Below are 57,671 nucleotides of genomic sequence, written 5' to 3'. Positions count from 1 at the left end.
CGAACAAGACCCCGTCGTGGGTATCGGCAAAGCGTTCGAACTGCCCGCGCGCATCGTCCATGCCGGGAGGGCGGGCGGTTTCGCTCAGCGTTCCGTCGGCGAGCCGCCATTCGGCCCCGTGGCTCCCCGCGATGGCGAGGCCGTCCATCCCGAAACCGTCTAGCGTGGCGATGTCGCGCCCGCTGACGAGGGCGAGCCGGCCATCGAGCCGATCCGACAATGCGTGGAGCAATGTAATGAGCGGCTCGCCAACGACGACCCCGTCGGGCCGGTCGGCGAGTTCGACAAGCGTTCCATCGAAATCGAGGAACAGCGCATCGCCGTAAAAATCGATCGGCGGGGGCGGGGGAAGATGCTGTGTCACCCCGCCGTCTTGGCCCTGTGGCCCGGCGGGGTCAAGCCCGCGATGCTGCACATGCGAAACGGGGGCGCGCGAACCAGCCCGCGATCAGCCGATCTGCGCGAGTATGTCCGCGCTCCGCCCGATGGCCGCGATGCCGCGCCGCCCGTCCACCCGGCCGAGCTGCACGATCACATCGATGACGGACGCCGCATATTCGAGCGTGTCGGTGCGGGTGAGGCCGATGCCGGTCTGCATTACCATCAAGGCCAGCTGTTCGAGCGCACCGCGCAGCGAATTGGCGTGGATGGTGGAAAAGCTGCCGGGATGGCCGGTGTTGATCGCGCGCAGGAAGCTCACGCTTTCCGCGCCGCGCAATTCGCCGAGCACGACCCGGTCGGGCCGCAGGCGCAGCGCGGCCTGAAGCAGCTCGTTCGCGGTAATTTTCGCCTCGCCCAGCTCCCCCTTTACCGCGACAAGGCCGACCCCGTTTGCGCCCGGCAGCTTCAGCTCGGGCGTATCCTCGACGAGGATGACACGTTCGTGCGCCGGGATCTCGCCCAGCAAGGCGTTCAGGAAGGTGGTCTTGCCCGTCGACGTGCCGCCGGAAATCAGCACGGTCTTTCGATGCTGGACCGCGGCGCGCAGGAAATCGACCGGCGTGTCCTGCGCATCGGGGAGCGCCGGTTCCGCAACGCCGCGCAATGGCCCGCTGTCATAGGCGTCGAGCGGCAGGTCCAGCCGCCGGTGCCGCCGGATCGCCATGGTCCAGTGGCGCCGCGTCGCGGGCGGCCCGCAAAATTGCACGCGCGCCCCGTCGGGCAGCGTCGCGCCGAGCAGCGGATGCTCCCGGTTGATGCCCTGATGGCTGACCCGCGCGACCTGCTCGGCAAGGCGCTGTACCAGCCGGTCGTCGATTTCGGGCACGGCGACCCGCTGCATCCCGGGGACGCCCGCGTCCTCCACCCACACTTCGCCCGGCGCGTTGACGAGGATTTCCGTCACCGTGTCCCGCAACAGGAACGGACGGAACGGGGCGAGATACGCATCGAGATAGACGCTCCCCGCGCTTGGCACGTCGGCGGCGGGCAGGTCCGGGCTCATCGGCAGGATCGCGGCATTCATTTCGTCACGGTCGAAAAATCGAGATCGCGCGCGGTGAACACGCGGATCGGTTCGCCCTGCCGGACGCGCACGGTCGGGCCGATCTTGCCGTTTTCCTGCACGGCGGCCGCCGCCGCGCTCTGTCCGCCGCCCAGCACGACCGAAGCGCCGCCCGTGCCCATCGCCGACAATCCACCCACGACGGAGAGGAGCATCGCCGATCCGAACCGCTTGAAGAAATGGCTGTCGACCTTGCCGCGCAGGCCCGTCGTGCCATCGAAGCCGGTCGCGGGCGAGCCGATATTGACCGACACGCCATCGGGCCGGATCAGCCGGGTCCAGATGACATAGGCGCGTTTCTGACCGGCTTGCAGCCCGCTTTGATACTGCCCGATGAGCCTGCTGCTGCGCGGGACGAGCACGCGGCGGCCGTCGAAACTTTTCACGTCCTGGCTGACCACGGCGCGGACGTATCCGGGCACGTCGGTGTCGATCGCGGTTTCGAGGATCGCGGGGATCAGCGTCCCTTGCGTCACCGTCGTGCCGGGGTCGACCATGCGGGCGGCTTGTGCCGGGCCGCCGCCGACACCGCCGATGCGGCTTGCGAAATCGGACGCGGAATTGCCGGCTGCCGCGGTGTCGCCCGGTGCCGGCGCGCCGACCGGAACCGACGGTGCACCGCCCGCATCGAAGACGAGCGTCGGGCTGCTATAGCGATTGGCGGCGGGACCGGTCGCGGTCTGCGGCGGCGCGGAAAGGACGGGCGCGGGGGCCGGATCGGCTTGCTGCATCGCCATGGGCGCCGTCGCGGGCGGGGCGTCCGGCACGGTCAACGGCACGTCGACGGGCGCGGTCGCAACGGTTTCCGGCGGCGCGGCGACCGGTGCAGGGGCGGGCTGTTCGATCCGCGCGCTGTTCATGCCCCAAAGCGTGAACGCACCCAGCAGGCCGACGATGGCGACGCCTGCGGCCAGGCCGAGCCCGTCGGACTTGCCCCTGCGCTGCGTGACGGCGGGAAAGGAATTGCGGCTGGCGAGGTCGATGATTTCCGCGCTTTCGGTTTCGCGCGGGTCGACGTCATTGGCAGGATGGGCGGGAAGCCGGGCAGCGGGGCGCATCAGTTCTGCTCCACAATTGCGCGGTCAGCCGCGCGGGCGAGCGCGCGATCGCTGAGCTTGCGCGGCGGGCGCGGCGGCCCGTTGTTCACGAGAAAGGCATCATTGTCGCCGGAACGCAGGATGATTTGCGCAGGAACGCCGTCGATGATGATGTTTTCGCCCCGGACGGCAAAATTGACCGGGCCTTCACGCCCGTCGGCATTGGTGACGAGGATGGCGGGCACCGCGCGCCCCTGCGGCCAGGCGAGATAGGTCACCTCGCCATCGTCATAGGCGCGTTCGGGCAGCAGCGCGGCATCCCCGCTGCGCCCCCATGCGAAGTTCAGCAAGGCCGGATCGGTCACGGCGAGCGGATCGGTCGCGGCCTGCATCTCGACCGAACCGGGCGCGGCGGCCATGCGGGCGGGGGCGTCCTCCTCCGGCTCTTCGGGATAGGCGAAGCGCAATTGATACAGAGGTTTGGCCCGCGGACTTGCGACAAGATCGAAGTAATAGGTGCGGCGATCGGTGACGACGGTCATGTTGGTCGCCGCCGTCGGTTCGAGCGGTTTGACGAACAGCAGATTGGCGCGCTTGTTCGGCGTGACCTGCCAGCTTGCGGAATCGCCGATGGCCACATTCTCGATTTTCTCGTCATCGGCAAAGGCGACGGTCGCCTGCACATTGGTGCGGCCTTCGATGCGGACGACGGCACCTTCGTCATACATGCGGGTGACGAGGCGCGGATCGTCGGCGCGGGCGGGCGCGGCCATCGTCGCGGCGACAAGGGCGAGCGTGCAAAGCAGGCGGATCATTTCAACTTCTCCGTGGAGCGGGCGGGCGCGCTGCGAAAGCGGCTGCCGATGCCATGGGCGCGGGACCGGCCCGCGTTCGCGACGGGCTGGCCGGCGGAATGCGCGGTGTGGGCGGTGATGCGGATGTCGCGCGCCGTCGGGGCGGGCGGGGTGCTGCCGAACCGGTCATTGGCGGGGGCGGGAACGGGAATGGCCTGCGCGATGCGGCGGTCGGTGCTTACCGCGGGCGCCGGCGGCGGCGCGGACGCGGCCGGGGCAGGCAGGGCGGCACCGGATTGCGCGGCGGCGGTAGTGCGGCCCTCCGCCCCGGTCGCGGCCAGCCCGAACACGTCCCAGCCGGCGACCATCGCCGTCGCGGTCTTCATCGCCAGCATCATCAGCGCGACATGCACCGCCCCGATCAGGAAGAACCCCATCGCCGCGCGCGGGTCGATCTGACCCGGCGTCTGGCCCAGCGCATTGAGCACCGGCACCGCGAGTTCGAGCATCATTCCGCCGCCCAGCACCGCGAACAAGGGCGCGATGGCGAGCAGGACCAGGCCCTTCAACCAGCCCGCGAACAAGCCGCGCGTGCCGGGAAACAGCGCCATGACCACGAACACCGGCCCCACCGCGACCAGCACGGCGAGTGCGATCCGCGTCGTCACCAATATGCCCACGGTGCCGAGGAGCAGAAGCGTCGCACCGAGCCAGAGCAGGCCCGGCGGGGAGAACATGCTCATGTCCTGCTGCTGCTCCGGCCCGGCGATCTGCCCGATCGCGGCAAAGGCGATGTCGATCTTGTCGGCAAAGGCGATGGTGGCGCTGCCCTCGCTCCCGGTGATGATCGAGGCGATCTGATCCGGCGCGCCGGTGGCAAGGGTCCACACCACGCTCTGATACGCGACCCAGCTCGTCGCGAAGGTCAGCACGAGGCCCAATGTCATCATGCGTGGGGTCAGTGCGGCAACGCCGATCCGGCTGCGCCCGGTGAGCAGGCCGAACGCAAACAGCGCCACGAACAATGTGAGCAGGATCGTGAGCGCCGGGACCAGCGCGCCGCCCGCCCCGAACAGGCGCCCGAAGGCGGCCTGCGTCGTGTCGGCGGCGAGGCAATCCACCCCGCGCAGCGCGGCGGCGATGCCGTTGCCGACATTGTCCAGTTCGGTTGCGCAGCCGTTCATTCCGCCGCGTTCCACAGCGCGAAATCATCGGCGCTTCCGCCCGGCCACGGCTGTCCCGTCAATTGCGGGTACCAGTGCGCGGGATCGTCGCCGACCGATGCGCGGATACGGTCGAGATTGCGAACGATGCTCTCCCGGCCTGAGAGCACGGTGAGCACTTCCGGCGCGCCGGAGAGGTCGAGCCGCACCACGACCGAGGCATCGGGTTGCCGCACGAGGAAGCAGCGCGAATGGGCCGGCAATCCCTTGATCAATGCAAGCTCGTGTTCGGTCAGGCCGAAGCCATCGCAATAATCTTCCGCCCGCGCGCGCGAATTGGGCATGAAGATCATTGTCGCGGTCTGTTCGACCAGCGCGGTGGAAATCCGGCTGTCGAGTGCGTCGCGCGCGCTTTGCGTCGCGAAACCGACCAAGGCGTTCCGTTTGCGCAGCGTTTTCAGCCAACCGCGGATGCGCGCGGCAAACACCTCGTCGTCGAGCGCCTTCCACCCTTCGTCGATGAGGATCATCGTCGGTTGCCCGTCGAGCCGTTCCTCGATCCTGTGGAATAGATACATCATCACCGGCGTGCGCAGGCGCGGATTTTCGAGCAGCGCCGTCATGTCGAAGCCCAGCACGCGGTTCGTAAGGTCGAGCCGGTCGACATCGTTATCGAACAGCCAGCCATGCTCGCCATCCTCGATCCACGGGGACAGCCGGTCGGCCAGATCGCCCGGCATCGGACGGCGCGCGCCCGACAGAAGCTCGCGGAAATGGCGCAGGCGACGCAGGCGTGCATCATTGGCATAGGCGGCATCGACCGCCTGCGCGATGGTGGCAAGTTCTTCCGGCCCTTCGGCCTTGAGCATGAGGCCGAGCCAGTCGCGCAGGAATGCGCGATTGCCTGCCGTATCGGGCAGGGAGAGCGGGTTGAACCCCGTCCGCTCACCCGAAGAAATGCGGTCGTAGCGCCCTCCAATGCCGCGCACGAACACCTCCGCGCCGCGATCCTTGTCGAACAGGATGGTGCGGGGCTCGAACTTCTGCGCCTGCGCGGCGAGGAAATTCATCACCACCGTCTTGCCCGAACCCGACGGCCCGATGACGGAGAAATTGCCGAGGTCGCCGCTGTGGAAATTGAAGAAGAACGGCGTCGCGCTCGTCGTCTGCAACAAGGTGACGGCATCGCCCCAATGGTTGCCGTCGGCCTGACCCAGCGCAAAGCCATGGAGCGAGCCAAAGCCCGCCATGTTCGCGGTCGAGATCATCGCCCGGCGCACGAGATAGCCTTCATTGCCCGGAAACTGACCCCAGAACGCCGGTTCCAGGTTCACGTCCTCCCGCACGGCGATTGCGCCCGTATCGGCGAGCGCGGCGGCGGCGGCGGCGGTCATGTCGTCGAGCGCGGAAAGCCCGCCGGCACGGATGAGCACAGTGAGGTGATGGTCGCCAAACCCCGTCGCCCCTGCGCCCAGGGCGTCGCGCGCGGACAGCATCTCGGCCCGTTCGGCGGCCGCTTCCTCGTCCGCGCTGCGCAGGCGGCGCAGGGCAAGATCCATGCGTTCGCGCGCGGTCTGACGCTCTGTCGGGGCGTAGCTTTCGGTGACGACCATCTCGCACGGGAGGCGGAGCAGCCCGTCGAGCAGGCCGGGCGATGTCGCGTCGGGATAATCTTTCAAAGAGAGCATCGCGGCAAAATCGCTGCCCCCGCCGCCGCGCAGTTCCATCGCGTCGAGCCCGAAGCTGACCCGGCGATAGGGCAGCATGTGGCCGATGTCGGTATCCTCGGCCGGGCGGCGCACCGGGCGCATTTCGCCATTATAGACCGCGCTCAACAATTCGAGGATCTCGCTGTTCACGCGGCCCTCGCCGGCGTCATAATCGCCGAGCAGGCGCGCGCCATAGGCGCCGAGCGATGCGGCCATGCCGGTGATCGCGGCACGAAGGGCGCGCAGATCCTTGGGATCCGCCTCCACCTCGCTCCGGCGGCGGCGCAGCATGCGGGCGGCCTTTTCCGCCAGCCCCGCCTTGCCCCGCGCAGGCCGGCGGATCAGCGTGACGAACTGATCATTCACGAACAGCGATCCATCGGCGAGCCGTTCGCGCCAGCGCGCGTCGATATGGGCCGACAGCGGATCGGCGAACTCGGCATCGAGATCGACCGACACCCGCCGCCGCACGACATGGTGATAGAGCACGAAACGCGCGTCCAGCACGGAGCGCAGCATGACCTCACGCGCGGCGGCATGGGCGTTCAGCGCGTCGCTATCCTCGGTCTCGAACAGCAGGCCGGGCACCTGCATCGCCATCATCAGCGACCCATCGCGCAGCATCACGCAATGTTCGTCCACCTGCCGCGCATAGGGCAGCCGATCGCCCGCGCGGGCTTCCTTCTCGCTCCACCCGGCGGCGCCGATCCATTTGCGTTGCTTTGCCATGAATGCGTGCCTCCTCAGGCGGCGTAGCTGTTGCAGCCCCAGCGTTTCCAGTTCTTCACCCGCGGGCACCGGCTCACCTTCGTCAGCCAGAGATCGAACACGCGCGGTTCGCGAAGACACGCGAAATAGCCGACGCCGTGGATCGCCAGCGCCGCGGGCAGGGCGAGAAAGCTCCCGGTGATCAGGAACAACTCGGTCGTGACGGCGGCATTGATGACGAAGAAATTATAGGTCACGCCGCCGAACATCTGCGGCCGCGTCAATGCGCGATGCACCGGATGGCGGGACAGTGCCGTCATGGCGTCAGCCCACCGCCGCGGTCGATTGAATGCCCGAGACGATCGAAGCCGCACCGAACAGGATGAAGCAGCCCAGAATGACGGTGCCCCCGAATTTCCAGTTCATCCGGCCCGTGAGCATCATGAAGCCGACCGCCGCAACCGCCATCACCGCCACCGCGGTGGCGACATTGCCGAGCATCGTCCCCTGAAGCCAAGCGAGCGCGGACACGATGGGACCGGACCCCTGCGGATCGGCACCTTGCGCCATCGCCGTGCCGGGGAGGGCGAACGCGAGCGCGGCGACGAGCCGTGCGAAGGGGCGGGTGAACATGCGGGAAAGAGCGGCAGACATGGCAATCATCTCCGGGAATGGTCGGACAGGCGGCCCATGACGGCCGCGACATAGGTTTGGGTTTCGCGAATGCGGGGCACGCCGCCGGCGCGGATCACGCGGCCCGGCCCGGCGTTATAGGCGGCAAGCGCGCGTTCGATATCGCCGTCGAAACGGTCGATCTGTTGCCGGAGGTAGCGCGCGCCGCCTTCGAGATTGGCGAAGGGATCGTCGGCATTCACGCCGAGGTCGCGGGCCGTGCCCGGCATCAATTGCGCAAGGCCGCGCGCCCCGACGGGCGAGCGTGCATCCTCGCGCCAGCGGCTTTCCTGCCAGACGAGCGCCTCGATCAAGGCGGGGCTGAGGTCGAAGCGCGCCGATAATTCGTGCACCTTCGCGGCATAGCGCGCAGGCAGCAATGCGGCATGATCGGCAATGTTCGCAAGTGCGGCGCCCGGCACGGCGGGAGCCTCTTCATCGAGGCCGGGCGCGGCGCCATCGTCGGCCGCCATCAGATCCCCGGCGATCCAGCGATGGCCGTCTGCGGAAACCTCCATGACATCGGCGCATGCGGGCATGGCCGGCACGCAAAGCGCCAAACCCAGTCCCAATATGCCACGCGCAAGAATCATGAATGCCTCCCTTGAGGAGGCGAATGAACCCCGTTGATGACACGCGTGTGACAGGCTCGCGTTCAGAGTGCGGGATGAAAAACCCGCTTATTAAAGAAGCGTTCCCGAACGCCGGCGCTCGGGCGGACGCTACACCCCGTCATATGGCGCGGCAGGCGTCACTATCCGCGCAAAACGGCAATCGCCGGCGGAGCGACACGCGCATCCGCCGGTACGATTTAAGGTCAGTCGGCGGTGGCGAGCCGTTCGCCAGCGGAAAATTCGCCACGCTCCAGCATTGCAAGCGCACTGCGGGCGAGCACCTTGCTGTCGACCCACTGACCGCTCGCCGTTTCGAGGGCGAAGCGGTCGGCATTGTTCGCAGCAGCCTCGAACATGGTGCGGGCGGCGGCGGTGTCGTCCTGCCGCGCATAGGCGATGCCGAGGTTGATGAGGCGGGCGGGATCATCCTCGGCCAGGGCCTCGTTCGCTTCGATCTGGCGGATGGCGGCGGCATCCTGTCCGGCGCGCATCGCTTCATAGGCGACATCGACACGCTCCGCGCCGATCGCGGGGGCGGGGCTCAGCATCAGGGTGAGGGCAAGGGCGGCAAAAGCCATGGCATTTCTCCATCTCGGTCTTCTTATTGAAACCGATTTTGCGCCGCGTCGCCGGTCTGTGCAATCAAAATGTCACAATGTCATCGAACTGTAACATTCGGCGAAGGAGGGGTCGCCATGGGCGATTTGCGTCCGCCGCTCATTCTCGTCCGAATTATCAGACGAGCGCAAAGAAACTGTCACAACGCGCATCTAGGTCCGCCTTCGCGAAGCCGAATTCGCAGGATTTGATTCTCGGTTTTTACTTGAGGGGGACCGCCGCCGTGACCACTATTTCCCGTACGCTCGTTCTTGGCTGCAGCATGCTGGCGCTGGCCGCCTGCGGGCCGGAGGACATCGCATCGCCCGGTACGGGCGGCAATGTCATCATCAACAATCCGGCGCCCACGCCCGCGCCGACCCCCACGCCCACGCCGGGCGGTTCGGTGACGGCCGCGAACGGCTGTCCCACGATCGCCGATGCGCAGGGTCTTTCCGACGAAGGCACGATCTCCGGACCCACCGGCGAATATCGCGTCTGCGCGATGCCGGCGCGTTTCAACGCGTCCTCCACGCTGCCCTATGTCGAAGGGCTGCTCTATCGCATGGCGGGCCGCGTCGACGTCGGCACCGATGGCGGGCCGACCGCCGATGCGAGCGACGGCGCCACCGACAGCAACGTGACGCTCACCATCGAGCCGGGCGCGATGGTCTACGCCAGCGGGTCGTCGTTCCTGATGGTGAACCGCGGCAACAAGATCAACGCGGTCGGCACGGCCTCGCGCCCGATCCTTTTCACCAGCCGCGACAACGTGCTCGGCCTCAACAACGAAAACTCCTCGGGTCAGTGGGGCGGCGTCGTGCTCGCGGGCCGCGCGCCGGTGACCGACTGCATCGCGCCGGGCGCGACTCCGGGTACCACCGGTTGCGAACGCCAGGTCGAAGGCGCGGCACAGCCCGCATTGTTCGGCGGCGCGACCCCCGACGACAGCTCGGGCCGGATGAGCTACGTGCAGATCCGCTATTCGGGTTTCGTCCTGTCGGGCGACAGCGAGCTTCAGTCGCTCACCACCGGCGGCAGCGGCTCGGGCACGCAGCTCGACCATATCATGTCCTATAATTCGTCCGATGACGGCGTCGAATTCTTCGGCGGGCGCGTCAATCTGAAGAACCTGATCGTGGTGGGTGCCGAGGACGACTCGATCGACACCGACACCGGCGTGAAGGCCAATCTGCAATATGTCATCGCGGTGCAGCGCGAAGGCGCCGGCGACACCATCATCGAGGCGGATTCCAGCAATGGCCTCGAAAATTCGACCCCGCGTCAGAACACGCAGATTTCCAACGCGACCTTCGTCCACCGCAATGCCTCGTCGAGCCAGGCGATCCGCATCCGCGGCGGCGCCGATTATGCGCTGGTGAACAGCGTCATCGTCGCGCCGAGCGGCGTGCCCTGCATCCGCCTCGACGATGCGGCCACGATCCAGACCTCCGGCGCGGACGAGAAGGGCGCACCGCGCTTCAATTCGGTCGTGCTCGATTGTGCGACCAATTTCCGCGACGGCGGCGATGTCAGCGCAAGCCAGGCGCAGGCGATCTTCGATGCCGGATCGAACAACAACAAGGATTTCACCAACACCCTTTCGATGCTGTTCATCAACGGCTCCAACGAAAATGGCGTGGTGGCCTTCAACCCGACTGCATTGTCCAGCTTCTTCGACAATGCGAACTTCGTCGGTGCCGTGCGCGACACCGCGAACAACTGGACCACGGGGTGGACCTGTAATTCGGCGGCGATCAGCTTCGGCAGCAATGTCGGCACCTGCACCAGCCTGCCGATCTACTGAGGACGCGCAGCCGGAAAGGGGGCCGTCCGCGCGTCGGGCGGCCCCACGCTGCATCCCGCGTCGCACACGCGACTATCTGTTTTCGGACCTGTAATTTGAGGGGGTCTTACACCATGTCCACCGGCTTTCAGCCTTCCGGCAGGCGGCTCGCAGGGCTGCTGCTGCTTTCATCCGCGATGGTCCTGCCCGGCGCCGCGCTGGCCCAGGGCACCGGCGGACCGCCCACCACCGGAGAAGGCGCCATCCCGCCGCGCCCATCCGCGGACAACGACCTCACCGATCAGGTGCAGGGCGTCGACGGCGAACCGATCGAGGATGGCCTTGATCAGTCCGACATTTCCATTCCGGGCGGCGGCGGCGCGATCGTCGTGACCGGCCGCCGCATCCGCGACGTGTCGCGCGCGAGCACGCAGGTGCTCTCCGTCCTGTCGGCAGAACAGATCGCACGCACGGGTGAGGGCAACATCGCCGGCGCGCTCAGCCGCGTGACCGGGCTTTCCATCGTGGGCAACGGCAATGTGTTCGTGCGCGGCCTGGGCGATCGCTACTCGCTGGCGCTGCTCAACGGCTTGCCCCTGCCCAGCCCGCAGCCGTTGAGCCGCGTGGTCCCCCTCGACATCTTTCCGACCAATATCGTCGCCTCGTCCCTGGTGCAGAAAACCTATTCGGCGAATTTTCCCGGCGAATTCGGCGGCGGCGTCATCAACCTCACCACCCGCGCGGTGCCGACCGAAAGCTTCCTGCGGATCGGCGGCGGGGTCAGCGGCGACACGCAGACGACCGGCAATGACGGGTACAGCTATTACGGCTCCGACATCGACGCCTTCGGCTTCGACGACGGCACGCGCGACGCGCCGCCCGCGCTGCAGGATTTCTTCGACAGCGGCGCGCGCCTGTCCGACCTCGGCGTGGACCAGGCGGCCATCGCGAAACAGCTCGGCAACCCCGATCTCGTCGTGGCGCAGCGCCTCGGCAACCTGCCGGTGAACTTCTCCGGTTCGATCACCGGGGGCACCGGTTTCGACGTGTTTTCGGATGGCAGGCTCGGTGTGATCGCGACCGCCTCGCTCAGCAATAGCTGGCGCAACCGGGCGATCATCTCGCAGACGGCGGTGAACGCCGACCTCGATCTCAACACCGATTTTCGCGATTACACCACCGACAACCGCATCGTCGTGAACGGGCTTCTCGGTTTCGGGCTGGAGATTGGCGAGCATAGCTTCCGCTGGACCAATCTCTATATCCGCGACACGCTCAAACAGACGCAGATTTCGGTCGGCGATGAGTTTCAGTCCGGCTTTTCCAAGCAGATTCAGAACAATGGCTGGTTCGAGCGGCAATTGCTCGACACGCAATTCGTGGGCGAGATGGAGTTCGGACGGCTCGAAATCGACCTGCGCGGCGGCTATGCGCAGACGCAGCGCGAGGCGCCGTACGAATACAGCTTCGAATATGTCCGCACGAACGAGCCGAACGATCCGTTCGGCGACCTGTTCGTTAACGTGCTCGACCGGCAGCGCGGCTCGGCGTCCGTGACCTTCTCCGAATTGAAGGAAGACCTTTACTACGGCGGGCTCGATTTCGGGTATGAATTGTCCGACTGGCTGCGGGCCAGCGTCGGCTATGCCTATACCGATACCGACCGCTATTCCGAACGGCGCGAATTCCTGTTCAACGCCTCGACCGATTTTCCCGATGGCGTGGGTGCGCTGCGGCCCGATCTGCTGCTCGGCGATGCGATCATCGATTATTTCGACATCGGCCTCATCGAAAGCACGCAGGCGGATCCCGCCTTTGACGCCGGGCTGACCATCCATGCGGGATATGGGCAATTGCGGGTCAATCCGCTCGACCGCGTGAATCTCGACATCGGCGTGCGATATGAAGACGCGGATCAGACCGTGAACCCGGTCGAGCTGTTTGCCACGCCCACCAATTCGGGCAGCAGCACCGCGCTCGCCAATGATTATTTCCTGCCCGCCGCGACCCTCACCTTCGAGGCCAGCGACGATTTGCAATTGCGCGTGGCTGCATCGAAGACCATCGCCCGGCCGCAATTTCGCGAGCTGATCTTTCAGACTTACTACGATCCCGACACCAATCGGCAGTTCAACGGCAATCCGTTCCTGATCGACAGCGAGCTGATCAATGCCGAGGCGCGGGCGGAATATTACCTCGGCGGCGGCGACCGGATCTCGATCGCCGGTTTCTACAAGGATATCGACAACCCGATCGAGGCCTATTCCAGCTTTTCCGACAATGCGCAGGTCACAAGCTTCGCCAACGCGCCCAAGGCCACGCTCTATGGCGCCGAACTCGACCTGCAATATAGCAAGGACCTGTTCGGCCTTGGCGAGGCGTTCGCGACGAAGCGCGCGGTGATCGTCGCCAACTACACCTATACGAAGTCCGAAATCAAAGTCGGCGAGGGCGACGTGACGCAGGTATTCCCGCGCGGCGGGCAGCCGGCGTCGAACTATTTCCGCGATGGCGCTGCGCTCACCGGACAGTCGGACCATCTCGCCAATCTGCAACTCGGGCTGGAGGACATCGACCGGTTGCAACAGTTCACGCTGCTCTTCTCCTACGCCAGCAAGCGCGTGACGAGCCGCGGCACCAATGCGCTTCCCGACATCCTCGAAAATCCGGGGTTGAGCGTGGATTTCGTTGCGCGCGAGGAGGCGGATTTCATGGGCGTGCCGGTGCAATTGAAGTTCGAGGCGCGCAACATTACCGGGCGCGACCATTTCGAATATCAGTCGAACGGCGAAAACCGGATCGAGATCAACACCTACGAAGTCGGGCGCAGTTTCGCCCTAAGCGCGTCGATCGAATTCTGAATATTTGGGGCGGGGCCGGCATCGGTTCCGCCCATTCTTGCCACGCATGAAAAAGCCCCGGCGCGCAGGCGATCCGGGGCTTTTTCATGCGCGTTCGTGGCGGGTCACGGCATGTCGAAGACGTAACCCATCGATCGCACCGTTCGCAATGGATCGCCGGCCCCTGCGCATTTGAGCGCGCGGCGCAGGCGACCCACCCATACATCGACAGTGCGTTCGTCGATCGGCGGTTCCTGCTTTCCCAATCCGCCAATCAGCTGCGCCCGGGAAAACACGCGATTGGGATTTTCGGCAAAGTAGCGCAGCAGGCGAAATTCGTTGGGCCTGAGGTCCACGGGCGTGCCGTCCCACCGCGCCTGCAGCGCGCCGAGGTCGATGACCAGATCGCCGCGTTCGACGATATTGGCCGCATGGTAATTCTGTCGCCGCGCCTGGAGCGCGAGCACGCGGTCGAGCAGGTCGTTGCGATCGACCGAGCCGATCATGTAATCGTCGGCCCCGGCGCGAAGGGCGCGCCGCCTGTCGCCGGCATCGTCCTGTTCGAGGATCATCGTCACGTGGGCATGGTCCATGCGCGGATCGGAACGCAGGCGCCGGCACATTTCCAGCCCCGACATTTCCGGCATGACCCAGTCGATGAAAGCCCAGACCGGCCCTTCGACAAGGCGCTGCGGCCCGTCGCAGCCAAGATGGTCGAAAACGAACCGCTGCGAGCCATGCACGAAGTCGCCCGTTGCAGCGATCTGTGTCGCTGTCGTGAAGATATTGACTACGTCCATGATCGAAATCCCCGCCTTGCCGCCCGTTAGTGCCGCGCACTTATGACGGGTTTGTGACGAACCCGGCGGGTTTCGCAGCGATACGGGAACGCGGGCACAGGATTGCAGCGGCCCGGCTTCCCACGGGTACGCGGCGTGCCGAATGAAAGCGTCGATCCCGGTTCCATATGAGGCGGGCAAGAGACTTGCGAGGCGCCAACCTTTCACGATAGCCTGCATGCCGGATCGAGTTTTCGACGCTTCGGAGAATGCACACATGCGCAGCTTTCGCCCCGCCTTACCGCCGCGGTGCCGTGCCGTCCTTGCGCTTTTCGGTGTGCTAACCGGGTTATCGCTTGCCCCCGCCGCGTCGGGAACGGTGTACCCCCCCCAACGCGAAATCGAAGCGCCGGGGCCGCAAGGGATGCTGCACGGAACGTTCCAGAACGTCGGCAACGATAACGCGCCCGTTGTATTGATCGTGCCGGGATCCGGCCCGACCGACAGGGATGGCAACAGCCCCGCCGGGATCAAGGCCGCTAGCTATAGCAGGCTCGCCAGCTGGCTGATGATAAGGGGCATCGCCAGCGTGCGCATCGACAAGCGCGGCATGTTCGCAAGCGCCGACGCCATCGCCGATCCCAATGCGGTGACCATGGGCGATTATGCCGACGACGTGCATGCGTGGACAAAGGCGATCGTGGCGGGAACGGGTGCGCCTTGCGTCTGGGTGATGGGCCATAGCGAGGGCGGCACGGTCGCGCTTCTCGCCGCTGCCCATGCGGAGGGCGAGGCGGCGCGCAACATCTGCGGCGTCATTACGCTCGCGGCGCCGGGCCGTCCGCTGGGCACGATCATGCGCGAACAACTGAAGGCAAACCCGGCCAATGCCCCGATACTGGACGATGCGCTGGGCGCGATTGCCACGCTGGAGGAAGGCCGGCGCGTCGATACGGACGGTTTCCACCCGGCGCTCGCCGCCCTGTTCGCCCCCGCGGTGCAGGGGTTCCTCATCGACAGCTTCGCCATCAATCCCGCAGCGCTCATCGCAGAGATTTCGAAACCCGTCCTCATCGTGCAGGGCGAAGAGGATATTCAGGTCACGCCCCGCGATGCCCGATTGCTGCACGCGGCAAAGCCCGATGCGACGCTCGCGCTGCTGCCGGGGGTGAACCATGTGTTGAAAGACGTGCCGCCGGGGGATCGCGCCGCCAATATGGCAAGCTATGCCAATCCCTCCTTGCGGATTGCGCGCGGCGTGGTCGATGCGATTACCGGCTTCGTGATGGAGCACCGCTGAACGCCATTTCGCCGCGACGACAAAAGGAGTGAGGGGGTTGTGAATGCGCGGCGCCCGCCTATTGCGGGGCGGGCGGACATCGGCGCATCGACGCAGATCGCGAGGCATGGGGGAGCGAGAGGTGACATTGCCGCAATTCTACGCGCAGGATCTCGCCCGGCTCGACACGATGGCGCGCCGCCGTGGGCTCGCCCTGCCGCGCGGGCGGGATTTTTCCTCCAACGATTACCTTGCGCTGGCCGGGTCGGATGCGCTGCGCGATGCGGCGATGCGTGCGCTCGAACGCGGGGTGCCGATGGGCTCGGGCGGTTCGCGCCTGCTGCGCGGGCACAGGGCGGAACATGCGCGGGTGGAGGAGGATGCCGCGCGATTTTTCGGGTCGGAGGCGGCGCTGTTCATGAGCACGGGTTTTGCCGCGAACAGCCTCCTGTTTTCCACGCTCCCGCAGAAGGAGGACTGCATCTTCCACGATGCGCTCATCCATGCCAGCGCGCATGAGGGGATGCGACTGTCGCGGGCGGAGCGGCGCGGCTTTGCCCATAATGACGTGGACGCCGCCGCCGACGCGATCGCACAATGGCGCGCATCGGGCGGGTCCGGCACGCCGTGGATCGCTTTCGAAACATTATACAGCATGGATGGCGACATCGCGCCGGTTGCCGAATTTGCGGCGCTGGCGCGGGCGGTCGGCGCCATGCTGTTCATCGACGAGGCGCATGCCGTCGGCGTTTACGGGCCGCAGGGGCGCGGGCTGGCATCCGGTTTGCAGGGGGAGGAACACGCGATTGTGCTCGCCACCTGCGGAAAGGCGCTGGGCTGCGAAGGGGCCTTGGTGCTGTGTTCGGATGTGATCCGCGACTTCCTCATCAACCGGGGCCGGGGGTTCATATTTTCCACCGCGCCGTCGCCATTGATGGCCGCGGTGGTCGGCGATGCGCTGCGCCTGATTGCGGGAGGGGACGACCTTCGCCAGAGGCTGCGCACACGGGTGCAGGGCGCGGCCGATCGGTTCGCCGCGCTCGGCATCGTGCTCAGCGGGTCGCAGATACAGCCTGTCGTTATCGGCGAGGAAGCACGCACGATGGAGATCGCCGCCGCCTTGCAGGCCGAGGGATTCGACATCCGCGGCATTCGCCCACCCACCGTGCCGGAGGGGACCGCACGGCTGCGTCTCTCGATCACGCTCAACAGCGACGAAGAGGATATGGACGCGCTGATTCAGGCGATGGAGCGGTTGTTGTGAGCCGCACGATCGTCGTCACCGGCACCGACACCGATATTGGCAAGACCGTCTTTGCCGCCGGGCTGACCGCCGCGATAGGTGCGCATTACTGGAAACCGGTGCAGGCCGGGCTGGACGATGGCAGCGACAGCCGGACGGTCGAGACGCTCGGCGTGCCGGCGTCGCGCATCGTGCCAGAGGCGTATCGCCTGACGACGCCCTGTTCGCCCCATCTCGCGGCGGAGCGTGACGGGGTCGAGATCGATCCGGCGCGGCTGACGCTCCCGACGGTGGATGGCCCGCTCGTGGTGGAGGGGGCGGGTGGCGCGCTGGTGCCGGTGACGCGCGGGCTGCTCTATGCCGATCTGTTCGCGCGGTGGGGCGCGCCGGTGGTCATCGTCGCGCGGACCACGCTCGGCACCATCAATCACAGCCTGCTCACCATCGAAGCGTTGCGCAGCCGCGCTGTGCCGATCCTCGGCATCGCGTTCGTGGGCGAGGAGGTGGAGGATAGCGAGCGCATCATCTGCGCCTTGGGCGGCGTGCGCCATCTTGGGCGGTTGCCGCATCTCGCCCCGCTCGATGCGCAGACCTTGCGCGCGGCGTTCGCGAACGGTTTCGATGCGAGCGGTTTCGGCAGGGAGGCATGGGCATGACAGGCTCCCCGATCTGGCACCCCTTCACGCAGCATGGGTTGAACGAACCGATCCCGCGCGTCGCACGGGCGGAGGGCGCCATGCTTTATACCGATGACGGGCGCGACATCGTCGATGCGATCTCGTCATGGTGGGTGACGACGCACGGCCATGCCCATCCGCGCATCGCCGCCGCCATCGCCGAACAGGCCGCCCGGCTCGACCAGATTATTTTTGCCGGATGGAGCCACGAACCGGCGGAGCAGCTTGCCCGTTCGCTCCGGGCCATCATGCCGGAGAGCCTGACGCGTGTGTTCTTTTCCGATTCCGGCTCCACCTCGGTCGAGGTCGCGTTGAAAATGGCGCTGGGCTACTGGCTCCACCGGGGGGAGGCGCGTCACGCGATCGCGGTGATGGAGCACGGCTATCACGGCGATACGATCGGCACCATGTCGGTCGGCGCGCGCGGCACGTTCAACCGCGCTTACGAACCCTTGCTCTTCGACGTGACGAGCATCCCCTTTCCCGCCGCCGGAGCAGAGAAGGCTACGCTCGACGCGCTCGATGCCGCGTGCGCGGCCGGGGCGGCGGCCTTCGTGGTCGAACCGCTCGTGCTCGGCGCGGGGGGCATGATGATGTATGGCGCCGATACGCTGGCGCAGATGCGGGCCATTTGCGCGGCGCATGGGACATTGTTCATTGCGGACGAGGTGATGACCGGGTGGGGCCGGACGGGAACCATGCTGGCGTGTGAGCAGGCCGGCGTGGTGCCCGACATATTGTGCCTTTCCAAAGGGTTGACCGGCGGAGCAGTCCCCCTTGCCGTCACCATGGCGAGCGAGCCTGTCTATGCCGCGCATCTGTCGACCGACCGGGGGCGCATGTTCTTTCATTCGTCGAGCTATACCGCGAATCCCGTGGCCTGCGCGGCGGCGAACGCCAATCTCGCCATCTGGCGCGAGGAGCCGGTGCTGGACAGGATCGCCACCCTGTGCGCGTGGCAGGCGGCGCATCTCGATACGCTTTCACGGCGAAGAGACGTCGCGAACATACGCCGCTGCGGGACCATTGCGGCATTCGACGTGGGCGATGAGGGTGGTTATCTGTCCGATCTCGCCCCGCGCATGATGGGCCTGTTTCGCGAACGGGGCGTGTTGCTGCGCCCGCTCGGCAATACGGTCTATGTCATGCCGCCCTACTGCATCACCGCGGCTGAACTCGACCGGGTTTACGCGACCATTGCCGAGGTGCTCGACGTGGTCGGAACCTGAACCGCGGGGTAAGCGGCGCTCACGAAACAGTGCGCCATTTCTCCATCTTGCGGTAAAGGGTCGAGGCGCTGACATCGAGTTCACGGGCCGCGCGCGTGAGGTTTCCGCCATGGCGCGCGATGGCGCCCTCGATCGCATCGCGTTCGATCTGCGCGAGGGTCCGCCCCGCGAGGTCGAACGAACCGTTGTGAGGCGCCGGAGATGGTCCGGCGGGCGGGGCATGGAACGCCGCGCCACCGGCGGAGATTGGCGGCGGCGGCTTGATTTCATATGCCGTCGGGGCGTGCAGCTCGATCGTGTCGCCCGGTGCGGTGACGATCGCGCGGCGCAGCGCGTTCTGCAATTCGCGGACATTGCCCGCCCATGGATTGGTCAGGATCGCCGCGCGGCTGTCGGCGGTCAACCGCATGGGGCCGCGCCCTTCCTCGCGTGCGATGCGTTCGGCCAGCGTTTCGGCGAGCAGCATCACATCCTCGCCCCGTTCACGCAGCGGCGGCAGTGCAATCGGAATGACGTTGAGGCGATAGAACAGATCCTCCCGGAACCGTCCCTCGGCCATTTCGGTATAGGGGTCGCGATTGGTCGCGCACACGATCCGCACGTCCACCGGCTCCACCTGCGCCGATCCGACGCGCTGTATCATCCCGGTCTGCAGAAAGCGGAGCAGCTTGACCTGAAGCTTCAGCTCCATCTCACAAATCTCGTCGAGGAAGAGCGTGCCGCCATCGGCTGCCTTGGCCGCGCCGATGCGGTTTTCGACGGCGCCGGTAAATGCGCCTTTCACATGGCCGAACAATTCGCTTTCAAGCAGGTTTTCCGGAATCGCCCCGCAATTGATGGCAACGAAGGCCTTGTGCCGGCGGCGCCCTGCGGCGTGGAGTGCCTCGGCCGTCACTTCCTTGCCCGTGCCGCTTTCGCCGGTCACGAACACCGCGGCGCGCGAATCCGCGATCTGTGCGATGGTCTCGTACACCTTGCGCATGGCGGGCGACCGCCCGACGAAACCGTGAAAGCCCGGCCCGTCGGGAAGCTTTTCCACCGCCGGTTCGGTATCGGGCGCATGTTCGACCGCCGCCTGGATCGTGGACAGGAGCCGCGCGCCCGCGACCGGTTTCACCAGGAAATCGAACGCACCCGACCGCATGGCCGCGATGGCGCGCGAGAGCGAGCCATCCGAGGTGACCACGACGAAGGATGGCGCCCCTTCCGCCTTTTCACCGAGCAGTTCCAGCCCGTCGCCATCCGGCAATTGCAGGTCGAGCAACGCAGCTGCGAACGACCCCTTCGATAGCTGTTCGCGCGCCTCGGCAAGCGTGGTGGCAAGCGTGACCACATATCCCGCCTCCTCGAGCTGTGCGACATAGCCCAGCGCGAGGGAGGCGCTGTCCTCGATGATGAGAACCGAGCGATCAGCCATGGGCGGCGCTCGCCTCGACCGGGCCGGATATGGCGAATGAAGCCGCCGTCCCGTCGTCCGAGAGGCCGATCCAGTCGAGGCTCCGCGTATCGCCGAAATGTTTCATTGCGCCCGCGACGAGACCATGGGCGATATGCGCGAATGGACGGTGCGAAGCGTAGGTTATGACAAGCGTGTCGCCCTCGTTGCGGGTGACGACGGATGGCGGGCTGGATTCGGGATAGAGGACGCGCACTTCCTGGTGAATATGGGCGTTGATATGCGAGAGAAGCGCCTGCGCGCTCGAATATCGGCTCACGATATCGGCATAGAGTACGGTGAACCGTCCGAACAGAAACTCGCCGAAAGCCCGGCACAACGCGTTCACGTCGTTCCCGCTGAGATCGGCCGCCGCGACGACGATCTGCACGGCTTCCTCCCATGGGTAGTAACCAATGCGCGAATAGGCGCCGCCATGGGGAAGATCGGCTTGCGAGAGGACTTGCTCTGCAAAAAGCGGCCCCCCCGTTTCGTCCAGAAAATCGACCAGCTCGGTATAGACCACGCCCCGCATGAAAGCTCCTCAACAATTGCAGACGGCGGAATACATGCAAGTTCCATACCATCGCCACCGCCGCGCAAATAGGCCAGTTCCTCGCGAGACGACCGTCGCAATTTGCAAAAGAGTGATGCAAAATGCAACGATCCTTTCGCATTTTGCATCAGGTTGCGTTGCATTTCGCACTCGGCACCCATCACGCGCCCGAGCGGCACGGTTTGGCACGGCTCTTGAATAACAGGGGCAAACGCCAACACGGAGCCTTTGCCATGCCCATTTCCGCTTTCCGAAAAGGAGCCGCAGCCGCCGCCATGGCGGCGGCGCTCGCCGGGTGCATGTCCGGACCGACGCCGAGCAATTATGAAACCGCGCTCTATGCGCCGCAGCAGCTTGGCACGGGGCGGGCGGGGCATCCGCGCGGCGATTGGGTGGCGGCAGCGCCGGTTGCGCGCGGTGCGCCGGCTTGCGACTGGCGCGTGCCGCGCGAACTCGACACTTATCGCCGGGCGCGGGTGGAGGAATTTGCCGACATCAACGCGCCGCTCGCGCCCGGCGACCGGGTTGCGATCCGGGTCATGGGCGATCCGGACGGCCTGTCGGGCACCTATGTCGTCGCGAGTGACGGCACCGTCGACCTGCGCGGGATTGCCCCCACCCGCGCGGTCGGCGGATCGCCCGAAATGTTGCAGGACCGGCTGCGCGCACGGCTCGTCGCGGCCAATCTGGTGCGCCCGCTTCGCAATGCTGTTTCGGTGTCCCTGATCGAGGCGGCGGGCGTTTCCGTCGCGGTGAGCGGCGCGGTCTTCGAACCGCACGCGGTCCGGGCAGGCGAGCGGTCGCCGGAGCTGCGGGCCGCCGGCGCGGGTGGCATCGCGGGCGACGACAATATCGGCCGCAACGTGTCGGCCGCCATTCGCGCGGCCGGCGGGGTGCGCCCCGACGCCGATGTGCAGCGTGTCTATCTCATTCGTGAAGGCCGCTATGTCGAGCTCGACCTGTCGGGCCTCGTCCAGGGCTGGGCGAGCCAGGATATTCCCGTGACGTCGGGCGACCGCATACTTGTGCCGAGCCGGAGCTGCTTCGATGCGGGTCTCGTGCGTCCGACACCGCTGACCCCGCCGGGTATCCGCGTCTACATGTCGAACCTCACGCGCAGCGCGAACAACAATGCCGGCGCCGCCATCGGCGAGAAGACCACTTCGCTGCCCTATGGCACACGCCTGCTTCAGGCGCTTGTCGCGGCAAACTGCGTCGGCGGAAGTTACATGCAGTCGGACCGGCGCGCAGTGCTCATTTCGCGCAACCGCATCAACGGGCGCAGCGTCGTCATCGAACGCGACATCGAAAGCCTTGTCCGCGATGCGAGCCGCGATGCGGACGATCCCTATCTCATGCCGGGCGACGCCATTGCCTGCTACGACAGCCGCTGGACCAATCTGAGCGAGGCGATCGGCGTCGTATCGCAGGGGATCGGTGCCGTCACGCCGGCCATCCTCCTCGACAACGCATTGTAAGCAGGCGCGCGCGACGATGGACATGACCGGCCACCCCTTCGCTTCCAGCCGCCGTCTCGAACGGTTGTGGCTCGTCGTGCGCGACGGATTGCCGTCGGTGGGGCGCTACCGACGCTATCTCGTGGCGCTGTCGGGGCCGCTGGCTGCGATCTGGGGGCTGACGTTTGCGTATCTGGCCGTCGCGCCGGACCGGTTCGACAGCAACATGACGTTGATCCTGCCGGGGACGGGCGTGGGCGGATCGATGAACGTGGAATCCATCGGCCAGGCAACCTCGATGACATCGTCGGCCTTTTCCAGTTCCACGCTCAGCCCGACCGAAAATTACAAGCGTCTGCTCACCTCGGACGTTGTGCTGCGCGATGCGGCGCGCCGGGCAGGCGAGGATGAAGGCAGTTTTCCGTCACCCGCGATCAAGCTCATCGACCAGACAAACCTGATCGAGGTCGAAATGTCTGCGGGCGCGCCCGAAAAGGCGCAGGGCCGGATGGAGGCCTTGCGCGCCGCGTTTCTCGCCGCACTCGACGATCTGCGCTCGGACGAGGCGCAGCGCCGCGAAAATGCGGATGCTTCGCGCATTGCGGAGCTGGAGGCGAAGGTCGACCGCGCGCAAAAGGCTCTGCTCGCATTTCAGGGGCGCACGGGCCTCGTCTCGCTCGACCAGTTCGCCGGGCGGGTGACCGCGCTCGACCAGCTGCGCGCGAGCGAACGCGACCGCCGCGTCCATCTCGCCGAAAACAGCGCAGGGACCGGGCGGCTCGCCAGGACACTCGGCATAACCCTGCCGCAGGCGCGCATGGCCATGCAATTGAAGGCCGACCCACGCTTTCGCGCGCTGCTCACGCGCTATGCCGACATCGCGACACAGCGGACCGAGCGCGGCGCCACGCTCGGCGATGCGCATGCGGCGATGGAGGAGCTTTCCGTCGAGGATGCCGCCCTTCGCAATGCGCTCGGCCGCCGCGGCGCACAGGTCGCGGGCACGAGTGCCGAGGCCGTGCTGTCCTTCGCCGATCTCGCGGTTTCGGACATGCGTGAAAACCTGTTCGCCACGCTGACCGAACGCGATGCGGGCGTTGCGGGTCATGCCGCCGCGCTCGCCGAGCTTCGTCGGCAGATCGGCGCGCAGAATGCCAGCACGCAGGAGCAGGTCGAGCAGGCATCGCGCCTCGCCAGCCTGCTGCGCGACCTGCGCGTCGCGGAGGCGGTGTTCAGCTCCGCTCTGGCCCGGCTCGACACGAACAAGTCTGACCCCTTTGCATCCTACCCGCTGGTTCAGACGCTGGAAGAGCCGTCATTGCGCCGCGAACGCTCCTCGCCTACGCCGATGCTTGCTATCATCGGGGCGATCGCCGCATCGCTGATCACGCTCATGGGGTTCATGCTGATATGGCTGCGCCAGCCCATCATCCGGAAACTGCTGCCGAACGTCTGATCGCGCGCAGCATTACCGCGACCTGGCTGCTCTGGCTGATCGGAGGGTTGTATATTGCAGGGCCGGTGATCGGCTGGGCGCTGACCGGGATGGTCGTCGTCGCGCTTTATCTCGGCCGCAAGAACATCGCCGCCATTCCCGCCACGATCTGGTTGTGGCATGCGGGCATGGCGGCGATGCTCTTGATCCTGTGGGCGGGCCATGCGAATTTCGCGCTCGGCACCGCACAGACGATCAAGAGCAGCATCGGCTGGGCGAAGGGCTGGGCGCTGATCGCGCTGTTCCCGATGGCGGGCGCGGTGCTGGACATACGGCTCCCGGTCATTGCGCGCGCGGTGTGCCGGCTGAGCATGTGGACGCTGCTGATGCTGCCGCTGTTCCTGGCGGCGCCCTTCGTCGGTCTGCCCGAAATGCTCTATGTCTCGCCATTGAAGGCCGTCGGCGGGCCGGGGCCGGAATATTTCGCCACCATTCTCTACACGATCGAGCCGGGGGCGGGCACGCCGCGCTGGCAATTCTTTGCTCCATGGTCGCCGGCGGCGGGGATGGTCGCGGTGGTCTATGTCTTCCTCGCCGCGCAGGAACGGGACCTGTTCTGGAAAGCCATAGGCATCTTTGGCTTCCTCGCCGTGGCGGTCCTGTCGCAATCGCGGCTGGCGCTGGTGGCGATGGTGGCGCTTGTCCCCATCGTGTGGGCGGTTGCGCGGGTGGACCGCGCCGCGGTGTGGTTCATCGCGGCGCCGGTGCTGCTGCTTGTCGGGCTGTTCGCGTCCGACCTCGTGAGCTTTGTCGATCAGCTGATGAGCGATTTTTCATCCGCGCGCGCCGATTCCAGCCGGGTGCGCGCCGCCCTTGGCCGCATCGCGATGGACAGGTGGGAGAACGAGGCGTTCTGGTTCGGGCATGGCATCGTGGAAAGCGGGCCGCATCTCGTCGAATACATGCCCATCGGCAGCCATCACAGCTGGTACGGTCTGCTTTTTGTAAAGGGGCTGGCAGGCGCGCTCGCGCTGGCGGTGCCGTTGGCGGTGACGGTGGCGGTGCTGTTGTGGCGGGCGCGGCTCGGCGCGTTGCATCGCACGGCGCTGTCGATGATATTGATCCTGGTGCTCTATTCGTTTGGCGAGAATCTTGAGATCCTGGCCTATCTGTACTGGCCCGCGCTCATCGTTATCGGGCGGGCACTGGCGTTTCGCAATGCCCCGCCCGATGATGATCCTGCCTTTGCGGAAGATACAGGGGACGACGTGCCGGACACGCTCACCGCGCCGCCCGGTGAAACAGCGCGCGCCAGCTCTCTATGATCCGGTCGTGTTGCGCACGCACGCCGTTGCGCGCCTCCCGCCCCATCTGCTCCACGTCGACATAGGCGAATTCGGCGATGGCGGCGGCGATTTCGTCCGCATCGTTCATCGGACGCACCAGCCCGCCGCCGCAACGTGCCTGTTCGGGGAGCCCGTCGATATCGGCCACGGCAATCGCGCGCCCCGCCATGCGGGCCTCCGTCGCGACGAGGCCGAAGGATTCGAACCGCGAGGGCAGGATGACCGCCTGGCATTTTTCGAGGAACGGTGCCGGATCGCTGCACGCGGGCAGGATCTCGACATTATCCGTGCGCGACGCGCGGGCGCGCAGTTCCGCGGCCAATGGTCCGTCGCCGAACAGCGTCAGCGTCGCCTCGTGCCGGGAGAGGGAGGAGACCGCCTCGATCAGCGCGGCATAGTTCTTTTCCGGCGAAAACCGGCCATAGCTGAGCAGGCGAAGCGGACCCTCGCGCGGGGGCGTTTCGGCGATGTCGAACAGGTCGAAACGCCCGCTCCACGGGTGGATCACCGTCAGCTTGGCCCGCGGCACGCCGACCTCCCTCAGCCATTCCCCCTGCGCGTGCGAGACGGCGACAATTTCGTCCACAAGCCGCGCCGCCAGCCGGATCAGCAAGCGAAAACGTCGCCGCGACGAAACCCGATTGCGTTCGAGCGCGCGTGTATAGCTGTGCTCGACCTGCACGATCCGCGCATGGCGATTGCGCAGGCGCAACGCCGCGAGATAGGGCATCCGGCTCCAGCGTGGCGGCACGTGGATCACGATGAGATCGGCGTCGAGATGGGCCGCATCGCGTGCCGTGCTGCCCATCGCGACGGTGCGCGACGTGGCGTGCAGGGCAATGCGAGGGTGCGAGAACATCGAAAGCGCGCGGGTGACGCCGCCCATCGCGAAATCGTCGAGCAGGTGAACGACCCTGATCATGCCGCGGCCTTCATGTACGGGCGCGCAATGGCGCGGAAACGGTCGGGGCCGGCGAGCCGTGCGACATGGACGGCGGCCCAGGTGGTGAGCGACTTGATCGGCTCCTGCACGAGGATCCGCCGGTCCGAACGAATGGCGCGGCGCATGAAATCATGGCCGAGCGTGCCATTGCCAAGCTGCACGCAGCGCCGCGCGAGATAGCGAAGCTGATACGCGCGGGCCGTATCGCCGAATTGCGCGACGAGGTCGGGCGCGGTACCGCGCAGCGCATCCATCATCCGGGCCCAGCTCGCATATTGCTGCACCACATTGGCCGACAGCGCGCCGCCGATGATCCGGTAATCGGTCAACTGCCCGGCGATCCCGTCGAAACGGATGCCATGACGCGCGATCATGCGCACCCACAGTTCGATGTCCTCCGACTGGCGAAAGCTTTCGTCGAACCAGCATGTGCGGCCCGCCTCGGTCGGATGGGGAAAGGCCACCGCGTCGAGTGCGCTGCGCCGGATGACGGGTGCGCTGCCGTTGCCGACCGGGTTGCGGCACAGGATATCGCGCGCGGTGATCGCGTTCAGTTTCGGCTTCATCGCGACGCGCAGGACATTGCCGTTGCAATCGATGAGGCGCGAGCCCGAGAAGCTGACGCCGACATCGGGATTGGCCTCGAGGTGGATGTAGTGCAGCATCAGCTTTTCCCGGTTCCAGCGGTCATCGGAATCGAGCAGCGCCACGTAAGGCGCGCGGGCATTCGCGATGCCGGTGTTGCGTGCGCCGGGCAATCCGCGGTTCGGCTGCGAAACGATGCGGATGCGCGGATCGTCGAAACCGCGGACGAGAGTGAGCGAATTGTCATTCCCGCCATCGTCCACCACGATCAGTTCGAAATCGGTGAAACTCTGATCGAGGACGGAGCGGATCGCCTCCTCGACATAGGCTTCGACGTTATAAACGGGCATCACGACGGACATACGGGGAAGGGTCATGGGTGTATCCTTTCTTGGAAAGAGTGAATCAGGCGAAGATCTTGGCGCGGGCGCCCAGCGGCACGACGCCGCCCAGCACGGCGCCCGCAGCGGTCAGCGCACCGCGCATTCCGCCGGACATGAACGCACGCGGATCGCAGCGAAGCCCCCGTTCGACAAAGCGCCGGGCGCGCCGCGCAGTGCCGCCGGCACGCAGGGTGCGGCGCGCGAGATAGCGGCAATAAAGCGCCTCGCCCCGCCGCAGATCGATCTGATCGGCCCAGCGCGCGGCCAGCCCGTGCCAGGCATCGAACATGGCGGAAAAGTCGCAGCTCAGCCCGTTTTCGCTGAGCCGGTAATAGACCAGCGTTTCATCGATCCCGCGCAGGCGGTAGCCACCTCCGACGAGCCGGGCGAGCAGGTCCTGATCCTCGACATAGCGCATGGTTTCATCGAACCGGCCGATCATCGCGAACGCGGCGTGGCTGATGACGAGGTTCGACATGGTACAGACCGCATTTTCGATCACGACATCGTTCAGCGTGCAATCCTGCCCGCTGACCGCCGAAACCGTGCGACCGGGGCGCAATGTTTGCGTGGTGTCGGGGCAGAACGCGATGCGGGCGAAACTTGCGGCAAGCGTGCTGTCGGCTTCGTGCAGGCGGCGGTGCGCCTCGAGCTTTTCCGGGTGCCAAACATCGTCGGCGTCGAGAAAGGCGAGCATCCGTCCACGGGCATTGTCGACCCCGCAATTGCGCGCCGCCGAAACGCCCGAATTGTTCCGCGAAATGAGCTTGATCCGCTCATCGGTTTCGGCCCGCTTCATCGCGGCCAGCAAGGTGCGGTCCGTGGAACCGTCGTCGATGACGATGAGCTCGAAATCCTGCTCTGTCTGGGCGAGCACGCTGTCGATCGCTTCGGCGATGGTGCGTTCGGCATTGAACGCGGCGATCACGACGGAGAAGAAGGGGGCGGTCATGACGTGACTCCTTTGAAACAAGCGGTGAAGGAAAAGGCGGCAGAGCGGCGCGGCAGCAGGCTGATCGCCGCGGCGGGAAGAAGGACGGTGCCGAGACCCAGGCCAAAGCCGATGCACGCGCCGGCCAGCCCCGTGCCCGCCCCGATGGAAAGTCCGGCGAGCGCGGCAAGCGTCGCCGTGCCGGTCAGCATGGCTTCGGCCTGCGGGCGGCCGGCGACGCGCATTTTCGCACCCACCAGCGAACCGGCGAGAAGCGGCAGCGCAGCGCAGGCAAGCAGCGAGACGAGCGGCGCGGCCTCGCTCCAGTTCGCCCCGAAGACGACGGGAACATAGACCGGGGCGAGCAGGGCCTGCGCCGCGACGACCGGGATCAGCATTGCAAGGCCGGTTGCAAACGCCTTGCGATATTCGCGCAGGCCGCCGTCCTGACCTGCCTTGGCGAGGTGGGGGAAGACGACGATGTTGCACGCCGCGACGAAGCTTTGCGTGATGCCGAGCCCGGCATTGAAAGCGAAGAAATAGAGGCCGAGCATTTCGGTGCCCAGCAGCGCGCTCACGATCAGCTTGTCCCCGTGGATGCGCAGCGCATTGAAGATTTCGGTGCCGAGGATGGCCGGCCCGAAGAGCGCGAATTCGCGAACGGGTGCCGGCGCCACCGCGGCGGGTTCCCACGCGGTCGAGCGGCGGGCGAGAACGGTCCAGACCGGCGCTGCCAGCAGCTTTGGCAGAACGATCGCCCATGCACTCGGCCAAACGACGACGAGGGCCAGCGTCATCGCGCAGTCGGCCATGTTCTGCGTCGCGGCGATGCGGGCGCATGCCCCCATGCGATTGGCGCGCATGGTCAGGAAAATCTGAACCAGGCCCGGCGGCATCGCGATATAGACGAGCGAGAGCACGGCCAGCATCGCCGCCGGTTCGGCCATGTCGAACGCGGCGGCGAGGACCGCCGCGACGATGAGCTGCACCATCGCGGTGCCGAGGCACACGACCCAGAACAGCCGATACGCCGTCCGGCACAGCGCGGGAAGCGCATCGTCATCGGCCACGATCAACCGCTGCCCGATGCCGGCATCGGCCAGGACGCGGACGAGTTCGAACAGGCTGAGCGCGAGAGCGGCGGCCCCGATCGTCTCGGGCGATACGGCCCGCGCGACGACCAGCAGGGCGGCGAGGCGAACGACCCTCGTTGCCGCCTGTGCCGAGGCGAAGGCGACCAGCCCCTGGACGAGGGGCGCACGCATCAGCGCCATCAGACGTCCGGTATGAGCAAAGGCGGGGGTAGGGTTCATCGTATCCTCGAATTGCGGTCTGGCCCTTTCTATTCACAATCCGTGCCAATGGCGGATTTCCAGGCTTTTTCGGGAAGGCTACTGACCGCGATCACGGCTTTTCGCAATTTGCGACACTCGATCGTCGCAAACGGCGGACAAACCATTGCAATATGCGAAAACGGGGCAGGCGGCCGGTGCCGCAGAATGGGAGTGGTGCTCTTTAATGCGAATGAAAACAGCGACTTAGCGTGAATGGCACAGGCTTTGCGGAACGGTTGGCATCGTTCGTCAAAGGAGCCTGACCATGAAACATATCCCCGCTTCCGCCTTTCGCACCGCCACCGTTCCCTTCCCGGCCCCGGCGGCGCGTTTTACACCCGCAAGCCCGTTCGAAACCCGCGATATGTTCGGCCTTCCGATCGCGAATGCCAGCCGCGAGGACACGGCCGATCATATCGTGGCGCTCGCCCGGTCGGCGACGCGGCATACGATCAATTTCATCAATGCCCACTGCGTCAATACGATGAAGAAGGACCGGACCTATCGCGCGGCCCTGCATGGCAGCGACATCCTGCTGCCCGATGGTGCCGGCATGGAAATCGCGAGCAAGGCATTCAAACAGCCCCGGATCGAAAACCTCAACGGAACCGATCTTTTCCCGATGTTGTGCGAACGCGCCGCGAAGGCCGGCGTCGGCATTTTCCTGCTCGGCGGGCAGGAGGGCGTCGCGGAGGATGCCGCCGCCTGGGCATGCGCCGAATGGCCGGCTCTGCGCATTTCCGGCACGCAAAACGGATATTTAGATCGCGATGACGAAGACGCTCTGATCGAGCGGATCAACCGGTCCGGTGCGCGCATGCTGTTCGTCGGGTTCGGCGTTCCGCTTCAGGAAACGTGGATCGCGCGCAATCGGGATCGGCTGGACGTTCCGGTCGTGCTTGGTGTCGGTGGCTTGTTCGATTATTATTCGGGCCGCATTACCCGGGCGCCGGCGATGATCCGGGCATGCCGCGGGGAATGGGCGTGGCGCCTGGCGATGGAACCGCGCCGGATGGCCGGGCGCTATCTTGTTGGCAATGGCGTGTTCCTCGCGCATACGGCGCTGGAGGCGGCGAAGCTGCGCGGGCTCGACCGGGCTGCCTCCGAAATGGCAAAACGGGCAAGCGACATCGTCGTCGCGGTGTGCGCGCTCTTGATGCTATTGCCGATCTTCCTCGTCGCTGCGCTCGCCGTGTGGATGGAGGATCGCGGTCCGGTCTTCTTTCGCCAGACGCGGATCGGCCGCGCAGGAAAACCGTTCACCATGCTCAAGTTCCGGTCGATGTACACGGATGCCGAGGCGCGTCGTGCCGAACTGCTGGCACGTTCGGACCGTCAGGGCACTTGCTTCAAGATGACGAACGATCCGCGCATCACGGCCGCCGGGCGCGTCCTGCGCCGCTATTCGATCGACGAATTGCCGCAGCTTATCAACGTCCTGACCGGGTCGATGTCGATCGTGGGTCCGCGCCCCGCGCTCGCTAATGAGGTCGCCGCCTACCGCGGTCATCAGATCGAGCGGCTGCACGGGGCGCCCGGCATCACCTGCACCTGGCAGGTCAAGGGGCGCGCGCTGATCCCGTTCGAGCGTCAGGCCATCATGGACCGTGCCTATCTGCGCAAGCGGTCCTTCATGACCGACATGCGCCTGCTCGCCGCGACGGTGCCGGCCGTGATCGGCGGGCGGGGCGCATGCTAGACGCTATCGATCAACGCTTCGTAGAGGTCGTCGAATGCCAGAAGGCACGCGGCGACCTCCGCGCGAAAGCGTTCGGGCGAAATTTTGCCGGCCGCTTCGCGATAATGGGCCAGTTCCTCGACGATGCCCACCGCCCCCACGTTCAGCGCCACCCCGTTCAGCGAATGGGCCGCCCGCGACAATGCGGCGTCGTCGCCGGCCGCAATCGCGGCAAGGGCGTCCTTCGCATAGCGTGTGATGTCCTTTTTCGCGGCATCGCGCATGCGTGAACGATAGGCGCCCGGCAATTGTTCGAACGTGTGGCGAAGCAGTTGATGGTCGAAGCGGGCCTGCTCCCCCGCCGCCTCGCCTCCGCCCAGCATCGCTGTGCGGATCGCGCTTTCCAGCGCCTCACGGCGGACGGGTTTTGCCATGCACGCGGTCATGCCCGACGACAGCAATCGTTCGCGCTCCTCCTGCAGGCTGTGCGCGGTAATCCCGATGACGGGGGTGCGCGCGGCCGGTCCGGGAAGGTTGCGAATGGCCTGCGTCGCCTGCTCTCCGCTCATGATCGGCATCATGACGTCCATCAGGATCACGTCGAACTCGCCTCTGCGAACGGCATCGACCGCGGCGGCGCCGTTTTCCACCGTCTGCACATCGCATCCCATCTCCTCGAGCATGCGCTCGATGACGTAACGATTGCTTTCGGTGTCCTCGGCAAGAAGCACGCGAGGGGTTTCCTGCATATCCTCCCCCCGAGAAACAGCATCGATCGGTGTCGGCAGCGGTTTGGGCGTGAGATCGGCGGCGTGTTCAACGTCGGTCCCCGCATTTTCGAGAAGGCGTGACGCGATTTCGTCGAGTTCGCCGAGCGATTGCCGGACGACGGCAAGATCGGGATCCCCTTGCGCAAGCTTCAGGCCGAGCAGTTCCACCCCTCCGGTGAGCCCCCCCATCGGAGTGCGGATCGCATGCGCCATTTCGGTGATGAACTGCTGTCTGCGGGCGAGGGTGCGGTCCGTCTTGTCCTTTGCCTTGGCCAATTCCGCCTGCAACCGGTTCAGCTCGGCAACGCGCCGTTCCGCGCGAAGCTGCAAGGCGCGCACCTGGCGGCGATTGCGTCGCTCCTCGGTAATCTCGCGCACGGCGCCGAGGACATAGGCAGGACGGATGCGGGTCGAGCGTTCGCGCCGGATCGACCAGCTCAGCCACCGTATCTCGCCATTGGCCCGGCGCACGATGCGATGCTGATACGCATGCGCGACACCCGGTTCGCGTTCAGCGAAGAATTCCCGCCCGGCGTTCGCGATACGCGCCCGGTCGAGCGGATGGATCACATCAAGCAGCGTCTGCATCGTCACTTCGGCATGATCGGGCAGGCCGAGCAGCGCGGCCGCGCCGTCCGAAAAACTGAATCCGCGGGCACGCTCCCCATAGATGGTGACCATCTTTGCCGTCGCCAACGCGCCCAGCAGAAGCGCGCTTTCGATCGCGAGATTGTGCGCAAGTTCGGTTTCGCGAAGGCGCAGCCCGCGATTGGCGCGGTCGAGCGCTTTCATCCGCTCTTCGAGTGCGTTCTCCGTCTCGCGAAGCGCTCGCTCGCTCCGCTCCAGCCTGCGCGCCAGGATTTCGGCGCGCTGTTCGGCGGGGAGTTCGTCCATTCTACGCATCGGCGGAAGCCTTCAGCACCTCGGGCAAGATGTCGAGCAATTCCCGCGGGCCGGGCACGAAGCGGGCGGTTTTCTTCACCCCGGGGGCGCGTTCACCCACCACCACGATCCGCCGTGCATCGTCTGCCGCGCCCGGCATCCGGTCCGTGACCAGAATATCGGAAGCGGCCCGCGCATCGCCGGCAGGGGGCAGGAAACCATGCGCGGCGGCAATCGCCTCCACCTGGATGGCCAGCGTCGCACTGCTCAGCTCGATGGCGATCGTACCGCAGATCCGCGCTTGCGCCGTTTCCGTTTCCGCAGCGGGCAGCGGCAGCCGCAACGTCATGCAGGTTCCCTCGCCCATCTCGCTGCTGGCCGAAACGCTGCCGCCCATTTCCTCCGCGAGCTTTCGCGTGATCGAAAGGCCGAGGCCGGAACCCGACCGCCGGCCAAGCGTGTCGGCGCTGCTCCCCGCAAAAGGATCGAACAGGCGGCTCAGGCGCTCGGGCGCGATGCCGCCCCCTGTGTCGGTCACGCTAAAGGTCCATAGCGCCTCGTCTCCAGCGGCAGAGGGATCGCGTGGCGCCATCGCCCGGATGGATATGCGGCCCGACGGCGTGAACTTTACCGCGTTGGAAATGAAATTCGCCAGGATCTGCTGAATATATGCGGGGCGGCCCGCGACGGTTCCCTTGTCGGCGTCCATCTCGATCATGAGGCCCTTGCGCCGGGCGAGCGGGCGAAACAATTCCGCAACCCGTCCGACCAGATCGGCCGGGCGGAAATTCTCGATCTCGCCTGCGCTGCCCTGACGTTCGGCTCGCATGCCCTGCAACGTGTTGTCGAGCGTGCTCATCAATGCCTCCGCCGAGTCCTTGATAAGCGTGAGAATGCGATTGCGTTCGTCGGGCGAACGCTCCCGACGGACGTGATCGATAAGCCCGAAAATTCCGGAAATCGGCGTCCGGATTTCATGGGATACGACTGCGAGGAGGTCGCTGCGCGCGTCCGCTTCGGCCCGTGCGGCATCGCGTGCGGACAGAATTTCGGCTTGTGCCGCCTTTTCGCGCGTAACGTCCTGAACTATGCCGTAATAGCCGGTAATTCGTTCCGACTTGCCGTGCTTTTCCGAAACGGCCGTTCCTTTGACCAGGACATCGATCTTCGTCCCGTCCGCAGCGCGCGCCTGTGTCTCGAACTTGAAAGGCCCCGTCTTGCCCAAGGCGTCGCGTATCGTCGCGATGGTTGCGCTCTGGCTATCGGCATCGAACACGTTGATCAGTTCCCCGAGCGGGATAAAATCGCCCGTGATGCCGATACGGTCGCGGATCCAGCGCGAAAGCGACACGCGCATGGTTCCCGGATCGAGCATGAAGTGCCCGATGCGCGCATTGGTCTGAGCAAGTTCCAGGAAGAGCAGGTTCTGCTCGATTTCGCGCTGCCTTGTCCGCTGATCCGTAAGGTCATGGGCGATATACGCGGCACCGAACAAAACGCCGTTGTCGTCACGCAGCGGCAGAAAGCTCTCCTCGAGCCAGAGATTGCCACCACCGCGATGCGGACGCTCGACCAGCCGGGTCGGCGGCGCCTCGTCATTTTCCAATGCGCGCAAGGGGGCAAGGTTCTGAATGCCCTCCTCACCCAGCAGCGCGATCGCGCCGCGATTGGCGCGCAAAACCGTGCCATCGGTATCGAACAGCACCATGGCATAGCCTTGCGCCGCATCGATCAGCGTGTCGAAAGACCGGCGTCCGCGCAACCGATCTTCCTCGATCCGTTGTTCCATGGTGTCGAACGCCTGTTCGAGGCGGTCGATTTCGTTGGCGCGCGTGTCCGTTTCCGGCGTGTCGTCAGTCGCGGAAATGTTCTCCGCCCGGCGGGCAAGCCGCGTTATCCGCGCGGCCACGAAGCGGTCGAATATCGCGGCGAGCATCAGCGCAAGTATGACGGTTCCAGACGCGGAAACCACGATGACGCGCCATGCGATCGCCCAGCCGCGCGCATTGAGTTCAGACTGCGGAAGCATGGTGACAATGGTCCAGTCCGGCGATTCCAACCGATGAACGGACACATACGCATCGAGCGGGCGAACATAACCATCGTCCGGCAGCTCGCCCCGCATGTTCAAAAGCGCGAGATTGCGAAGCCGTGCGTCCGTCGAAACAGAAAGGTCGATATTGGCCGACGATCTGCGCGCTTCGTCCTCGATCATTGCGGAATCGTGGACCAGCTTCCCCTCGCGGCCGAGGATGACCGTCCGCGCGCCCGGGGGCGGGGGGCGCAACCCGCCCGTCATCGCCTCCAGCGGGATGCTGATGCCCCATGCGCCCATGTGCCGGCCATCGGGACGGAAGGGCAGCATGCAGCCGGTCGTCCAAAGCCGGCCGGTGTCGTCATAGGCGGGATTTTGCAGGCTCGTGCAGCGCATTTCGCCCACCGGGTTGTTGCGCGGCGTGGTGATGCGCGTGAATTCGAGATCCTGGAAATCGAAATCCGCCGGTGCGCTGCGATAGAAGCCGAGCTTGTCGGAGCGTTCCGGCGCGTAGATAAGCAGCTCGTTGTTCGGTGCGAAAAAGTAGAGGCTTTCCAGCGTGTGCGGCAGCCCGCCGACCATCTGCACGATGGTTTCGAACGCGGCGGGCAGCACAGTCCGCCGCGCTTCGGTGGACACATTGGGCGGCGCAAAACCGCCGAGTCCTTCGATGACGATGCCGCCTTCGACCTCGCGTCCCGACCAGAGATCGGCGCGCGTATGGTAGGCCCCGTCCGATGCCTCTTCGAAGATGCTTTCGAACCGCGTTTGCGGCCCTGCTTCGACCCGGCGCGCCATGATCGTTGCGGCCTGGCGCTGTGCATCGGCGATGGTCTGCATCTCGCGGCGCAGGCTGTCATGAACCGACGCATTGGACGTCACCAGCTCGGCAAGGCGATTGTCACGATAGTCGGCCACGGTGGAAGTATAGGCGAACCAGGTCATGACCCCGACGACAAGCGCCACGATGGGGAGAGCAAAGGCAAGGCCGCGCAGGGAAAGGGACATGGCCGTCAGCTATCCGGGACACAGGCGATAAACGAAAGGACGAATTGGTCCATTTTCGTGGTTGTCGCCGCTGGCATCGCGCGTCCTCGGGGCGTATCCTCGCACGGCGCGGGCCGGTCAACGCGTGCTCGCATTCAGGATCTGCACAAAGGCACCTTTTGCCCGTGCAAGCGCGGCAGGCCGGGCATCGCCGGTGCTTTCCTTGAGGGCGGCCTGCTGCCGTCGCGCTTCTTCGCCTAGGCTATCCTCACCAAATGCGCCCGCCACCCCGGCAAGCTGATGCAGAAGGCGGATGATACCATTGACCGCGTCGTCATCGGCATGGTCGGGGTTGATGGCATGCACGGCATCCAGGGTTTCGCGGCGAAGCGCAAGATAGCGTACTTCCACCGGGCTTGCGGCGCTGTTCTTCGCGACGGGAGGGGGCGGCGCAGGCGGTGTCACAACGACCAGATCGCGATTGATCCAGCGCGCAATCTTCTTCTTGAGCAGGTCAAGGCGAATGGGTTTCGCCACATGATCCTGCATCCCTGCGGCAAGACAGCGTTCGACGTCCTCCCGATAGGCATTGGCCGTCTGCGCAATAATGGGCAGTTCGCGTGCGTCGAACCCTTCGGCCCGCAATGTCCGTGCCGCCTGCAATCCGTCCATGACCGGCATCTGCATATCCATCAGCACAAGCGCGTAGGGGTCGCCGAAGTGCTTGGCCTCCTTTGCCATTCGGACGGCTTCCTCGCCGTTTTCGGCAATATCGGCGTCAAGGTTCAACTTGTCCGCCATCGACAGGATCAGCACCTGGTTGATGTCGTGATCCTCGGCGATGAGCACGCGGGGCGGGCTGGCAAAGCCGGGCCATTCCGGATCGTCGGTTTCCTCCTCGGCGGTGACCGCCTCGCGCGTCAGCTCCACCGGAATGGTGAGCGTGAAGGTCGAACCCTCGCCCGGCGTGCTCTCCACGTGAAGATTGCCGTCCATCATGCGGGCGAGCTCGCTGCTGATCGTAAGCCCGAGGCCGGTGCCGCCGTACAGGCGCGCGGTGGATTCGTCGGCCTGGCTGAATTCGCGGAAGATGGTTTCGAGCCTGTCCTCGGCAATGCCGATCCCCGAATCCCGCACCGCGATCACGAGGCAGTCGCGCCCTTCGTGGGTGCTGCGCGTGACATCGGTCCGCACATAACCGCTGCTCGTGAACTTGATCGCATTGCCAATCAGATTGGTCACGACCTGACGCAGGCGGAGCGCATCGCCAAGAACGGTTTGCGGTACGTCATCCGCGACATCGAGCGTGAATTCGAGCTGTTTCTGCCGGGCGGTGGCCTCTAGCACGCGCATGCTGGCGCCGACCGTCTCGCGCAGGTCGAAGCTCTGACGCTCGATCGTCATCTGTCCTGCGTCGATCTTCGAAATGTCGAGAATGTCGTTGAGAATCTGCATCATCGCCCGCCCGGAATCCGCGATAAGCCGGGCCTTGTCACGCTGATCGGGGGTCAGGTCGCTGTCGAGAAGCATTTCGGTGAAGCCGACGACGCCGTTCATCGGCGTGCGGATCTCATGGCTCATATTGGCGAGGAAGGTGGCCTTTGCGGCGGCGGCCGCCTCGGCGCGGCGGCGTGCCGCGATCAGGTCGAATTCCAGCTGCTTGCGATCCTCGACATCGCGGATCGATGCCGAAACCTCGCGCGCCTCCCCGGTCGCGGCATCGCGGATCAGTGCGACATTCGCCTCAAGCCAGCGATAATCTGCGTCGATTTCGGGAATGCGGGAGCGGTAGGCGAGGATGTTCCTGTCCCTTGCGCCGCTGATCAGATCTCTCCAGGCGCTGCGCATCATCTCCTCGTCTTCGGGATGAATGTGGCTGTGCGCATTCTTGCCGATAAGCAGTTCGGGCGGAACGCCGAGCACGTCGCGCGTCGAGGGCGATGCGTAGATGCAAACGCCGTCGAGCCCGATGCGGAACACCGCATCGGTCGCGTTCTGCGCGAGAAGGGAAAGCTGTTCGTCGCGTTCGGCCAGGTCCTTTTCGAATTGCGCCCGTTCGGTAATGTCCATGGCGACACAGATATATCCGCGAAACTCGCCGCTTTCGTCCCATTCGGGCGTGGCGATGGCATCGACCCGGAAGACCGTGCCGTCCCTCCGATTGCGCAGCCGGAATTCATGCCGGTGGGCAACACGCTTCGCCGCGGCGTCGAACCAGCGTTTCATGAGCAGCGTCACGTCGTCGGGATGGATCGCCCTGGTCCAGCCAAGCCCGAACGTGTCGCGCGCATCCATCCCGGTCATGCGCGACCAGACCGCGTTCACATAGGTGAACATACCGTCCGGGGCGGTCCGGAAAATGGCGGCAGGCGAAAGATCCGAAAGCGATTGAAACCGCTGCTCGCTCTCCTTCAGCGCGTCGGATGCACGTTTCTGTTCCGACACGTCGATGGCCACCCCGATGAAACCGAGCGTGTTGCCATCCTCGTCGCGGTTGGGCGCAGCGATCAGATCGACCCAGAAGGGCGGAAAACCGGGCTTGTAGAAGCGAACCTCGGTCCTCAGCTGCTTTGAATGATGGATCGCATCGAGCCAGACTTTCTTGAAATGCGCCTTGTCATCGGGATGGACCGCATCGATCCACCCCGCCCCGAGCGCACGCGACGCCGTGAGCCCCGTCGTGCGCAGCCACGCCTTGTTGACATAGGTGCAGAACCCGAACGGATCGGTGCGGAATATGCCGGCGGGCGACAGGCCGGTGAGATTGGCGAATTCCCGCTCGCTGTCGCGCAGAGCGGTCACGGTGGCGCGCAACTGGGCGGTGCGACTGTCCACTTCGGCCCGGACCTCCGCCTCGCGGCGAAGCCCGGCCAGCAGGACGGCCGCGAAGACGAGCGTAAGCAGCAGCCCGCCCAGCAAGACCAGATACGCTTCGTACGTGCTCATCCGCTTTTCGAAGGCGTTCGTGCTGCGCCAGACGATGGTCCAGTCGCGGCCCATGACCCGGATCGTCTTTTGCCGCGTGAACATCGGCGGACGCCCCGCCATGTCATCGTCGACATTGGTGTAGAGAATCCGGGCGGCGTCCGGTCGCTTTCCGTCGTAGATCGTGACGTCGAAAAATTCGTTCTGGCTCGCCGATAGCCCATGCATGAAACGGGGCGCGATGAAGGGCGCGTATATCCATTCGCGAAGTGCCGCGCGTCGTTGCGCGACCGTTTCGGTGGGCATTCCGGGCCTGTAAACGGGATGGAGCAGCAGAAAACCGACGCTCTCGCTTGCGTCCTGCACGAGCGTGATGCGATCGGAAATCACCGCCTCGCCCGTATCGCGAGCCTGTAGCGCGGCCTGTCGGCGGTGCTCTTCCGACGCGATATTGAAGCCGATCGCCTTGGCATTCGTCTCGATCGGTTCGGCAAGCGAAATGACGAGATTTTCGCCGTGATCGTCGACCGGGTGAACGTCGAAGCCTTGCAGGCCGGCCTCTCTCTTCTGCGCGACGAATGCCGCGATACGATCATCGGCGACAGGCTCGATAATGCCGAGCCCGGTTATGCCGGGCAATGTTCCGCCCGACACGAGACCGAGCACATAGGTACGCCATTCGCCCGGTGTTATCTCGTCGGAAATCTCGAAAAGCCCGGCGGCGCTGTCTAGTGCCTGTCCATAGGATTCCACACGGTTGGTCAGCGCCTGTGCATTGTCGTTCACCAGTCCGTCGAACGTTGCCTGCACCCGTTGATGGCAGTTTTGCGTGACCATGTGCCAGCCGACGAGCGTCGCCATAAGCATCAGAATGACCGCCATGAACGGAAGCGCCGGAAACGGATCAAGCGGCTTTTTGCGCCAGAACACCTTGTTGCGCATCCACGGAGCCAAAAGAAACAGCGGCAGAACGATCAGCACGCCGACCATGCTCCCCATCCACCAGCGCAGCGACACGGAGAGGAGATCGGACGCATTCAGATAGCCTGTCGCAACCATCGCCGCGACGCCGAAGACGGTCCCGACAAGGCACGTCACCGGCGCGGCAAGGATCATCAGCCGCAGCGCATCGCGCCCGCCGCCAAGCTGTATCGGGAAACCGACCTGCCGGCGGATGAGGAATGCACCCACCGCAGCCTGTGCCGTCGATCCCGCAGCAGTAAGAATAGCCGCCAGCAGGGCAAGTTCGGCGGAGGGCAGAAATCCGCGTTTGAAGAAATAGAGCCCGCTCGCCAGCGCGCCCAGAAACACCGCGCCCGCCATGCGATAGCCAAGGATGACCAGAGCCCCGATCGCCACACCCGAGGCGGGCCAGATAACAATCGAATGGCCCGCCGGCGGCGCAAGTTGCAACGCGGCCATGGCCAGAACGAAATAGCACAGCGCGACAAGGGCAAAGCGAAGCGCCACCCCGCCGGCGGCCGAGGTGGGGACAATATCTTTCGTTAAGCGCATATTCGAAATTCGCGCCGGATTGATCATGACTGCTCTTCGGAATTCCTGCGCCGGGCGGCCGCAATGGCGCTGACTTCGCGCGAAAATCCGACAAGGTCGGCCTTCTCCGCATCATCGAAATTTTCGCGCATCTTCCGATCGATGACGCACACCGTGCCGAGCTTGCTCCCGTCATCGGCAACGATGGGCGCACCGGCATAAAAACGAATGGACGGATCGCCCGTCACGAGCGGGTTATCGATGAAACGATCGTCCGCCGTCGCATCGCAGACGACCATCACGTCGTCCCCCTCGATCGCATAGGCGCAGAACGCCATCGAACGCGGTGTCTCGCTCTGCTCAAGGCCGATCTTTGCCTTGAACCATTGCCGGTCGGCATCGATCAGCGAGATCAGCGCCACCGGCACGCCGAACCGTTTCGCCGCGCGGCGCACGACATCGTCGAACTCCTCTTCCTGTGGCGTATCGAGCAGGCCATAGCCGTGAAGTGTGGCCAGCCGCTGTTCCTCATTCATCTTTGCGCGTCCCGATTCTTGCAAGTGCGGGATAAGCCTAGCGAATTATTCTTTGTAAAACCTTTACCTGGGGCTCGTGAGATGTCGGAGAAAAGATCCGCAAACGGACTGTCTTATGCCGGTGCGCGGTCCCGGCTCAGTGCGAGAGCAAGGATGCTGATCAGTGCCGCCACCGCGATATAGAGCCCAACAAAGCCGAGCCCGCCGATTTCGGCCAGCGCCTGCGCCGCGACCGGCGCCACCGCTCCGCCAAGGATTCCGCCCACGTTGAAGGTCAGCGATGCGCCGCTGTAGCGGACCCGCGCGGGAAACAGTTCGGGCAGATAGGCGCCGAGCGGTCCATACAGGAACCCCATGCACAGCAGCGCCAGCGACAGGAACAGCCAGATCAGGAACAGCGAATCCCCGCCGAACAGCGGCCCCATCAAAAGCCCCACGCCGATCGCGCCCACGCATCCCCCGATCAGCACGCGGCGCGGCGAGGACCGGTCCGCCGCAACCCCAGCCAGCACGATGCCCAGCGCCATGAAAAGGATCGCGCCCAGCTGCACCATGAGGAATTCGGACCGGCCATAGCCGAGCGTCGTCGTCCCGTATCCCAGCGCGAAGGCGGTCGAAAGATAGAACACGGCGAAACAGGCCACGACCGAAAACGTGCCCGCCAGCGTCGCGGGCAGGTGGGAGCGCAGCAGGTCCGCCATCGGCGCCTTGGCCGGGGGAGCCTCCTCCATCGCGGCGGCGAAGGCCGGCGTCTCCGTCAGCTTGAGCCGCACCCACAGTCCCAGCACGACCAGCACCGCACTGAGCAGGAACGGCACCCGCCAGCCCCATTCGACGAATTGCGCATCGCTCAACACCGAACCGAGCAGAAGAAAGAATCCATTGGCGAGGATGAAGCCGATCGGCGCGCCCAGTTGCGGGAACATGCCGAACCGCGCCTTGTAACCCGGCGGCGCGTTTTCCACCGCGAGCAGGGCCGCGCCGCCCCACTCCCCGCCGAGGCCGAAACCCTGTCCGAAACGCAGGATGCACAGCATCAACGGCGCCAGCCATCCCGCCATTTCATAGGTCGGGAGAAACGCGATCAGCAAGGTCGACCCGCCCATGAGCAAGAGCGAGGCGACTAGCGTGGATTTGCGTCCGATCCGGTCGCCGAAATGGCCGAACACCGCCGCCCCGACGGGCCGCGCGACAAAGGCCACGCCAAGGCTGGCATAGGCGGCGAGCAATTGGGCCGACGGCGATCCTGCCGGAAAGAAGAGCGGACCGAAGACCAGCGCGGCGGCGGTCGCATAGACATAGAAATCGTAGAATTCGACCGCCGTGCCGACCATGCTCGCCAGCAATACGCGCCCGTGACCCCCAAACCCTTGCAACATGCGCCTTCTCCCTCGCGCGCCGCTATAGGCGAGGGGCGACGGCGTTGCCTAGACGGCTTGTGGCTCTGCGTATGGCGCGCGATGGCGGCGTGTTGCGCGCCGCGCGATTGCTGCTAGCCAGGGCGGAAAGATTACCACGAATTGGAACCCATCATGACCGACGCGACGCCTGACGAAACCTCCGCACAGCACAAGGCCCGGATGCAGGAAATGCAGAAATCGCAGGCCAAGCGCCGGCGAGAACTGACCGATCCGGAGCGCGGGCTGGTGCTGGTGCATACCGGCGATGGAAAGGGGAAGTCGAGCTCGGCCTTTGGCGTGATGGCGCGCGCGCTGGGCTGGGACAAGAAGATCGCGGTGGTGCAATTCATCAAGGGCAAGTGGAAGACGGGCGAGAAGAATTTCTTTGCCCGCTTTCCCGATGCCATCGACTGGCACGTGATGGGCGAAGGCTTCACCTGGGACACGCAGGATCGCGCGCGCGACATCGAGGCGGCGGAGAAGGCGCTCGCGACCGCCGCCGGGCTGATCGCGTCGGGGACATACGATCTCGTCGTGCTGGACGAGATCCATATCGCGTTGCGCTACGATTATCTCGAACCGGATGCGGTGATCGCCGCGCTGGAAGCGAGGGGCGAGACGGCGGTGATCCTGACCGGGCGAAACGCGCCGCAAGCCTTGATGGACTATGCCGATACGGTGACGGAAATGACGGAGATCAAGCACGCCTATCACGGCGGCATCCGTGCGCAGCAGGGCATCGATTTCTGACCATCGCGGGATTGACAAGCTGCGCGCGCTTTCGCAATGGCTGCGCGCAGACGGTGCTGCGCATGCGAAATCATGTGGAAGCTAAGAGGGAAGCCGGTGCGATGCCGGCGCTGTGCCCGCAACTGTAGGCCGGGAGCCTCGAGCCAACATGTCACTGGCAATGCCTTTCGCAGGCATGCCGGGAAGACGGTTCGAAGGCGTTGATCGGTGAGCCAGGAAACCTGCCGTCGCGTCGTTCGTCCGGGGCCGGGTCCAGCCCACAGGGACAGGAAAGTTTCTTTCCGAAGTAGCGACAGCCTGGCCGGTTTCCGGTGCCGCGGGTCCATGACCTGTCGGCAGGCCTTTGTTGTCGAACGAACCGCGTGGGTATCGGGGCCCTCGCGCGGGCCTTGCTTTGGACGTTTCCCATGATTTTCAATTTCCGTCTTCTGGCCGCCGCATCGGTGCCCGCACTTCTTGCCGCCAATGCCGCCTCGGCACAGATGGTGACGCCATCGCCCGTGGATCTGCCGCGCGGCGACGCGATTTCGCAGGATACCATCGTGGTCACCGCCAATCGCACCGAACGCGCGATCAGCCAGGTCGGCCAGTCGGTCACCGTCATCGCCGAACCGGAAATCATCGCCCGCCAGCCCAGCGACGCGCTCGACGTGTTGCGCACCGTGCCGGGCGTGACCTTCACCCGGAACGGCGGGATCGGCACCAATGCCGGCGTGTCGATCCGCGGCGCGGACAGCGACCAGACCGTCGTGCTGATCGACGGGGTGAAGCTCAACGATCCGGCGTCGACCGGGGGCGGGTTCAATTTCGGTCCGCTGCTCATGGGCAATATCGCGCGGGTCGAGGTCGTGCGCGGATCGCAATCGGTGCTTTACGGAAGCCAGGCAATCGGCGGCGTGGTCAATCTCATCACCCGTGCATCGGGGGACGAGCCGGCCATGTTCGCAAGCGCGCAATACGGATCGCGCGACACGGTCGAACTCGTCGGCAATGTGTCGGGCCGGGCGGGGCCCGTGGGCGCGAGCCTTGGCGCGACCTATCTGCGCACCGATGGCATCTCGGCCTTCAGCGAGGCGCGGGGGGGAAGCGAGAAGGACGGTTTTGAAAGCATCGGCGTCAATGGCAAGCTGGACATTGCGCTCGCCAGCAATCTCTCGCTCGACCTGCGGGGCTTCTATGCCGATAGCGAGGTTGGCATCGACGGGTTCCCGGCGCCGCTCTACGCCTTTGCCGACACGCTGGAAATTTCGCATCGCGAGGATTTCGTGGGTTATGCCGGGCTCAATGCCGCGTTCTTCGACGGGCGGTTCCGCAACCGGCTCGGCTTCGCCTACACCAATATCGACCGCCGCAATGTCGATCCCAGCCTTGAGGGCGAGACCGAAACCTTCGCCGCACAGGGCGAAAATCGGCGCTTCGAATATCAGGCGATCGTCGATGCCGCCGATTTTGCCGAGCTGGTCTTCGGGGCGGAGCGCGAGGAATCCGAATATGACAGCGCGCCCAACGCCGCCGACGTCGCCATCAACAGCGCCTATGGCCAGGTGAACCTGACGCCGGTGCGCGGCCTGTCGCTCACAGGCGGGGTGCGCCGTGACGATCACGAGACATTTGGCGGGGCGACGACCTTCGCGGCGAGCGGGGCCTATTCTCCCAACGCCGGCGCGACGGTGCTCCGCGCCAGCTATGGCGAGGGGTTCAAGGCACCCTCGCTGTTTCAGCTTTACAGCGATTACGGCAATGGCGCGCTGCTGCCGGAACGGGCGGAAAGCTGGGACGTGGGCTTGACGCATAGCTTCCTCGGCAATCGCGCGGAGGTTGGCGTCACCTATTTCGAGCGGTCCTCGACGAACCTCATCGCCTTCGTCTCCTGTTTCGGGAACCCGGTGGCGATCTGCGCCGATCGGCCCTCCGGAACCTATGACAATATCGCGCGGGCGAGCGCCGATGGCTGGGAATTCGGGGTGGCGCTGCGCCCGGTTGACGGTTTCGACGTCGCGCTCAATTACAGCATCGTGGACGCGTTCGACGACATGACCGGCAACCGCCTCGCCCGGCGGGCGCGGGACAAGGCCAGCCTCGTCCTCGATTACCGCACGCGCGGCGGCATCGGGCTTGGCGCGACCGTGCTGATGGTGGGGGACAGTTTCGACAATGCGGCGAACACGCGCAGCCTCGACGGCTATGTGGTGAGCGACATCCGCGCAAGCTATGCGCTGACCGACAGGCTGAAGCTGTTCGGGCGGGTCGAAAACCTGTTCGACGCCGAATATGAAACGATATTCCGCTATGGACAACCGGGGCGCATGGCCTTTGGCGGCGTGCGTTACCGGATGTAGGCGCCATGACAGGCCGCGCGATCATGCTGCAGGGCACAGGGTCCGACGTGGGCAAATCGGTGCTCGTCGCCGGGCTGTGCCGGATCGCGCGGCGGCGCGGCCTCTCGGTCGCGCCGTTCAAGCCGCAGAACATGTCGAACAATGCCGCCGCCTGTGCCGGCGGTGGCGAGATCGGCCGGGCGCAGGCGTTGCAGGCGCGGGCCGCCGGGATCGCGCCGACGACCGACATCAACCCGGTCCTCCTCAAGCCCGAGGGGGACCGGCGTGCGCAGCTCATCGTCAATGGCGCGGTCCTCGAAAGCGCGGAGGCGGCGCGATACATGGCCCGGCGCGGCAGCCTGCTCCCCGATGTGCTCGCATCGTTCGAACGGCTGCGCGCCGTTTACGACCTCGTCATCGTGGAGGGGGCGGGCAGCCCGGCGGAGGTGAACCTGCGCCGGGGCGACATCGCCAACATGGGCTTTGCCCGTGCCGCCGACGTGCCGGTGATCCTCGTCGGCGACATCGACCGGGGCGGGGTGATCGCCTCGCTGGTCGGAACGAAGGCGGTGATCGATGCCGATGACGCGGCGATGATCGCAGGCTTTGCCATCAACCGGTTTCGCGGCGATCCCACCCTGTTCGAGGATGGCGTTCGGTTTATCGAGGATCGCTGCGGCTGGCGCTGTTTCGGGGTGGTGCCGTGGCTGCGATCGGCCCGCGCGCTCCCGGCGGAGGATGCGGTGGTGCTCGACCATGCGGCTCCGACGCGGGACGGGGTGGTGATCGCGGTGCCGATGCTGTCGCGGATCAGCAATTTCGACGATCTCGACCCGCTGCGCGCCGAACCCGATGTCGACGTGCGGTTTATCCCGCCGGGCCACCCCATCCCGAAGGAAGCCGACGCCATCATCCTCGCCGGCACGAAATCGACATTGACCGACCTCGCCATGATGCGCGCGGAGGGGTGGGACCACGACATTCTCGCCGCATACCGGACAGGGGCGCATATCGTCGGCCTGTGCGGCGGGTTTCAGATGCTGGGCATGCGCGTCACGGACCCGGACGGGCGCGATGGCACGGGCGGCGCGGCCGACGCGCTCGGCCTGCTGGCCATGGAGACGGCGATGTCGGGGGCAAAGATCGTGCGGCCCGTCAACGGCCGCACCGCCGCGCATGGCGATGCGCTCACCGGATATGAAATCCACACCGGGCGGTCCAGCGGGCCTGCGCTTGCACACGCGTTCTGCATTCTGGACGACGGCGCGCGCGATGGCGCGGTCGCGGCTGAGGGGCGCATCATCGGCACCTATCTGCACGGCGTGTTTGCCAGCGATGCATTCCGCGCGCGCTGGCTTTCGGGCATGCGCGAGGGGCGGGTCAGCACGCTGAATTACGAGGCGGGGGTGGAGCAGGCGCTCGACATGCTGGCCGACGGGCTGGAGGCGGCGCTCGACATTGACGGGCTGTTCGCGCTGGCCCGATGACGACGCTTGCGATGAATGCGGCGGTGATGCTGGCGGCGCTTGTGCTGGAATGCGTGGTCGGCTGGCCCGATGCGCTTGATCGGCGGATCGGGCATCCGGTGCGCTGGTTCGGGTGGATCGTGACGCGGGTGGAGCCTTTTGCCAATGCGCCGGGAGCCTCCCGCACCGTGCGGATCGCGGCGGGCGGGATTTTTGCGATCGCGCTGATCGTGCTTGCGGCGGAGGTGGGGGCGGGGATCGCGCGCCTCGTGCCTGACGGAGCCTTCGGCTTTATCATTTCGGCGGTTATCGCGGCGAGCCTGCTGGCCCCTCGGTCGCTGCACGATCACGTGGCGGCGGTGGGTGCGGCGTGGCGGGACGGCGGGCTGGGCGCGGCGCGGGCGGCACTGTCGCATATCGTGGGGCGCAATACGCGGACGCTGAATGAGCGGGGGATTGCCCGTGCCGCCATCGAAAGCCTTGCCGAAAACACCTCGGACGGGGTGACGGCGCCGCTTTTCTGGGGCGTGCTGTTCGGGCTTCCGGGGCTGTTTGCGTACAAGGCGGTCAATACGCTCGATTCCATGATCGGCCACCGCAACGTGCGTTACGAGGCATTCGGAAAGATCGCGGCGCGGATCGACGACCTCGCCAATCTGGTTCCGGCGCGGGTGACGGGGGTGATCTTCGCACTCTGCGCCGGATCGGGCCGCGCGCTTGCGGCGATGGGGCGGGATGCGTCGCGCCACCGTTCGCCCAATGCCGGATGGCCGGAAAGCGCGATGGCCGGTGCGCTGAATATCCGACTGTCCGGGCCGCGCGAATATGATGGGGTGATGCGGCAAGAGCCGTGGCTGAACGCAGGTGGGCGCGATCCGGCGATGGAGGATATCGGGCGTGCGCTCGCGCTCTATCGCCGGGCGGTGGGTGTGATGGGGATCATGCTCGCCATCATCGCCGCCGCCGCGATCGTATAGGCAAAGAGCGCGCCGCCCGCGCGATCATCCCGCCGCCAGCATCGCCAGAAAACCCGCATAGGCGAGAAGAAACATCGCCGCACACCAGCGCGGCAGGCCCTTTTTCCAGTAAACGAGCATCGTCAGCACCGCCGCCGACGCCGCCATCACCACCAGGTCGAAGGGCCAGAGCTCGACCGGCACGGGTTCGCCCGAAAGCGCCATGGTCGTGCCGCCGATGAACAATATGTTATAGAGATTGGAGCCGGTCACGCTGCCCAGCGCGACCTCGGATTCGCCCTTCCGCGCGGCGGCAAGGCTCGCGACGAGTTCGGGGAGCGAGGTGCCGACGGCCACGATGGTAAGCCCGATCAGCGTCTCGCTCATCCCCGCGAGCCGCGCCAGGTCGGTCGCCCCATCGACCAGTATCCTGCCCCCGAAAATCAGCAGCACGAGCCCGATAGCCGCCCCGGCAAGCGGGCGGAACCAGCCCTGCGGCACCATATCGGGCGCCGCGCTTTCGTGCGGCGGCGGCGTGCGCTCCGCCTTGAAGCAATAGGCGATGTAGACAAGCAGAAGCCCGACCAACGCGAGGCCGAGCATCAGGCCGGAAAGGCCCGCCACCGCCACGCCGCACAGGAGGAGCGCGGCGAAAAGCCCGACCACCGGATCGCGCATGCGTCCCGCCGCCGCCACGCGGATCGGCGCGACAAGCGATGCCCCGCCGAGCACCAGCAGCGTGTTCGCGATGTTGGACCCGACGATATTGCCCCACGCGATGGCCGGCGCGCCCGCGCGCACCGCCTCGATGCTCGCGACGAGTTCGGGGGCGGAGGTTCCGAACCCCACCACGACCAGCCCGATGAACAGCGGTGCGACCCGCGCCTTTGCCGCAAGCCGCACCGCGTGCGAGACGAGCAATTCGCCCCCGCCGATCAGCAGCACGAGGCCCAGCACGATCGCAAGCACGGCATAGGTCATCGGTGGCTCCTGCCCATGATTCGTCAGACCGCCGCCGTCGTCAGGCCGAGCTTCGGCACGGTGATGGTGCGGCGGCCCGAAAAATCGGTGCGGATGACGAGCAGCTCCATACGCTCGAAATTGTCGAGGAGGCGGCGGATGCGGCCCGCGCTGCTCGTGCCGTAGATGCGGGCGAGCGTGTCGTCGTCGGGGCAGGGCGCCTCGTCCTGCGCCGCGCGCGCGATGGCGAGGAACGGGGCCAGCATATCGTCGGGCACGCTGCGCGACAACGCGACGAGCGCGGCGTGATCGTCATTGTCCACGTCGATGCCCGCCTGCGCCATGGCGAAGCGGCGGTTGAATTGCGTCATGTCGAGCCCGTGAAGCGGCGCCCGGCGCGCGCGGCATCGCAGGGTGAAATCCTGGAAAAGGGCGGCGGATGTCTGAAACGCGCTATCGGGCTCGGCCGCCATTTCGCACAGCACTTCGGCGATGATCGGGGCGACGTCGGGCGCATCGTCGGCCTGCTCTTCGGTCGGGTCCGGTGCAGTGTCCTGTATCGCGATGCGTTCGATCAGCGCGTCGGCCTGCTCGCTCGGGCTGGGCCGTGGTGGGGCGGGGGGCGGCGGTTCCGGCGTTTCGGGTGCGGCGTGGAGCAATGCCTCCATCTCCTCCGCCGAGGCCGTGGGGAGCGGCATCAGGCCCGGTGCCGCGCCGCGCGTGCCGGTGCGCACGCTCCCGATGCGGACCGATACCGGGCGGCGGGAAATTGCCGGACCCAGGCCGAGGAACATGCCCCTGTCGAGGTCGCGGATCTGCTCCGCCTGCCGCCGTTCCATGCCGAGCAGGTCGGCGGCGCGCACCATGTCGATATCGAGGAATGTCCGCCCCATCAGGAAATTGGACGCCTCCGCCGCGACATTCTTGGCAAGTTTCGCCAGCCGCTGCGTCGCGATGACCCCGGCAAGGCCGCGCTTGCGCCCTCGGCACATCAGGTTCGTCATCGCCGAAAGCGAGAGGCGGCGGGCCTCGTCGCTCACGTCGCCGCCCTGCGCCGGGGCGAACATCTGCGCCTCGTCCACGACGACGAGCGCGGGGTACCATTCCTCCCGCGGGGCATCGAAAAGCGCATTGAGGAACATCGCGGCGCAGCGCATCTGCGCCTCGACCTCCAGCCCGTCGAGCGCGAGCACGACCGAGGCGCGATGCTGCCGGATGCGGGCGGCAAGCTGCACGATTTCGGTATCGCCGTAATCCGCGCCGTCGATCACCACATGACCGAACGGTTCGGCCAGCGTGACGAAATCGCCCTCCGGATCGATGACGACCTGCTGCACCAGCCCGGCGCTTTCCTCCAGCAGGCGGCGCAGGAGGTGCGATTTGCCCGAACCCGAATTGCCCTGCACCAGCAGGCGCGTGGCCAGCAATTCCTCGATATCGATGGGAACCTTCGTATCGCGATTGTCGCTGCCGATGATGATCGAATTGCTCACCTGCCGGGCAATAGCGGGCCGCGCGCCCCAGCCAAAGCCATCGCGCCCCGCTATCCCCAGCCTATCTGCCCCGCCGGCGCCATCATTCGCGAAAGCTCCACCGAAGCGCCGCGCCCATCGCATAGGTCGCCACCCTGTTCGGCAGCGCCAAGAGCCGCCCCGGCCGCAGGTTCAGCATGGCGGGCGCCCATCGCGGCAACAGGTCGAGCGCCGCCTGGCCAAGCATGCGATGCGGCGCCGCCGAGGCGGGATTGCCACCTGCCGGCGTCAGCACGAGATCGGCGACCTCCCGCGTTTCGGGTAGCACGGCAAGCTCCCCGCGAAACGAGGCCAGCAACGCCTCTGCCGCGGCGCGCGTGTCCGGCACCGGATCGGCGCCCAGCGCGCGGGCGACATGGGCGGCCTGCGCGAAATAGATATCCTGATCCTTGGCGCTCATCCGCGGATCGACATAGCGGATATACGCATCGAGAAAGCACAACGCCTCGCACACATGGACCCAGGCGAGCAGGCGCGGATCGGACGCGCGATAGCCCGTCCCGTCGGCCAGCGTTCCGGTCACGCGCAGATGGATGCGACGAACCCGGTCGATCGCGGCCTCCGCCTCGGTGCGATCCGCATAGGTGGTGATGGCGATGAAGCGCGCCGTCCGCCGGAGCCGACCGAGCATGTCGGCGCGAAAATCCGAATGGTCGAGCACGCCGCGAAGCGCCGCGGGGTGCAGCATCTGTAACAACAAAGCGGCCATTCCGCCGACCATCATCGACACGACATCGGCATGGACGGCGCGAATGACCGAACCGGGCGGAAATAATGCGGTGTCGGACCGGATGACCGGCGTTTCCCCGCGGCTCGCGTCGTTGAACACGGCGCGAACCTGCGCGCGGAGCATGGATTTGACGACCGCAGTGGGCGCGGTGGGCGCGGCTTTGCGGCGCGCGCTCACCATCGGGGTGCGATCATGGCGGAGACTGCGTCAATCGGCGTGTTCCTTTTTGGGCTTGGCCATCTTGCGGTGCATTTCGGCCAGCATCGTATCGGGAATGACATTGGCGAACACGTCCTGAACCTTGTTCATGAAGCCCGACACCACATGCGCGTCCCCTTCGAGCAGGGCCTCGTACCCATCCTTCGCCACCTTGGCGGGGTCGGACTTGCTGTCGGACTGTCCGGCACCTGTATCTTCCATGTTCGCGCGGTCGAAGAACTGCGTATCGGTCACGCCGGGCATCAGGCAGCTGATCGTGACATTGGTGTCCTTCAACTCGTTGCGAAGGCCGAAACAGAAATCGTCGATATAGGCCTTCGTCGAATTATAGACGAGCTGATACGCGCCGGGCAAATGGCCCGCGATGGACCCGGTGACGAGGATCCGCCCCGCATCGCGTTCGCGCATCCGCTTGCCGATATAGTAGATCAGCGCCGTGGTGCCGGTGATATTGGTGTGGATGACATGCGCGATGTCCTTCCACTCCTGATCGAGGAAGGCGTGCCCCAGCCCGTGCCCTGCATTCGCGAGCAGGAAGTCCACCGGCCTGTCGCCGATTTCGGTCATCAGCGCCATGATCCCGTCCCGCGTGGCAAGGTCGCCCATGACGGTCGCGACCGACGCGGCGCCATGCTGCTTCACGATGGCCTCGGTCTCGCCCATGTCGCGGTCCGCGGCGAGGATCAGGTCGCAGCCGTCCTTCGCCGCAAGCTTCGCCAGCTCCTGCCCGATCCCGCTCGACGCGCCGGTGATCACCACCAGCCCGTGCAATTTGTCGATGTCCTTCGCCATGATCAGGCCTCCATTCCGGGTTTGAGGACGACTTTCGTCCATTCGTTCTGATTGTCGTGAAAATTCTTGTAGCCGTCCGCCGCCTGGGTGAGCGGCAGGCGATGGGAAATGAGGAAGGTGGTGTCGAGCGTGCCGTCCTCGATCTTGTCGAGGAGATCCTTGGTATAGCGTTGCACGTGCGTCTGCCCGCCGCGCAGTTGCAGCCCTTTTTCCATCATCGCGCCCAGCGGCCATTTGTCGGTCATCCCGCCATAGACGCCGGGGATCGACACGCGCCCGCCCGGACGCACGGCCAGGATCGCCTGTTTCAACGCGCTCGCCCGGTCGGCACCGATGCCCACGGTCTGCTTCACCATGTCCATCATGTTGTCATAGGCAAAGCCGTGCGCCTCCATGCCGACGGCGTCGATCACCGCGTCCACGCCGATCCCGCCCGACATTTCCATCAAGGCTTCGCGCACGTCGGTTTCGCGGAAATTGATCGTGTCGGCGCCCAGCTTTTTCGCAAGCTCCAGCCGATGGGGATAATGATCGATGGCGATCACCTTCGATGCGCCCATCACGATGGCCGACTGAATGGCGAACAGCCCGACCGGGCCGCAGCCCCACACCGCGACCGTATCGTCGGGATTGATCTCCGCATTTTCCGCCCCCATCCAGCCGGTCGGCAGAATGTCGGACAGGAAGAGCACCTTCTCATCGTCGAGATGGTCGGGAACGACGATCGGCCCGAAATCGGAGTAGGGCACGCGGACATATTCCGCCTGCCCGCCGGAATATCCTCCGGTGAGGTGGGAATAGCCGAACAGCCCCGCCATCGGGTGGCCGTAAAGCGTCGCCGATGCGTCCTGTTTCTCCGCCGGGTTGGAATTTTCACAGCAGCTGTATTGCTTGATATTGCAGTGGAAACAGCCGCCGCACGAAATGGTGAAGGGAACGACGACGCGCTGCCCTTTCTTCAACGTGCTGTTGGCGCCGGTTTCCACGACCTCGCCCATGAATTCATGGCCGAGGATGTCGCCCGACTGCACCATCGGGATGACCCCGTCGTAAAGGTGGAGGTCGGAGCCGCAGATCGCGGTGCTCGTGACCTTGATGATGGCGTCGCGGCTGTTCACGATTTCGGGGTCGTCGACGGTATCGACGCGCACGTCGTGCTTTCCATGCCAGGTGAGGGCCTTCATCGTGCATTCTCCTGCTGATATTGGGCGGCGCGGGTCTGATCCTTGCGGCGCGCGCTGGTGCTGACTTCGCCGGTTTCCATCAGCATCTTGAAGCGTTTGAGATCGTGGCGCGCCTGCACCTCGGGTTCGCGCATGAACAGCTTGGCAATGGCCTGGCCGACCTTGCCGCCCGGCGCCTTGTACGCGATGAGGAGCGAGACGCGGGTGCCGCGTTCGCCGGGCGCATCCTCGAAGGTGACGCGCCCTTCGGTGTCGATGTCCGACCCTTCGACCGAGCGCCACGCGATGAGCGTGTCCTGTTCCTCGCGCGCGATTTCGGTTTCGATGTCGACGGACTGTCCGGCGGGCGCCTTTATGGTCCACACGGCGCGGCCGCCGCTTCCCTTGGGCGTGATTTTCTCGACGTTTTCCATGAATTGGGGGAGGTTCTGAAACTCCCGCCAGAACGCGAAAAGCTCCGTGCGCGGCTTGCGGATGGTGACAGTGCGGCCGACGACCTCGTAATCGCCGAAATTGCGGCGCTGCGTCCATCCCGGCGCGCTGTCGGGGTGGTGCTTCTTCTCTCGCGTGGAAAGCCATGCGCCGACTGCCGCCGCGCCAAGCGCGATGCCCGCCCCGGCCAGCGCGCCCAGTTCCCTGTTGTCCGATTTCATGTGGAATCTCCGATGCCTGTTATCCATAGAAGCCGCCCCGCCGCCATCGTGTTCCGCCCGTCGGTCAGGGCGCCCCGTGGGTGCGACGGGGCGTGCGGCATGATCGCGCCGGGCGGCGGATCGGCGCGGCCACCGGGGAACACGGGGCGGGGGCGGCTTGTTGCCCAGAACGAAAGCATCCGACGAAAGGGGCCACAGCAGCCATGACCGAGACACGCAGCGAAACCGACACCATGGGCGCGATCGACGTTCCGGCAGACCGGCTCTGGGGCGCGCAGACGCAGCGTTCCCGCGAAAATTTCCGCATTGGCGAGGAGGTGATGCCGCGGCCCGTGACGCGCGCGCTGGGCATCGTGAAACGGGCGGCGGCGCGGACCAATCGCGATCTCGGCCTGCTGGATGCCGATCTGGCGAGCGCCATCATCCGCGCCGCGGACGAGGTCGTGTCGGGCGATCTCGATGCCGAATTCCCGCTCGTCGTGTGGCAAACGGGGTCCGGCACGCAAAGCAACATGAATGCGAACGAGGTCATCTCGAACCGCGCGAACGTGATGCTGGGCGGGAAACCGGGCGAAAAATCGCCGGTGCATCCCAATGATCACGTCAACATGTCGCAATCGTCGAACGACACGTTTCCCACCGCCATCAATATCGCCGCCGTCACCGAAATCGCCGAACGGCTGCTGCCCGCGCTGCACGCGATGCAGGAGGACCTCGCCGGAAAAGCGCGCGATTGGGACGGCATCGTGAAAATCGGCCGCACCCATACGCAGGATGCCACCCCGCTCACCCTGGGGCAGGAGTTTTCAGGCTATGCGCGGCAGGTCGAACTCGGCATCGCTCGGGTCGATAGCGTGATAGGCGGGCTCTATGATCTGGCGCAGGGCGGCACCGCGGTCGGCACCGGGCTGAACGCACCCGACGGCTTTGCAGAGGGCGTGGCCGAAGCCATTGCGGAGGATACCGGCCACCCGTTCCGCAGCGCAGCCAACAAGTTCGAAAGCCTCGCCGCGCATGATGCGCTGCTCTTCGCGCACGGGGCGCTGAACACGCTGGCGGCGAGCCTGTTCAAGATCGCCAACGATATCCGCTATCTCGGTTCGGGGCCGCGCTCGGGGCTGGGCGAGCTGGCGCTTCCCGCGAACGAGCCGGGCAGCTCGATCATGCCCGGAAAGGTCAACCCGACGCAGTGCGAGGCGATGACGCAGGTATGCGCGCAGGTGTTCGGCAATCACGCCACGCTCAGCTTCGCGGCGAGCCAGGGGCAGTTCGAGCTCAATGTCTATCGCCCGGTGATGGCGTATAATTTCCTGCAATCGGTGCGGCTGCTGGCCGACGCGGTGAACAGCTTTACCACGAACCTGCTTGCCGGGCTCGAACCGCGGGAGGACAATATCGCGAAGGGGGTCGAAAACTCGCTGATGCTGGTCACGGCGCTGGCGCCGACGATCGGCTATGACAAGGCCGCCGCCATCGCAAAGGACGCGCACACGCGCAACATCACCCTGCGCGAAGCCGCGATCGACAGCGGCCATGTCACCGGCGAGGATTACGACCGTATCGTGAAGCCCGAGGCGATGACGAAACCGGGGACGAAGCCGGGCTGAACCTCACCCCATCATTCGGGTACGTTGTCGCGCAGTTCGCGGATCCACACATCGGCGACCGAATCCGACGGCGCGCGCCAGTCGCCCCGCGGGCTAAGCGCGCCGCCCGACGATACTTTCGGCCCGTTGGGAATGGCGGACCGCTTGAACTGCGTCGATTGAAAGAAGCGCCAGCAGAACTTTTCCAGCCATTTACGAATGGTGGGAAGGTCGTATTCGTTCTTCAGCGCGTCGGGAAATTCCGCCGGCCATAGCCCGCGCTCCGCATCGCGCCACGCATGCCAGGCGAGAAAGGCGACCTTCGACGGCTTCTGTCCGAACCGCATGATGTGGTGGAGGAAGAAATCGTTGAGCTCGTACGGGCCGATCTTGCTCTGCGTGCTTTGGATCTCGCCATCATCGCCCTGCGGCACGAGTTCGGGGGAGATTTCCGTGGAGAGAATATCCTCCAGCACCTGATCCGCCGCATGGTCGAGCTGATTGGTGCGCGCGGTCCAGCGGATGAGATATTGGATGAGCGTCTTCGGCACGCCGGCGTTCACCGCGTAGTGGCTCATCTGGTCGCCCACGCCATAGGTGCACCAGCCCAGCGCCAGTTCGGACAGATCGCCCGTCCCGACGACGAACCCCGAATGATGGCCCGCCAGCCGGAACAGGTAATCGGTGCGAAGGCCCGCCTGCACGTTTTCGAACGTCACGTCATAGACCGGCTCCCCGTTGGCAAAGGGGTGGCCGATATCCTCCAGCATGCGGCGCGCGGCGGGCTTTATGTCGATCTCCTCCGCCGTGATGCCGATCGCCTTCATCAGCTTCCACGCGTTCGATTTCGTACCCTCGCTGGTCCCGAAACCGGGCATGGTATAGCCGCGGATGGTGGTGCGCGGCAGGTTCAGCCGGTCGCACGCACGCGCCGCGACTAGTAGCGCGTGAGTGGAATCGAGCCCGCCCGAAATGCCGATCACCATCGTATCGCCGCCCGTCGCCTCGAACCGGCGCATCAACCCGTCGACCTGGATATTGAACGCCTCGAAGCAATCCTCGTCGAGCTTGTCCTGGCGATTGGGGACGAAGGGAAAGCGCCGGATCGGCCGGTTCAGCCCGATGTCCCGCATGCCATTGCCAAGCGTGAATTCCACCGTCCGGAAGCGTGTCTGCGGAAGGCCGGCGTGTTCGGCGGCATCGTTGAAGGTCTGCAACCGCTGCCGGTCCTGCACGATGCGGTCGCAATCGATGTCGGCAATGCACAATTCCGCGTCGAGCGAGAAACGCTCGCTCTCTGCCAGGAGATCGCCGAGTTCGTAGATGATACCCTGCCCGTCCCAGGCGAGATCGGTCGTGCTTTCCCCGTGCCCTGCGGCGGAATAGAGATACGCCGTTTGCGTCCGGGCGGATTGCGCGCGGCACAGAAGATGGCGCTCGTCCGACTTGCCGATGGTGATGTTGCTTGCCGACAGATTGGCGATGACCGTCGCGCCAGCAAGGGCGCCGGTCGTGGAGGGCGGGCTGGCCGCCCAGAAATCCTCGCAGATTTCGGCGAACAGCTTGAAGGATGGGATGTCGGTCGCCGCGAAGATCAGATCGGTGCCGAACGGAACGCGCGTTTCGCCGATCGTGATATGCTGACCGGTGATATTGCGGCCATGCGCGAACCAGCGTTTTTCGTAGAATTCTCGGTAATTGGGCAGGAAGCTTTTCGGCACCGCGCCCAGAATGCGTCCCCTCGCCACGGGAATCGCGCAATTGTAGATGCGCCCCTCGTGGCGAAGCGCCGCCCCCACCATCAGCACCGGCGACAGCTCCGCGCTGGCCTCCGCGATCTCGCCGAGCGCGCGCTCCACCGCGTCGAGCAATGCCGTCTGCATGTGCAGATCGTCGATGGCATAGGACGTCAGGCACAATTCGGGAAAGACGAGCAGGTCGACATGTGCGTCATGCGCCCGTTTCGCCTCCTTCAATATCGCGTCGCGGTTAAAGTCGATGTCCGCCGTGCGAACCTTCGGCGTGCTCGTCGCCGCGCGGATGAAACCATGGCGATGGAGCGAGAAAAACGCATGGTCCGTCTCGGTGCTGTGGTTCATCGCTTCGTCCATCCTATGGTGTTCCTGTCCTGCGCCGGCACGCGGACCGCGCATTTTGCCGGCGCCTGTCGTGTGCGGGGCAGGAATGGACAAGTTCGCCATGCGCGGCAAGCGCCTCCTTCGCAATCCTGTCGGCACGGCGCTGCCCGTGTGACCCGTCCGTCACGAAAAAAGGCCCCGCCGTGATGGGCAGGGCCTTTGATCTCGTCATCCGAAGGGATCAGGATGCGGAGGTTTCTTCCGCCGTCCGGGTCCGGTCGTATCGCCGGTCCAGTTCCGTCACGCGCAGGTTGTTCTGCACATGGCGCACGCCGGAGATGTCGTGGACGCAATCCTCTGCCCGGCGCTTGCCGCGACGATCCTCGACCGATCCGTCGAGCGTGACCTCGGCATCCTGTACGGTGACGGTAATCTCGGACGCGTCGACGCCCCAGTCATCGGTCAGCCGGTCGCAGGCATCTTCGAGGATACGCTCGTCCGAACGCTTGTAATTCGCTGGTCCGCGCCCGGTATGGTCGCGCTCCCGGCGGCGTTCGGCATCCTCGTCGCCGAACCAGCTGGCGATTTCGTCGCCCGCCTTGTCGAAGAAACCGCGTTCCTCGTTCCTGCGGCGGTTGTGGCCCATCGTCCCGGCATAGGAGCCGCCCCCGCTGCCATAGCTGCCGCTGCCATATCCGCGGTTC

Annotated in this window: 44 protein-coding genes, 1 pseudogene and 1 riboswitch (2 of these 46 only partly in view); of the genes and pseudogenes, 15 read left to right on the top strand and 30 right to left on the bottom strand. The window is 65.6% G+C overall.

Annotated features, from left to right (window positions below; translation table 11 throughout):
• The 10 genes from otsB to Q0897_RS04140 form a co-directional block, all read right to left on the bottom strand.
• Positions 1–364, bottom strand: the start of a protein-coding gene (gene otsB / locus Q0897_RS04185; RefSeq protein ID WP_299307749.1) for a trehalose-phosphatase. Its footprint begins 374 nt before the window's first position; 364 of the gene's 738 nt are visible here — the first part of the coding sequence; its start codon is at positions 362–364; its stop codon lies beyond the left edge, outside the window.
• An 84-nt stretch (positions 365–448) separates the two neighbouring features.
• Entirely contained in the window at positions 449–1,444 is a 996-nt protein-coding gene (virB11, locus tag Q0897_RS04180; RefSeq protein WP_299308151.1) for a P-type DNA transfer ATPase VirB11, read from the bottom strand.
• Between the two features lie 17 nt (positions 1,445–1,461).
• A complete protein-coding gene (locus Q0897_RS04175) occupies positions 1,462–2,562 on the bottom strand; it encodes a TrbI/VirB10 family protein (RefSeq protein ID WP_299307748.1) in 1,101 nt (366 codons plus the stop codon).
• Positions 2,562–3,356, bottom strand: a complete 795-nt coding sequence (locus Q0897_RS04170; RefSeq protein ID WP_299307747.1) for a TrbG/VirB9 family P-type conjugative transfer protein — start codon at positions 3,354–3,356, stop codon at positions 2,562–2,564. Before Q0897_RS04170 ends, Q0897_RS04175 begins: the two co-directional genes overlap by 1 nt.
• On the bottom strand, positions 3,353–4,519 hold the full coding sequence (locus Q0897_RS04165) for a type IV secretion system protein (RefSeq protein ID WP_299307745.1): 1,167 nt from the start codon (positions 4,517–4,519) through the stop codon (positions 3,353–3,355). Before Q0897_RS04165 ends, Q0897_RS04170 begins: the two co-directional genes overlap by 4 nt.
• Positions 4,516–6,936, bottom strand: coding sequence for a VirB4 family type IV secretion/conjugal transfer ATPase (locus tag Q0897_RS04160; protein WP_299307743.1), 2,421 nt, complete (start codon positions 6,934–6,936; stop codon positions 4,516–4,518). The genes Q0897_RS04165 and Q0897_RS04160 overlap by 4 nt, the downstream gene beginning before the upstream one ends.
• Positions 6,937–6,950: 14 nt before the next feature.
• Positions 6,951–7,235: a VirB3 family type IV secretion system protein gene (locus tag Q0897_RS04155; RefSeq protein WP_202085460.1), complete on the bottom strand. Its 285-nt coding sequence runs from the start codon at positions 7,233–7,235 to the stop codon at positions 6,951–6,953.
• Between the two features lie 4 nt (positions 7,236–7,239).
• Positions 7,240–7,569 (bottom strand): TrbC/VirB2 family protein, encoded by a 330-nt coding sequence (locus Q0897_RS04150; RefSeq protein ID WP_299307740.1) that lies wholly within the window; start codon positions 7,567–7,569, stop codon positions 7,240–7,242.
• 5 nt (positions 7,570–7,574) lie between these two features.
• Complete coding sequence (locus tag Q0897_RS04145) at positions 7,575–8,180, bottom strand: lytic transglycosylase domain-containing protein (RefSeq protein WP_299307738.1); 606 nt, start codon at positions 8,178–8,180, stop codon at positions 7,575–7,577.
• 224 nt (positions 8,181–8,404) lie between these two features.
• Positions 8,405–8,779, bottom strand: coding sequence for a hypothetical protein (locus Q0897_RS04140; protein WP_299307737.1), 375 nt, complete (start codon positions 8,777–8,779; stop codon positions 8,405–8,407).
• Positions 8,780–9,042: 263 nt separating this feature from the next.
• On the opposite strand from Q0897_RS04140, the gene Q0897_RS04135 reads away from it, so the two are divergent.
• Positions 9,043–10,605 carry a hypothetical protein gene (locus Q0897_RS04135; RefSeq protein ID WP_299307735.1) on the top strand — a complete coding sequence of 521 codons (1,563 nt, stop codon included), beginning with the start codon at positions 9,043–9,045 and terminating at the stop codon, positions 10,603–10,605.
• A gap of 113 nt (positions 10,606–10,718) precedes the next feature.
• The gene (locus Q0897_RS04130; protein WP_299307734.1) at positions 10,719–13,445 is read left to right on the top strand and encodes a TonB-dependent receptor; all 2,727 of its coding nucleotides are present in this window, start codon (positions 10,719–10,721) and stop codon (positions 13,443–13,445) included.
• Between the two features lie 104 nt (positions 13,446–13,549).
• Here the strand turns inward: Q0897_RS04130 and Q0897_RS04125 are convergent, their stop codons facing one another.
• Positions 13,550–14,224, bottom strand: a complete 675-nt coding sequence (locus Q0897_RS04125; RefSeq protein WP_299307733.1) for a response regulator transcription factor — start codon at positions 14,222–14,224, stop codon at positions 13,550–13,552.
• A 358-nt stretch (positions 14,225–14,582) separates the two neighbouring features.
• Between Q0897_RS04125 and Q0897_RS04120 the strand changes: the two genes are divergently transcribed.
• The 4 genes from Q0897_RS04120 to Q0897_RS04105 all read left to right on the top strand — a co-directional run bounded on the left by Q0897_RS04120 (position 14,583) and on the right by Q0897_RS04105 (position 18,631).
• Entirely contained in the window at positions 14,583–15,503 is a 921-nt protein-coding gene (locus tag Q0897_RS04120) for an alpha/beta fold hydrolase (RefSeq protein ID WP_299307732.1), read from the top strand.
• A 106-nt stretch (positions 15,504–15,609) separates the two neighbouring features.
• The gene (locus Q0897_RS04115) at positions 15,610–16,746 is read left to right on the top strand and encodes an 8-amino-7-oxononanoate synthase (RefSeq protein ID WP_299307730.1); all 1,137 of its coding nucleotides are present in this window, start codon (positions 15,610–15,612) and stop codon (positions 16,744–16,746) included.
• Complete coding sequence (gene bioD, locus Q0897_RS04110) at positions 16,743–17,381, top strand: dethiobiotin synthase (RefSeq protein WP_299307728.1); 639 nt, start codon at positions 16,743–16,745, stop codon at positions 17,379–17,381. Before Q0897_RS04115 ends, bioD begins: the two co-directional genes overlap by 4 nt.
• A complete protein-coding gene (locus Q0897_RS04105; protein WP_299307726.1) occupies positions 17,378–18,631 on the top strand; it encodes an adenosylmethionine--8-amino-7-oxononanoate transaminase in 1,254 nt (417 codons plus the stop codon). The genes bioD and Q0897_RS04105 overlap by 4 nt, the downstream gene beginning before the upstream one ends.
• Before the next feature lie 19 nt (positions 18,632–18,650).
• Here Q0897_RS04105 and Q0897_RS04100 read toward each other — a convergent pair whose 3' ends face one another.
• Positions 18,651–20,048 carry a sigma-54 dependent transcriptional regulator gene (locus Q0897_RS04100; RefSeq protein WP_299307725.1) on the bottom strand — a complete coding sequence of 466 codons (1,398 nt, stop codon included), beginning with the start codon at positions 20,046–20,048 and terminating at the stop codon, positions 18,651–18,653.
• The gene (locus tag Q0897_RS04095) at positions 20,041–20,601 is read right to left on the bottom strand and encodes a heme NO-binding domain-containing protein (protein WP_299307724.1); all 561 of its coding nucleotides are present in this window, start codon (positions 20,599–20,601) and stop codon (positions 20,041–20,043) included. Before Q0897_RS04095 ends, Q0897_RS04100 begins: the two co-directional genes overlap by 8 nt.
• A 254-nt stretch (positions 20,602–20,855) precedes the next feature.
• Between Q0897_RS04095 and Q0897_RS04090 the strand changes: the two genes are divergently transcribed.
• Genes Q0897_RS04090 through Q0897_RS04080 form a run of 3 tightly spaced genes read left to right on the top strand, consistent with a single transcriptional unit; the run spans position 20,856 to position 24,839 of the window.
• On the top strand, positions 20,856–22,100 hold the full coding sequence (locus Q0897_RS04090) for a polysaccharide biosynthesis/export family protein (RefSeq protein WP_299307723.1): 1,245 nt from the start codon (positions 20,856–20,858) through the stop codon (positions 22,098–22,100).
• A gap of 16 nt (positions 22,101–22,116) precedes the next feature.
• Positions 22,117–23,535: a hypothetical protein gene (locus Q0897_RS04085; protein ID WP_299307721.1), complete on the top strand. Its 1,419-nt coding sequence runs from the start codon at positions 22,117–22,119 to the stop codon at positions 23,533–23,535.
• Complete coding sequence (locus tag Q0897_RS04080) at positions 23,490–24,839, top strand: O-antigen ligase domain-containing protein (RefSeq protein ID WP_299307719.1); 1,350 nt, start codon at positions 23,490–23,492, stop codon at positions 24,837–24,839. Before Q0897_RS04085 ends, Q0897_RS04080 begins: the two co-directional genes overlap by 46 nt.
• On the opposite strand, the gene Q0897_RS04075 is transcribed toward Q0897_RS04080, so the two are convergent.
• Genes Q0897_RS04075 through Q0897_RS04060 form a run of 4 tightly spaced genes read right to left on the bottom strand, consistent with a single transcriptional unit; the run spans position 24,796 to position 28,976 of the window.
• Entirely contained in the window at positions 24,796–25,782 is a 987-nt protein-coding gene (locus tag Q0897_RS04075) for a glycosyltransferase family 4 protein (protein WP_299307718.1), read from the bottom strand. The two genes, Q0897_RS04080 and Q0897_RS04075, sit on opposite strands and share 44 nt — an antisense overlap.
• Positions 25,779–26,765: a glycosyltransferase family A protein gene (locus Q0897_RS04070; RefSeq protein ID WP_299307716.1), complete on the bottom strand. Its 987-nt coding sequence runs from the start codon at positions 26,763–26,765 to the stop codon at positions 25,779–25,781. Before Q0897_RS04070 ends, Q0897_RS04075 begins: the two co-directional genes overlap by 4 nt.
• Positions 26,766–26,793: 28 nt before the next feature.
• Complete coding sequence (locus Q0897_RS04065) at positions 26,794–27,723, bottom strand: glycosyltransferase family A protein (RefSeq protein ID WP_299307715.1); 930 nt, start codon at positions 27,721–27,723, stop codon at positions 26,794–26,796.
• Positions 27,720–28,976, bottom strand: coding sequence for an oligosaccharide flippase family protein (locus tag Q0897_RS04060; RefSeq protein ID WP_299307713.1), 1,257 nt, complete (start codon positions 28,974–28,976; stop codon positions 27,720–27,722). The genes Q0897_RS04065 and Q0897_RS04060 overlap by 4 nt, the downstream gene beginning before the upstream one ends.
• Positions 28,977–29,301: 325 nt before the next feature.
• Between Q0897_RS04060 and Q0897_RS04055 the strand changes: the two genes are divergently transcribed.
• Positions 29,302–30,735, top strand: coding sequence for a WecB/TagA/CpsF family glycosyltransferase (locus Q0897_RS04055; RefSeq protein WP_299307711.1), 1,434 nt, complete (start codon positions 29,302–29,304; stop codon positions 30,733–30,735).
• Here Q0897_RS04055 and Q0897_RS04050 read toward each other — a convergent pair.
• From Q0897_RS04050 to Q0897_RS04030, 5 genes are all read right to left on the bottom strand, one after another.
• A complete protein-coding gene (locus Q0897_RS04050; RefSeq protein ID WP_299307710.1) occupies positions 30,732–32,387 on the bottom strand; it encodes a response regulator in 1,656 nt (551 codons plus the stop codon). The genes Q0897_RS04055 and Q0897_RS04050 overlap by 4 nt on opposite strands.
• Positions 32,380–35,409: an ATP-binding protein gene (locus Q0897_RS04045; RefSeq protein ID WP_299307708.1), complete on the bottom strand. Its 3,030-nt coding sequence runs from the start codon at positions 35,407–35,409 to the stop codon at positions 32,380–32,382. The genes Q0897_RS04050 and Q0897_RS04045 overlap by 8 nt, the downstream gene beginning before the upstream one ends.
• A 117-nt stretch (positions 35,410–35,526) precedes the next feature.
• Positions 35,527–39,828, bottom strand: coding sequence for a PAS domain S-box protein (locus tag Q0897_RS04040; RefSeq protein WP_299307706.1), 4,302 nt, complete (start codon positions 39,826–39,828; stop codon positions 35,527–35,529).
• Positions 39,829–39,851: 23 nt separating this feature from the next.
• Positions 39,852–40,343, bottom strand: coding sequence for a GAF domain-containing protein (locus Q0897_RS04035; protein WP_299307704.1), 492 nt, complete (start codon positions 40,341–40,343; stop codon positions 39,852–39,854).
• Between the two features lie 113 nt (positions 40,344–40,456).
• On the bottom strand, positions 40,457–41,722 hold the full coding sequence (locus Q0897_RS04030) for an MFS transporter (protein ID WP_299307702.1): 1,266 nt from the start codon (positions 41,720–41,722) through the stop codon (positions 40,457–40,459).
• A gap of 153 nt (positions 41,723–41,875) precedes the next feature.
• Between Q0897_RS04030 and cobO the strand changes: the two genes are divergently transcribed.
• The 4 genes and pseudogenes from cobO to cbiB all read left to right on the top strand — a co-directional run bounded on the left by cobO (position 41,876) and on the right by cbiB (position 47,254).
• A complete protein-coding gene (gene cobO / locus Q0897_RS04025; RefSeq protein WP_299307699.1) occupies positions 41,876–42,493 on the top strand; it encodes a cob(I)yrinic acid a,c-diamide adenosyltransferase in 618 nt (205 codons plus the stop codon).
• A 34-nt stretch (positions 42,494–42,527) separates the two neighbouring features.
• Positions 42,528–42,737: riboswitch (cobalamin riboswitch) on the top strand.
• Between the two features lie 163 nt (positions 42,738–42,900).
• Complete coding sequence (locus Q0897_RS04020; protein ID WP_299307697.1) at positions 42,901–44,832, top strand: TonB-dependent receptor; 1,932 nt, start codon at positions 42,901–42,903, stop codon at positions 44,830–44,832.
• Between the two features lie 5 nt (positions 44,833–44,837).
• Positions 44,838–46,377, top strand: a pseudogene (locus tag Q0897_RS04015) (cobyric acid synthase).
• The gene (gene cbiB / locus Q0897_RS04010) at positions 46,310–47,254 is read left to right on the top strand and encodes an adenosylcobinamide-phosphate synthase CbiB (protein ID WP_366519897.1); all 945 of its coding nucleotides are present in this window, start codon (positions 46,310–46,312) and stop codon (positions 47,252–47,254) included. Before Q0897_RS04015 ends, cbiB begins: the two are co-directional and overlap by 68 nt.
• 24 nt (positions 47,255–47,278) lie before the next feature.
• On the opposite strand, the gene Q0897_RS04005 is transcribed toward cbiB, so the two are convergent.
• The 6 genes from Q0897_RS04005 to Q0897_RS03980 all read right to left on the bottom strand — a co-directional run bounded on the left by Q0897_RS04005 (position 47,279) and on the right by Q0897_RS03980 (position 53,303).
• Positions 47,279–48,214 carry a calcium/sodium antiporter gene (locus Q0897_RS04005; protein ID WP_299307692.1) on the bottom strand — a complete coding sequence of 312 codons (936 nt, stop codon included), beginning with the start codon at positions 48,212–48,214 and terminating at the stop codon, positions 47,279–47,281.
• A 23-nt stretch (positions 48,215–48,237) separates the two neighbouring features.
• The gene (locus tag Q0897_RS04000; RefSeq protein WP_299307690.1) at positions 48,238–49,686 is read right to left on the bottom strand and encodes an ATP-binding protein; all 1,449 of its coding nucleotides are present in this window, start codon (positions 49,684–49,686) and stop codon (positions 48,238–48,240) included.
• An 82-nt stretch (positions 49,687–49,768) separates the two neighbouring features.
• Positions 49,769–50,635, bottom strand: coding sequence for an oxygenase MpaB family protein (locus Q0897_RS03995; protein ID WP_299307688.1), 867 nt, complete (start codon positions 50,633–50,635; stop codon positions 49,769–49,771).
• A gap of 27 nt (positions 50,636–50,662) precedes the next feature.
• Complete coding sequence (locus Q0897_RS03990; protein WP_299307687.1) at positions 50,663–51,466, bottom strand: SDR family NAD(P)-dependent oxidoreductase; 804 nt, start codon at positions 51,464–51,466, stop codon at positions 50,663–50,665.
• Positions 51,467–51,468: 2 nt separating this feature from the next.
• Positions 51,469–52,650 (bottom strand): zinc-dependent alcohol dehydrogenase, encoded by a 1,182-nt coding sequence (locus tag Q0897_RS03985; protein ID WP_299307686.1) that lies wholly within the window; start codon positions 52,648–52,650, stop codon positions 51,469–51,471.
• The gene (locus tag Q0897_RS03980) at positions 52,647–53,303 is read right to left on the bottom strand and encodes an SRPBCC family protein (RefSeq protein ID WP_299307685.1); all 657 of its coding nucleotides are present in this window, start codon (positions 53,301–53,303) and stop codon (positions 52,647–52,649) included. Before Q0897_RS03980 ends, Q0897_RS03985 begins: the two co-directional genes overlap by 4 nt.
• 203 nt (positions 53,304–53,506) lie before the next feature.
• On the opposite strand from Q0897_RS03980, the gene fumC reads away from it, so the two are divergent.
• Positions 53,507–54,910: a class II fumarate hydratase gene (fumC, locus tag Q0897_RS03975; RefSeq protein ID WP_299307684.1), complete on the top strand. Its 1,404-nt coding sequence runs from the start codon at positions 53,507–53,509 to the stop codon at positions 54,908–54,910.
• An 11-nt stretch (positions 54,911–54,921) separates the two neighbouring features.
• On the opposite strand, the gene Q0897_RS03970 is transcribed toward fumC, so the two are convergent.
• The gene (locus Q0897_RS03970) at positions 54,922–56,988 is read right to left on the bottom strand and encodes an NAD(+) synthase (protein ID WP_299307683.1); all 2,067 of its coding nucleotides are present in this window, start codon (positions 56,986–56,988) and stop codon (positions 54,922–54,924) included.
• Between the two features lie 220 nt (positions 56,989–57,208).
• On the bottom strand, positions 57,209–57,671 hold the 3' portion of the coding sequence (locus tag Q0897_RS03965) for an SWFGD domain-containing protein (RefSeq protein ID WP_299307681.1). 359 nt of this gene lie beyond the right edge of the window; only the last 463 of its 822 coding nucleotides appear in the window; its start codon lies beyond the right edge, outside the window — the gene reads right to left on this strand; it ends in the stop codon at positions 57,209–57,211.

Source organism: uncultured Croceicoccus sp. (assembly GCF_947496385.1).
In the GTDB taxonomy this organism is placed as follows: domain Bacteria; phylum Pseudomonadota; class Alphaproteobacteria; order Sphingomonadales; family Sphingomonadaceae; genus Croceicoccus.
This window is presented reverse-complemented; position numbering and strand designations above follow the sequence as displayed.

Bases quoted from the DNA above. Each gene is read 5' to 3' on its own strand.
- virB11 (WP_299308151.1), bottom strand. From the start codon at position 1,444: ATGAGCCCGGACCTGCCCGCCGCCGACGTGCCAAGCGCGGGGAGCGTC.
- Q0897_RS04035 (WP_299307704.1), bottom strand. From the start codon at position 40,343: ATGAATGAGGAACAGCGGCTGGCCACACTTCACGGCTATGGCCTGCTC.
- Q0897_RS03995 (WP_299307688.1), bottom strand. From the start codon at position 50,635: ATGGTGAGCGCGCGCCGCAAAGCCGCGCCCACCGCGCCCACTGCGGTC.
- Q0897_RS04045 (WP_299307708.1), bottom strand. From the start codon at position 35,409: ATGTCCCTTTCCCTGCGCGGCCTTGCCTTTGCTCTCCCCATCGTGGCG.
- Q0897_RS04080 (WP_299307719.1), top strand. From the start codon at position 23,490: ATGGCTGCGCCAGCCCATCATCCGGAAACTGCTGCCGAACGTCTGATC.
- Q0897_RS04165 (WP_299307745.1), bottom strand. From the start codon at position 4,519: ATGAACGGCTGCGCAACCGAACTGGACAATGTCGGCAACGGCATCGCC.
- Q0897_RS04050 (WP_299307710.1), bottom strand. From the start codon at position 32,387: ATGCGTAGAATGGACGAACTCCCCGCCGAACAGCGCGCCGAAATCCTG.
- Q0897_RS04170 (WP_299307747.1), bottom strand. From the start codon at position 3,356: ATGATCCGCCTGCTTTGCACGCTCGCCCTTGTCGCCGCGACGATGGCC.
- Q0897_RS04100 (WP_299307725.1), bottom strand. From the start codon at position 20,048: ATGGCTGATCGCTCGGTTCTCATCATCGAGGACAGCGCCTCCCTCGCG.
- Q0897_RS04065 (WP_299307715.1), bottom strand. From the start codon at position 27,723: ATGACCGCCCCCTTCTTCTCCGTCGTGATCGCCGCGTTCAATGCCGAA.
- Q0897_RS04075 (WP_299307718.1), bottom strand. From the start codon at position 25,782: ATGATCAGGGTCGTTCACCTGCTCGACGATTTCGCGATGGGCGGCGTC.
- fumC (WP_299307684.1), top strand. From the start codon at position 53,507: ATGACCGAGACACGCAGCGAAACCGACACCATGGGCGCGATCGACGTT.
- Q0897_RS03990 (WP_299307687.1), bottom strand. From the start codon at position 51,466: ATGGCGAAGGACATCGACAAATTGCACGGGCTGGTGGTGATCACCGGC.
- Q0897_RS04055 (WP_299307711.1), top strand. From the start codon at position 29,302: ATGAAACATATCCCCGCTTCCGCCTTTCGCACCGCCACCGTTCCCTTC.
- Q0897_RS04175 (WP_299307748.1), bottom strand. From the start codon at position 2,562: ATGCGCCCCGCTGCCCGGCTTCCCGCCCATCCTGCCAATGACGTCGAC.
- Q0897_RS04070 (WP_299307716.1), bottom strand. From the start codon at position 26,765: ATGACCCTTCCCCGTATGTCCGTCGTGATGCCCGTTTATAACGTCGAA.
- Q0897_RS03980 (WP_299307685.1), bottom strand. From the start codon at position 53,303: ATGAAATCGGACAACAGGGAACTGGGCGCGCTGGCCGGGGCGGGCATC.
- cbiB (WP_366519897.1), top strand. From the start codon at position 46,310: ATGAATGCGGCGGTGATGCTGGCGGCGCTTGTGCTGGAATGCGTGGTC.
- Q0897_RS04130 (WP_299307734.1), top strand. From the start codon at position 10,719: ATGTCCACCGGCTTTCAGCCTTCCGGCAGGCGGCTCGCAGGGCTGCTG.
- Q0897_RS04145 (WP_299307738.1), bottom strand. From the start codon at position 8,180: ATGATTCTTGCGCGTGGCATATTGGGACTGGGTTTGGCGCTTTGCGTG.
- Q0897_RS04095 (WP_299307724.1), bottom strand. From the start codon at position 20,601: ATGCGGGGCGTGGTCTATACCGAGCTGGTCGATTTTCTGGACGAAACG.
- Q0897_RS04140 (WP_299307737.1), bottom strand. From the start codon at position 8,779: ATGGCTTTTGCCGCCCTTGCCCTCACCCTGATGCTGAGCCCCGCCCCC.
- Q0897_RS04040 (WP_299307706.1), bottom strand. From the start codon at position 39,828: ATGCGCTTAACGAAAGATATTGTCCCCACCTCGGCCGCCGGCGGGGTG.
- Q0897_RS04090 (WP_299307723.1), top strand. From the start codon at position 20,856: ATGCCCATTTCCGCTTTCCGAAAAGGAGCCGCAGCCGCCGCCATGGCG.
- Q0897_RS04155 (WP_202085460.1), bottom strand. From the start codon at position 7,235: ATGACGGCACTGTCCCGCCATCCGGTGCATCGCGCATTGACGCGGCCG.
- Q0897_RS04105 (WP_299307726.1), top strand. From the start codon at position 17,378: ATGACAGGCTCCCCGATCTGGCACCCCTTCACGCAGCATGGGTTGAAC.
- Q0897_RS04030 (WP_299307702.1), bottom strand. From the start codon at position 41,722: ATGTTGCAAGGGTTTGGGGGTCACGGGCGCGTATTGCTGGCGAGCATG.
- Q0897_RS04005 (WP_299307692.1), bottom strand. From the start codon at position 48,214: ATGACCTATGCCGTGCTTGCGATCGTGCTGGGCCTCGTGCTGCTGATC.
- Q0897_RS04125 (WP_299307733.1), bottom strand. From the start codon at position 14,224: ATGGACGTAGTCAATATCTTCACGACAGCGACACAGATCGCTGCAACG.
- Q0897_RS04160 (WP_299307743.1), bottom strand. From the start codon at position 6,936: ATGGCAAAGCAACGCAAATGGATCGGCGCCGCCGGGTGGAGCGAGAAG.
- Q0897_RS04020 (WP_299307697.1), top strand. From the start codon at position 42,901: ATGATTTTCAATTTCCGTCTTCTGGCCGCCGCATCGGTGCCCGCACTT.
- Q0897_RS04150 (WP_299307740.1), bottom strand. From the start codon at position 7,569: ATGTCTGCCGCTCTTTCCCGCATGTTCACCCGCCCCTTCGCACGGCTC.
- Q0897_RS04115 (WP_299307730.1), top strand. From the start codon at position 15,610: ATGGGGGAGCGAGAGGTGACATTGCCGCAATTCTACGCGCAGGATCTC.
- Q0897_RS04060 (WP_299307713.1), bottom strand. From the start codon at position 28,976: ATGGCGCTGATGCGTGCGCCCCTCGTCCAGGGGCTGGTCGCCTTCGCC.
- Q0897_RS03970 (WP_299307683.1), bottom strand. From the start codon at position 56,988: ATGAACCACAGCACCGAGACGGACCATGCGTTTTTCTCGCTCCATCGC.
- Q0897_RS03985 (WP_299307686.1), bottom strand. From the start codon at position 52,650: ATGAAGGCCCTCACCTGGCATGGAAAGCACGACGTGCGCGTCGATACC.
- Q0897_RS04085 (WP_299307721.1), top strand. From the start codon at position 22,117: ATGGACATGACCGGCCACCCCTTCGCTTCCAGCCGCCGTCTCGAACGG.
- cobO (WP_299307699.1), top strand. From the start codon at position 41,876: ATGACCGACGCGACGCCTGACGAAACCTCCGCACAGCACAAGGCCCGG.